The sequence below is a fragment of the Georgenia satyanarayanai genome (assembly GCF_900116375.1).
Taxonomy (GTDB): Bacteria; Actinomycetota; Actinomycetes; order Actinomycetales; family Actinomycetaceae; genus Oceanitalea; species Oceanitalea nanhaiensis.
Window position 1 is genome coordinate 1 of the sequence record NZ_UETB01000016.1, and the last position, 56450, is coordinate 56450.

Genomic DNA, 56450 nt, shown 5'->3' on the forward strand with positions numbered 1-56450 from the left:
CGCCGACGTGGTGTTCCACTACGGCCGGGAGGCCGACATGGTGCTCGTGGGTGACTGGGACGGCAACGGGACGGACACCTTCGCGGTGCGCCGGGCCGCGACGTACCACGTGAAGAACTCCCTGCGTGGTGGGGACGCGGACACGGTGTTCACCTACGGCCGGGCCGGTGACGTCACCCTGACCGGTGACTGGGACGGCAACGGCACCGACACCCTGGCCGTCCAGCGGGGCCGCACGTACTACGTGAACAACTCCCTGCGTGGCGGGGACGCGGACACGGTGCTGACCTTCGGCCGCCTGGGCGACGAGGTGTACGTGGGTGACTGGAACGGTGACGGCACCGACACCCTCGGTGTCCGCCGCCCGGTCGGTGGCCACAGCGCCACCATCACGAAGGACGTGGCCGGCGTGGCCAAGTCGAGCTGACCCTCGCCCCTAGCGCTGACAGCTGGGTCCCTCACCGCGAGGGACCCAGCTGTCGGCGTCTGCGGGGGCGGGTGAGCTCAGCTCTCGGGCTCGCGCATGGGTCGGAGGACTGCGCCGGTCCTCCGGGCGGGACGGCAGCGTCGCTGCGGCTCAGCCGCCCCGCGCTCGGCTGCGTGTCCGTCCGCGGCCTGCTCGTGCCCCGGAGGACGCGCACACCTCACGGCCTCGCGGACACAACAGTGAGGGCCGCTCCCGAACGGGGAGCGGCCCTCACGACGGGGACGACGTGGGCTCAGCGAGCCCCGGCGCGGCGCTTGTTGTAGACGTCGAAGGCCACGGCGAGGAGGAGCACGAGACCCTTGACGATCTGCTGCGTGGAGTACGAGACGCCCATGAGCTGCATGCCGTTGGTCATGACGGCCATGATGAGCGCGCCGATCATCGCGCCCGTCACACGCCCCACACCACCGGTGACGGCCGCGCCACCGATGAAGCAGGCGGCGATGGCGTCGAGCTCGAACATCTCACCCGCGGCCGGCTGGGCGCCGTTCATGCGCGAGGAGTAGACGATGCCGGCGATCGCGGACAGGAAGCCCATGTTGACGAAGATGAGGAAGTTCACCCGCTTGACCTTGACGCCGGACAGCTGCGCGGCCGGCAGGTTGCCGCCGATCGCGTAGACGTGCCGGCCGAAGACCGAGCGCTGGGTGACCACCGTGTACACGATGATGAGGATCGCCAGGAGGATGAGGACGTTCGGCAGGCCTCGCGCGACAGCCAGCTGGTAGCCGAACCACATGACGACGGCGCCGACGACGACGATCTTGAGGATGAACAGCGGGAAGGCCTCGACCGCCTGCTTGTAGCGCAGCGCGGCGCGCCGGTTGCGCACCTGGACGAGGGCGAAGCCGGCCACGGCCAGACCGAAGACGATGAGGGTGAGCGCGTCGTAGCCGTACCCGCCGAGCAGCCCGTTCTGGAAGCCGTTGGCGATGTTGTAGTACGTGCCGCCGAAGGGGGACAGCGAGACGTTGTCGAGGACCTGGGCGGTCAGGCCGCGGAAGAGCAGCATGCCGGCCAGGGTGACGATGAACGCCGGGATGCCGACGACAGCCACCCAGAACCCTTGCCACGCACCCACGAGCAGGCCGACCCCCGTCGCAGCGAGGACGCCGACCCACCACGGGTGGCCGCCCTGGACGACGAGCACGGCCGAGACCGCTCCCGCCAGTGCCACGACCGACCCGACCGACAGGTCGATGTGGCCGCCGATGATGACGATGACCATCCCGATCGCCAGGACGAGGATGTAGGAGTACTGCAGGACGATGTTCGTGAGGTTGCCCGGGCTGAGGAAGCTCGGGTGCATGAACGAGAACATCGCCACGAGTGCGACCAGGGCGATGAGGATGCCGCTCTGCCGCAGGTTCCGGGTCATGAGCGCCCAGACGTTACTGGTGCCGGTCATTGTGCGTTTTCCTTCTCCATGGTCATGAGAGCCATCAGCTCCTCCTGGGTGGCCTGCTCAACCGGCAGCTGCCCGGTGATGCGTCCGAACGCCAGGGTGTAGACGCGGTCGCAGATGCCGAGCAGCTCGGGCAGCTCGGACGAGATGACGATGACCGCCTTCCCGGACGCGACCATGCGGTTGATGATGGTGTAGATCTCGTACTTGGCGCCGACGTCGATGCCTCGGGTCGGCTCGTCGAGGATGAGGACCTCCGGCTCGGTGTAGAGCCACTTCGACAGTGCGACCTTCTGCTGGTTGCCGCCGGAGAGGTTGCCGACGGTGGCGAGCACGGACGGCGTCTTGATGTTGAGGTTGGCCCGGTACTCCTCGGCGACCTTGAGCTCCTCGTTCGCGTCCACCCAGCCGCGCGGCGCGAGCTTGCGCAGGCCCGCGACGGAGATGTTGCGGCGGATGTTCTCGATGAGGTTGAGCCCGAAGCGCTTGCGGTCCTCGCTCACGTAGGCGATGCCGTTCTTGATGGCCTCGCTCACCGTGCGGACCTTGATCTCCTTGCCGTGGAGGAAGACCCGCCCGGAGATGTCGCGCCCGTAGCTGCGGCCGAACAGGCTCATCGCCAGCTCGGTGCGCCCCGCGCCCATGAGGCCGGCGATGCCGATGACCTCACCGGCCCGGACGTCGAAGCTCGCGTTGTCCACAACGACGCGCCCGGCCTGCGTGGGGTGGTGGACGGTCCAGTCCTCCACCCGCAGGACCTCGTCACCGATGTCCGGGGTGCGCTCGGGGTAGCGGTGCTCGAGGTCGCGGCCCACCATGCTGCGGATGATCCGGTCCTGCGTGGCCTCGGGGGAGGCCATGTCGAGGGTCTCGATCGTCTGCCCGTCGCGGATGATGGTCGTGCGGTCGGCGATGTCGGCGATCTCGTTGAGCTTGTGGGAGATCATGATGCAGCTGATCCCCTGCGCGTTGAGCTGGCGCAGCAGCCCGAGCAGGTGCTCGGAGTCGGTGTCGTTGAGCGCCGCCGTGGGCTCGTCGAGGATGAGCAGGCGCACGTCCTTGGACAGCGCCTTGGCGATCTCCACCAGCTGCTGCTTGCCGACACCGAGCTGCCCGACGGGGGTGGTGGGGTTCTCGGTGAGGCCCACACGGTCGAGGAGCTCGGCGGCCCGGGAGTTCGTCTCGTTCCAGTTGATCAGCCCCCCGGTGCCGCGGGCCTCGTTGCCGAGGAAGATGTTCTCGGCCACGGACAGGTGCGGCACCAGGGCCAGCTCCTGGTGGATGATGACGACACCGTGCGCCTCGGAGTCGTTGATCGACCCGAATCGCACCTCTGCGCCGTCGTAGTGGATCTCGCCCTCGTAGGTGCCGTGGGGGTAGACGCCCGAGAGGACCTTCATCAGCGTCGACTTGCCGGCGCCGTTCTCCCCGCAGATCGCGTGGATCTCACCGCGCCGGACCTCCAGGGTCACGTCCTGGAGCGCCTTGACGCCGGGGAACGTCTTGGTGATGGAACGCATCTCCAAGATGTTGTCGGTCATGCCGCCTCACTTCTCGTGGTTGTGCGGTGTGGAGGGTGTGCGGGGCCGGGCGCGCTGCCCGGCCCCGCACCGTCAGGTCAGGAGCCCTGCTCGACCTGCTCGGCGGTGTAGTAGCCGGAGTCCACGAGGAGCTCGGTGATGTTGTCGGCGTAGACGATGTCCGACTCGAGGAGGTAGGACGGGACGACCTTGACGCCGTTGTCGTACGTGTCGGTGTCGTTCGCCTCGGGCTCGTTGCCCTCGAGGAACGCCTCCGCGGCGCGGACGGACTCGGTGGCGAGCTTGCGGGTGTCCTTGAAGATCGTCGAGAACTGCACACCCTGGTCGATGAGGGCCACCGAGGCGATCTCGGCGTCCTGGCCGGTGACGACCGGCATGCCCTCCTCGATGGTCGGGCCGTAGCCCGCACCCTGGAGCGCGGTGATGATGCCGCGGGAGATGCCGTCGAAGGGGGAGAGCACCCCGTGCAGCTCCTCGCGACCACCGCCGTAGGTGGAGGTGAGAAGGTCCTCCATGCGCCGCTGGGCGGCCTCCTGGCTCCAGCGCAGGGTGGCGACGGTGTCGAAGTCGGTCTGGCCGGACGTCACGACGAGCGTGCCGTCGTCGAGGAAGGGCTTGAGGGTGTCCATCGCGCCGTTGAAGAAGAATCCGGCGTTGTTGTCGTCCGGTGAGCCGGCGAAGACCTCGATGTTGAACGGGCCCTCGGGGGCGTCGGGGTTCTCCGAGCCGTCCTGGTTGAGGAGGCCCAGGCCCACGAGCAGCGAGGTGGCCTGCTGCACGCCGACGTTGTAGTTGTCGAAGGTGACGTAGAAGTCGACGTTCTCGCTGCCGTTGATGAGGCGGTCGTAGGCGATGACCGGGATGCCGGCGGCGCCGGCGGCGTCGAGCTGGCTGGTCAGCGCGGTGCCGTCGATCGAGGCGATGATGAGGAGGTCGACCTCCTGCAGGATCATCTGGTCGATCTGCTGGGTCTGCGTGGGGATGTCGTCGTTGGCGAACTGCAGGTCGACCGTGTAGCCGGCCTCCTCGAGCTGGCTCTGGACGGCCTCGCCGTCGGCGATCCAGCGCTCGGAGGTCTGCGTGGGCATGGCGACGCCGATGGTCTGGTCGCCGGAGGCGGCCGTGTCCCCGCCGTTGCCCGCGGGCTCGGTGGCCTCGTCGCCGCTACCGGCGCCGCCGCCGCCGCAGGCAGCGAGGGCGAAGGTCATGGTGAGTCCCGCTGCGACTGCTGCGAACTTCCGTGTGCGCAATGTTCTCTCCTTCGAGAGTGGAGGGTTGTTCGGCCCGCCGGGTGGCGGGCGTTGAGTGCCCGGCCGGATGGTCGGGCGGTGAGGCTGCTGCGCCTCCTCAGGTGCCGCTGGTGCGGCGAATGTTCACGCTAACATTCTGAACCTTCGAGGCGCCGGATGTCACATCCTTGGTCCTAGGCCGGGTTGCTATTCGGTAACACCGGCGGGCCGGCTGTGGCTCGTCCCGCACGGCCGCCAGGGGCGTCGGTCCGAGCCGCCGAGGGCGGTGCCGGGCGGCCTCGGCCCCGGCGGTGCTCTCGTTGTCGCGACACCGTAGCCCTCACGCGCACTCGATCACAAGCCCACACACTCGCACGGACGCGGTGTTCCCTCACGGCCGGGCGTTCGGCCTGTCGGCCCAAGGAACGACCGGCGACGGGAGGACCTTGGGCCCTGGCCGTCCGTGCGGGAGGGGGTCAGCCTGGGGGGAGAGGAGGGGAGGACTCGATGGCCGGGCGATCCGTGCTCCGGACGGCACCGCTGCTCGTGCTCGCCCTCGTGCTCGAGGTGGCCCGCCGGGCCAAGCGTGACTGGGGCGCCACGCGTGCCGAGGCGCGCACCTCGCTCCCCGGCGACGACATCCTCGGGCCCGCCGCCGTCGTCGCGACCCGCGCCGTGACCATCGGCGCGTCGCCCGGAGACGTGTGGCCTTGGCTCGCGCAGCTCGGGCAGGGCCGGGGCGGCTTCTACAGCTACGACCGCCTGCAGTGCGCGCTCGGCCTCGACATCCACAACGCCGAGGAGATCGTGCCGCAGTGGCAGGACCTCGCGCCCGGCGATCCGGTCCACCTCGCTGCGGACGTGCCGCTCACCGCCGTCGTCGTCGAGCCCGGGCACGCCCTCGTTCTCCGGGCCCCTGAGGGCCCCACCGGACGGCAGGTTGTGCCCGGAGGCTTCACCTGGGCCTTCGTCCTGCGGCCTGGTCCGCACGGCACCACCCGGCTGCTCGTCCGCGAGCGCTACGTCTGTCCGGACGTGTGGAGCCGCCTGGGCGTGGAGCTCCTCCAGGTCGCGAGCTTCGTCATGACCGCCCGCATGCTGCGCGGGATCCAGGAGCGGGCAGGGGGACGGCCGCGCTGGCCGGTGACGTCCTGACTCCGGTGTCCCCGGACCCTGTCGGTGAGGACGCTGGAGCGGGACGATGGTCCCGTGGCCTCGATCATGCTGACGGCGATGCCCTTCGCCGGGCACGCCCGCCCGGTGCGCGCGGTCGCCGGGGAGCTCGTCCGCCGGGGCCACGACGTGCGCGTGTACACCGGCCGCTCGTACACCGCGCTGTTCGAGGAGGTCGGGGCTCGCACCGTCCCGTGGGACGCGGCCCCGGACGTCGACGAGCGTGACCTCGCCGCCACCTTCCCGCGCATGCGCGGCCGCAAGGGGTTCCGGCAGGTGCTCGTCAACCTCGAGGACCTCTTCCTCGGGACCGCGCCCGCGCAGGCGCGTGACCTCGAGCGGGCTCACGCGGCCGAGCCCTGGGACCTGCTCGCCGGGGACCCGATGGCTCTCGGCACGCGCCTCGCCGCCGAGCGGCTCGGCTCGCGGTGGGCCACGGTCTCCCCGATCGCGGTCTGGCTGCCGGGCCCCGGGATCCCGCCGACCGGCCTGGGGCTCACCCCGGCCGACGGACCGCTCGGCCGGGCGCGCGACCGCGTGCTCGGCGCGGCCGCGGGCGCCGGCACGAGGGTGCTCGCCCGTCGCTACCAGGCCACCCGCCGCCGGGTCGGGCTGCCGGCCGACGCCGAGACCTTCGCGACCATGTGGTACTCCCCGCAGCTCGTCGTGGCCGCCGGGTCGCCCGGCCTCGACTACCCGCGCAGCGACCTGCCCGGGCACATCCGCTTCGTCGGGGACCTCACCGACGACGGCGCGGCGCCTTCACCCGGCCCGCTCCCGGACTGGTGGGACGACGTCCAGCGCGCGACGGTGCCGGTCGTCCACGTCACCCAGGGCACGGCGAGCGTCGACCCCCGCGACCTCGTCCTGCCCGCTGTCGAGGCGCTCGCGGGGCGCGAGGTGTTCGTCGTCGTCGGGCTCGGGCACCGCACGCCACCGCTGCCCGGGCCGCTGCCCGCCAACGTGCGTGTCGCGCCGATGGTGCCCTACCCGCACCTGCTGCCCCGGACCGACGTCGTGGTGACGAACGGCGGCTACGGCGGTGTGCTCCAGGCGCTGCGGCACGACGTCCCGCTCGTCGTCGCCGGTGGGGACCTCGACAAGCCGGAGATCGCCGCGCGGATCGGCTGGCACGGCGCGGGCGTCAACCTCCGCACCGGGCGCCCGCGCCCGGCCGCGATCGCCGCGGCCTACGACGCCGTGAGCACCGACCCGCGGTACCGGGCGACGGCCGCCCGCCTCGGCGCCGAGCTGCGCGCGCTCGGCGGCACCCGGGCGGCCGCGGACCTCCTCGAGGCCCACCTGCGGTAGGTCGGTCGACACGCTCGTCCCGACGGCGCGCCCGCCCGTGCCACGGTGCGCCCGGTCAGGTCGGACGCACCGTGGTACCAGCGGGCGCCATCGACGCTCGGCTCGGCTGCCGACGGGCGTGCTCGGGCTCGCGAGCCAGGGGCGAGGCGCCGGTGCGGCTCAGGCGTCGCGCCGGCGCAGCACCACGGCCCCGGCGAGCAGCGGGACGACGGCGTAGGCGGCGACGACGAGGACTCCGGTCCACGCGGTGAGGTCGCTCGAGTCGGTGAGCGTGGAGTCGCTGACGGTGACGAAGGCGGCCGCCGCCGGCATCGGTAGGTGAGCGACGATCGCCTCCACCCAGTCCAGCGTGATGAAGCCGAGGAAGCCGGGCAGGAGCAGCAGGACGGTCAGTGCGATGGTGACCGTCGCCGCGGTCGAGCGCACGAGGGTGCCGATGCCGAGCGCGAACAGGGCCGCGACGACGAGGACGTAGGTGACGCCACCGTAGATCTGCCACGTCTGGGGGTCGTCGAGGGCGGGGACGAGGTCGTGCCCGGCGAGCAGCGACCGGGCCACGACCGAGGACAGCAGCAGGCTCAGCACCGAGGTCACGACGGTCAGCACGACGAGGGCAATCGCCTTGGCTGCCAGCACGGGCCACCTGGTGGGCACCGCGGTGAGGGAGGAGCGGATCATCCCGGTGGAGTACTCCCCGGTGATGAGCAGGGCACCGAGCACCGCGATCGTCACCATGCCGAGGGGGTAGCCGCCGGAGACGATCTCGGCGCCGTGGATCATGCCGAGCGCGGCGGCCTCGGGGGAGTCGGCCAGCATGTCGAGAGACATGGACTGGCCGAGGGCGAAGAGCGTCATGAGCGCGACGGCGAGGGCCAGCACCCACCACGTCGAGCGCAGGGAGAGCAGCTTGATCCACTCCCCGCGCATCACCCCGGTGAAGCTGAGGTGGGCGCCCGCCGCGGGAGCGGTGGCCGGCTCGGGCGAGGCCGGCACGGGCGCGGTGGGCTCGGGGGTGCCTGGCTCGGTGCGCAGGACGGTACTCATCGGGTGCCGGCTCTCTGGGTGGTGTGTGGGGTGTCGGAGTGGTACTCCACGGCGTCCTGGGTGAGCCTCATGTAGGCGTCCTCCAGGCTCGCGGACCGTGGACTGAGCTCGTGCAGGACGATGCCGTGGGCGCCGGCGGCCTCCCCGATCTGCTCGGCTGACAGTCCCTGCACCTCCAGCCGCCCCGCCTCCGTGGCCGTGAGGACGACGCCGTCCGCTCGCAGGAGGCCGGCGAGCTCGGACAGACGGGGGGAGCGCACGCGCACGGTCGAGCCGGTCACGGACTCGATGACCTCCATGACGGGCCCGGCGGCGATGATCCTGCCGCGGCCGATGACGAGCAGCTGATCAGCGGTCAGTGCCATCTCGCTCATGAGGTGGGAGGACAGGAAGACCGTCCGTCCCTCGTTCGCGAGCTCGCGGACGAGGTGGCGCACCCACTGCACGCCCTCCGGGTCGAGCCCGTTGACCGGCTCGTCGAGGATGAGGGTGCGCGGGTCGCCCAGCATCGCGGCGGCGATCCCCAGGCGCTGCCCCATGCCCAGGGAGAACCCGCCGACGCGCTTGCCGGCGACGCCGGCGAGCCCTGTCATCTCGATGACCTCGTCCACCCGCCTCCGAGGGAGGTGGTGGGTGGCGGCCATGGTGCGCAGGTGCGAGCGGGCGGTGCGCCCGGAGTGGAAGGCCTTGGCGTCCAGCAGCACGCCGACCTCGCGCAAGGGTGAGCGGTGGTGGGCGTACGGCTTGCCGTTGACCGTCACCGTCCCGGCCGACGGCCGGTCCAGCCCCACGACCATCCGCATCGTGGTGGACTTCCCCGCCCCGTTGGGACCGAGGAACCCGGTGACTGATCCCGGGGGGATCGTGAAGCTGACGTCGTCGACGGCGGTCTTCTCGCCGTAGCGTTTGGTGAGTCCGAGTGCCTCGATCATGGCCGTGGCCCTTCTGGTGCGTGCAGTGTGAGGTCCTCGTGCTCGCCCATGTCCAGGCGGAAGGGCGGGTAGACGTCGGTCATGAGGCCGGCGTAGGCGGCCACCCGGATGACCCACCGGTTCAGCCCGAGGAGGAGGTCGAAGAGTCCGCGCGGGTACGTGCCGGTGAAGAGCAGGACGACGCCGACGACGAGGACGAGGAGACCGATGAGGCCACCGTCCCAGCGCTCGTCACCGTTCGTCACCCGGTGGGTCGCTGTGGCCGCTCCGCCGACGAGGATCCCGACGACGACGTAGTGAGGGATGGCGAGCAGCCACCACTTCACGAGGGCGAGCCCTCGTGAGAGGTGCTCGGGATAGTCGACCTGCAGGCGGGCCGGGTAGTCGGCCACCTCGCCGAGGGTGAAGGGCGGGTAGCGGTCCGTGGCCAGTGCGCCGTAGGCGTAGTAGCTCACGCGCCAGTTCCAGCGAAGCACGCCGACGTTGAAGTCGAAGAGCGCGCGGGGGTACCTGCCGGTGATGACGATGGCCACGAGGGCGACGATGCTGACCGCGACGAACGCGACCCACAAGAAGGCCAGCACCAGGTAGTGGGGGACGATCAGCACCCACTTCACCAGCCAGAGCCAGCGGGAGAGGGCCGGTGCCCTGACGCCGTCGACATGGACCGGGAAGGGGCGGGGTGCGAGTGGGGCTGCGGTGGTCATGACGACCGCCTGTTCCGCTCCGGTCTCCCGAAGCTGTGCTCGGTGAAACGGTGTGGTGCGGGGGTCCGGCGTCGCGGCGCTCAGACGGTGAGGGCGACCTTTCCGCGGACGTCGCCCGCCTCCAGGCGGCGCATGGCATCGGACGCTTGCTCGAGCGGGTAGGTCCGGTCGAGGCTCGGTGTCACCGTCCCGGCCTCGATGTACTCGGTGAGCTGCTCGAGCTCCGCGGAGCGCACCGTGCCGACGAAGGTCGTCAGGCGCTGGCGGAGGAAGGGGGAGAGGGCCACCGCGCGCAGCTGCCGACCCATGCCGGTGATCCGGCCGCCGTCCTCACCGCCGGTGATCACGGCCGTCCCGGTGGGGGTGAGGGCGCGGCGCAGGCGCGCGATCGAGGGGTTGCCGGCGATGTCGAGGACGAGGTCGTAGCGCCGCGCACCGTCGGCGAAGTCCTCGCGGGTGTAGTCCAGGACGTGGTCGGCGCCGAGGGAGCGCACGAGGTCGAGCTTGGCGGTGCTCGCGACGGCGGTGACCTCGGCCCCGAGAGCCTTGGCGAGCTGGACGGCGTAGCTGCCCACGCCGCCGGACGCGCCCGTGATGAGCACGTGCTGGCCCGCCTGGAGCCTCCCGGCGTCGCGCAGGCCCTTGAGGGCGGTGACCGCCGAGACCGGGACCACGGCGGCCTGCGCGAAGGACAGGCTGGCGGGCTTGGGCGCGAGGCTGCGCTCCGGCACGACCGCGTACTCGGCGAAGGCCCCCGTGCCGAAGCCGTACACGTCGTCGCCCACGGCGAAGCGTGTCACCGACGAGCCGACGGCGACGACGGTGCCGGCGACGTCGAAGCCGAGCACCGGGTCGCGCGGTCGCCGCAGGCCGAACGCGAGGCGGCCGGCGTACGGCAGTCCCCGCATGACGTGCCACACCCCGCGGTCCAGGCCCGCGGCCCGCACCCGGACGAGCACCTCGCGGTCGGCCACCTTCGGGCGCGGGACGCGCGCCAGGTGGAGCACCTCGGCGTTGCCGTACCGGTCGTGCACGATCGCGCGCATCGTGCCGGTGTCGAGGCCTGCGAGCGACACGTGCTGGCCCTCAGTGGCCATGTGCGTTCCTTCCGAGCGGAGAGGCGGTGTCGTACTTAGTACGGTAAGATTAGCGTACTAAGTACGGGAGCGGAAGGGGCGTGGCGTGGCGGAGGTCGGGCGGACGGGCGAGGCAGATCGCGCCCCGCTGAGCAGGGAACGGGTGCTGGACCGCGCCATCGCGGTCGCGGACGCGGGAGGCCTGGGATCGCTCACCATGCGTTCGCTGGCCACGGAGCTCGGCGTCAAGCCCATGGCGCTGTACCACTACGTGGCGAACAAGAACGAGATCCTCGACGGCATCGTCGACCGGGTCTTCGGCGAGATCGAGCTTCCCGCGGCCGGCGGTCAGTGGCGGGAGGAGGTCTCCCGCCGGGCGGAGTCCGCACGCAGCGTCCTGCGGCGCCATCCCTGGGCGATCTCGCTCATGGAGTCGCGGTCCGCCCCCGGCCCCGCCACCCTGCGGCACCACGAGGCCATGCTCGACACCCTCCGGGGCGCCGGGTTCTCCCTGGCGATGACCGGGCACGCCTACGCCCTGCTGGACGCCTTCGTGTACGGGTTCGCGGTCCAGGAGGCGGCGCTGCCCTTCGACCGGGACGCCGCTCCCGAGGTGGTGGCGGGCATCGCGGCACAGCTCCCGGCCGAGGACTATCCGCGCCTGCACGAGTACGCCCACGAGCGCGTGATGACCCCGGGCTACGACTTCGGCGACGAGTTCACGTTCGGGCTCGGGGTCGTCCTCGACGCCCTCGAGCGGTCCCTGCGCGACGGCGACGGCGAAGCGCCGGCTCCCGGGACGTCGCCGGCGCGGTAGCCCGGGGTGCGGCCTGCCTCAGCCGCCGAGGGTGAGGCCGAGCTCGCGGGCCAGGGCGGGGAGCAGGGCGATCGCGTCCTCCTCGGCGACGCGGGCACCGCGCAGGCCGCTCACCCCGCCGACGCCGTCGAGCCGGCAGCCGCGCAGCTGGACGTCGCGGCAGCGCAGGCCGGACAGCTGCGCGCCGCTGAGCACGCAGTCCTCGAGGAGGACGCCGTCCATGACGGTGTCGGTGAAGGTCGCCTCGCGCAGGTCGCAGCCCCGCAGGACCACGCCGCGCAGCTGGGCGCCGTGCCAGCTCGTCAGCGTGCCCTGCACGCCCTCGAGCAGCACCGAGCGCAGCCGCACCCCGGCCAGCAGCGCGCCGGTCATCCGGGCCTCGCGCAGCGAGCAGCGCAGCAGCGAGCCGTCGCGCCACACGAGGTTGGCGAGGTCCGCGCCGTCGAGCCGGCAGTCCGCGAGCGTCACCCGCTCCCAGTCCCCGCCGCCCGCCCGCAGGCGCGACAGGTCGCTCTCCTCGATCTGCGCCTCGCGCAGCCCGGGCACGACCGCGCCGGTGAGGTCGACCCCGGCGGTGGTCGCGTCGTCCAGGGCGGTGACGTCGCCGGGCTCGAGGTGCGGGGGCACGTCCGGCTCGGGCACGGAGCGTGGGGCGGACCGGGTCACGGCCGCCCGATCCGCGCCGTGCGCGCGCCGGTGAGGGCGATGAGGTCCGCCGGCGCGAGCTCGACGTCGGCCCCGCGCCGTCCCGCGCTGACGAGCACCGTCCCGTGCTCCAGGGCGGTCTCGTCGACGACGGTGGTGAGGCGGCGGCGCTGCCCGAGCGGGGAGATGCCGCCGAGGACGTAGCCGGTGGCCCGTTCCGCGGCTGCCGGCTCGGCCATGGTGGCGCGCTTGCCGCCCACGGCGGCGGCCAGGGCCTTGAGGTCGAGCTCGCCGGTGACCGGCACGACCCCGACGACGAGTGCGCCGTCGACCTCCGCGACGAGCGTCTTGAGCACCCGGGCGGCATCGACGCCGAGGGCCTGGGCCGCCTCCATGCCGAAGGACAGCTCGCTGCGCGGGTCGTGGGTGTACTCGCGGACGGTGTGCGTCACCCCGGCCTGCTGGAGGGCGCGCAGGGCGGGCGTGCCCGCCGGTGCCGCGCGGCGGCTCACCGCGGCCCCACGTCCAGCACCCGCACGACGGCGCCCTGCGCCGCGTCGCTCGCGTCGAGGTCGACGACGGCCCAGACGCCCCAGTCGTGCTCACCCTCCGGGTCGTCCAGGGTCTGGCGCACGAGCCAGAGGCGACCGTCGCCCGCCAGGGCGAGGGCGGCGTCGTCGTCCTCGGGCAGGCCGGCGCGGAGGAGGTCCTCGCGCGAGGGCCGCTCGTCGATGGTGACGAGGGAGGCGGCGCGGGCGGCGACGTCGGTGCCGAGCCAGTCGTAGTCCTGCCAGTACGGGTCCATCGCCTGCGCCCAGCGCTCGGCGTCCCAGCCGTCGGCGGCGTGCATGGCCCCGAGCGGCTCGTAGTGCTCCCGCCCGAGGAGCTCCACCCGGGTGAACAGCGCCTTGCGGACCGTCACCCGGAAACCGTGGCGGTTGCGCGTGAAGGCGACCGGCTCGCCGTCCTCGCCCTCACCGAAGCGACGCTCGACGCCGTCGGCGGAGTCCGCCGGCGCGGCGGGCTCACCGGAGCCCATGAGGGACTCCCACTCGTCCAGGAGGCTGGAGTCGACCGAGCGGATGTGGTCACCGAGCCAGCCGATGATCTCCTCGACCTCCTCGGTGCGGGCACGGTCGGGCACCACCTGGCGCAGCGCCCGGTAGGCGTCGGTGAGGTAGCGCAGGACCACGCCCTCGCTGCGCCCGACGTCGTAGCGGGAGACGAGCTCGGAGAAGGTCATCGCGTTCTCGACCATCTCGCGCACCACGGACTTCGGCTTGAGCTCCTGGTCCCCGACCCACGGGTTGGTCTGCCGGTAGGTGGCCAGCGCCGGCTCGAGCATCTCGCCGAGCGGGCGCGGCCAGGTGATCTCCTCCAGCGCCTCCATCCGCTCCTCGTACTCCATGCCCTCGGCCTTCATCGCGCCGATCGCCTCGCCGCGCGCGTGGCGCTGCTGCCCGTACAGGAGCGGGCGCGGGTCCTCCAGGGTGGCCTCGATGACGGAGACGACGTCGAGGGCGAACTCGGGGGACTCGGCGTCGAGCAGGTCGATGGCCGCGAGCGCGAAGGGGGACAGCGGCGCGTTGAGCGCGAACTCGCGCGGCAGGTCCACGGTGAGGCGGACGTACGGCTCGCCGGGGTGGGCGCGGCGCCAGGCGGCGTCGCGGTGCTCGAGCACCTCCGCCGTCCGCAGGGAGCGGTAGATCTCCGCGGCGCGGCGCAGGTGGGGGTTCCAGGTGGTGGGCGGCTCGTGGTTGTCGGTGAGCAGGCGGTGCATCGCCTGCACCGGGTCGCCCGGGCGGGCGAGCACCGACAGCACCATCGTGTGGGTCACGGCGAACTGGCTCGTCAGCGCCTCGGGCTCGGCGTCACGCAGGCGCTCGAAGGTCTTGTCGGTCCAGTTGACGACGCCGGCCGGCGCCTTCTTCCGGACGATCTTGCGGCGCTTCTTCTCGTCGTCGCCCGCCTTGGCGAGCGCCTTGGCGTTCTCGATGACGTGCTCGGGGGCCTGGACGACGACCTCGCCGGTGGTGTCGTACCCCGCGCGGCCGGCGCGCCCGGCGATCTGGTGGAACTCCCGCGCCGTGAGGTGGCGGGAGCGCTCGCCGTCGAACTTCGTCAGCGAGGTGAGCACGACGGTGCGGATCGGCACGTTGATCCCCACGCCGAGGGTGTCGGTGCCGCAGACGACGGCGAGCAGCCCGGACTGGGTGAGCCGCTCGACGAGCCGCCGGTAGCGCGGCAGCATGCCGGCGTGGTGGACGCCGATGCCCAGACGCAGGAGCCGGGACAGCGTCTGGCCGAAGCCCTTGGCGAAGCGGAAGTCCCCGATCGCCGTCGCGATCTGGTCGCGGCGCTCGCGGGAGGCGACGGTGACGGACGTGAGCGACTGGGCCCGCTCGACGGCGTCCTTCTGGGCGAAGTGGACGACGTAGACGGGGGAGCGGCCCTGCTCGACGAGCCGCTGGAGGAGGTCCTGGATGGGCTCGAGGGAGTAGTCGAAGGTGAGCGGGACGGGCCGCTCGGCGCCGGCGACGACGGCGACCTCCCGGCTCGTGCGCCGGGTGAGGTCCCGCTCGAAGAAGGAGACGTCCCCGAGCGTGCCGGACATGAGGACGAACTGGGCGTTCGTCAGCTCGAGGAGGGGGACCTGCCAGGCCCAGCCGCGCTGCGGGTCGGCGTAGAAGTGGAACTCGTCCATGACGACGACGCCCACGTCCAGCCCGGCGCCCTCGCGCAGCGCCTGGTTGGCGAGGATCTCGGCGGTGCAGCAGATGATCGGCGCCTCGGGGTTGATCGCGGAGTCGCCCGTGACCATGCCGACGTTGTGCGAGCCGAAGAGCGCGACGAGGTCGAAGAACTTCTCCGAGACGAGCGCCTTGAGCGGGGCGGTGTAGTACGTGCGCTCACCGCGGGCCAGGGCCACGGTGTGCGCGGCCAGCGCGATCATCGTCTTCCCTGAGCCGGTGGGCGTGGAGACGATGACGTGGGAGCCGGTGGTGATCTCGAGCAGCGCCTCCTCCTGGTGGGGGTAGAGCGGGCGCCCGGTTCCCTCGGCCCAGGAGGTGAAGCCCTCGTACAGGGCGTCGGGATCGAGCGCGCCGTCCGGTCCTGACTCGTCCTCGAGGCGGTCCAGCAGGGCGTTGAGCTCGTGCACCGTGATCGTCACGCCGCCAGTCTCGCAGAGGGCACCGACGGCGGGCGGCCGGTCGACCCGGCCGACCCGCCGTCCGGCTCACTCGTCGGGCTCGAAGATGTCCTCGATGGCACACCCGAAGGTGCGGGCGAGGCGGAAGGCCAGCGGGAGTGAGGGGTCGTGCTTGCCGGTCTCCACGGCGTTGACGGCCTGCCTGGAGACCTGCAGGTGCTGGGCAAGGTCCTGTTGCGTCCACCCCCGCTCGGCGCGCATGACGCGGAGTCGGTTCCTCATCGGTAGCGGCCCCGTGCCCAGAGCAGCCCGAGGGCGTAGGAGCCGACGAGCAGCCCGAAGGCGCCGAACGCGCCCAGGCGCGGCAGTCCGACTCCTTCGAGGAAGCCCCACGTGAACGTCACGACGGTGGTCACCGCGAACGCGACGCAGAGCGCGAGCAGGTGGATGTGCTGCAGGACCTCGTCCATCCGGCGGTACCGCGCGACCCCGCTGGCGACGATGCCGACGCCGGCGGGGACGGGGAGCAGTGCCACCACGTACCGCCACGCCGGGTCCGTCACGCGGTCCCCGGACAGCAGCCACAAGGAGAGTGCGAGCAGGGCGGCGTAGGCGAGGACGAGCGCGGCGAACGACCTCATCGGCGGGCGCGAGAGGCCATGACGAGGGCGACGCCGAGCGCCACCCCGAGCGCGTAGCCGGCCGCGCCCATCGATGCGGCCAGCGCAGCGCCCGCGCCGATGGCGATGGCGACGGCGGCTCCCACCGTGAGTCGCGTGGATGTGCGATCCATGTCAAGTCTCCTTGTCGAAATGTAAGGTCTACGTGACACGAGCGTGTCAGGGACGGGGAGGGACCGTCAACCCCTGGGCCGGCGTCAGCCCCGGGACGCCACCCGGCCGCCCGGCGGTTGTCCGTGGTCGGTCCTACGGTTGGTCCATCACCGCACGGAGCGAGGGGGCAGCCATGGTGGGCACGACCGGTCGGAACTTCCCGGAGCGCGTCTACGCGCTCTGCCAGCCGGGCGGGGCGCCGGCCCCGCTCTTCGCGCCGGGGCAGGTCGTGACGGCCGAGACGGTGGAGCGGTTCTACGCCACCGACGAGGACGTCGCCCGCACCGCGGCGGCGCTGACGGAGGTGGGCTTCGAGGTGCTCCACACCTCGCGCCTCCTCGTCAACGTCGCCGGTCCGCCCGAGCTCTTCGAGCGGGTCTTCGGGCGGCGGCTTCACACGCAGGAGCGAGAGGTGGTCAAGCCCGGGTCGGTGCGGGACACCGGGACCTTCATCGACTCCGAGGGCAGCCCGGTGCCCGGGCTCCTCGAGACCACGGGCTCGCCGCTCGCGGACGTCGTCGCGGCCGTGGCCATCGAGGAGCCGTACTACCCGGCGTCGGTGCCGCCCGGCCCGGCGCCGACGGCCGACCCGCCGCCGGTGGACTACTGGCACCTCACGCTCCCGGACCAGCTCGCCGCCGCGCTGCGGGCCGACGCGCCGCACCGGGACGGCGTGACGGGGCAGGGGGTGCGGGTGGCGATGGTGGACACCGGCTTCCAGGCCCACCCCTTCTTCACCTCCCGTGGGTACCGGGTGGAGCCCACCGTGCTCGGGCCCGGCACCGCGGACCCCGAGGTCGACGAGAACGGGCACGGCACCGGTGAGGCCGCCAACGTCTTCGCCGCCGCCCCGGACGCCACGCTCCTGCCCGTCAAGGCGGCCACCGCCTCCGGCGCGCTCGTCAACGTCACGGCGGCCTTCACGGCAGCCGTCGCCCTGGACCCGGACATCGTGACGAACAGCTGGGGCTCCAGCCAGCCCGGCCCCCCGCTCAGTGCGGCGAACCAGGCGCTGGCGGCGGCGGTCGCGGCGGCGGTGGCCGACGGCGTCGTCGTCGTGTTCTCCGCGGGCAACGGCTCGTGGGGCTTCCCGGGGCAGCACCCCGACGTCATCTCCGCCGGCGGCGTCTACCAGGGGCCGGACGGCAGCCTGCGGGCCTCGGACTACGCGAGCGGCTTCGTCTCGCGCGTCTACCCCGGCCGCCGGGTGCCGGACGTCAGCGGGCTCGTCGGGCTGCTGCCCGCGGCCATGTACCTCATGCTGCCCGTGCCGCCCGGCTGCACGATCGACCGGGGCAACGCCGGCGGCACCCACCCCGAGGGGGACGAGACGGCGCCCGACGACGGGTGGGCGGCCTTCAGCGGCACCTCCGCGGCGGCGCCACAGCTCGCCGGGGTGTGCGCGCTGCTCGCCCAGGCCGCGCCCGGGACCACGCCGGGCCGGGTGCGGGAGGTGCTCGCCGCGACGGCACGCGACGTCACCACCGGCACCAACCACCCCGAGTTCGGCGAGCCCGCCGGGACGGGGCCCGACCTCGCCACCGGTCCCGGGCTCGTGGACGCCGCCGCGGCCGTCGCGGCCCTGGGGGCCGGGGCCGAGGGGGACACGGCGGTGGCGCTCGTCATGCTCCGCTCGCCGTCGGGGCAGGAGCCGACCTCCTTCAACGCTGCCACGAGCAGCGAGTGGCTGCCTGCCGCCGGAACGGTACGGGAGGTGGCCGGCGCGCTCGGGCAGGCGGGATTCACGGTCGGTCCCGCCTCCGGTCCCACCCTGTCCATCGCCGCGCCCCCGGCCGTGTTCGCGCGGGTCTTCGCCGCCGAGCCGGTCCGTGCGGACGACGGCGGGTGGACCAGCGCGCAGGGTGACTCGCTGCCCCTGGACGCGCTCCCCGAGAAGCTGAGGGAGGTGGTCCGCGCGGTGGTCCTCGAACGACCGGCCGAGCTCCACACGGACCCGTGAGCGGCGCGCCCTCCGCGCGCCGCCGTCCCCGCCGGGGAGTAACGTGCCGCCGTCGCGTCACCCGCCGGGGGTGACCACCGCCGGGGGAGTAGATGTGGACACGCTCAACAACGTCCTGGGGGACGTCAGCGACGGCCTGTACACCTACGTGCTCGTCGCACTGCTCGTCGGCGCCGGCGCGTACTTCACCGTCCGCACCCGCGGCGTCCAGGTGCGTCTCTTCACCCGGATGGTCTCGGTCATCGCCCGCTCGCGCGGGGAGAGCCACGGCGGGATCAGCTCCTTCCAGGCCTTCGCCATCGGCGTCAGCTCGCGTGTGGGGACCGGCAACATCGCGGGGGTGGCGATCGCGCTGACCCTCGGCGGTCCGGGCGCCATCTTCTGGATGTGGGTCGTCGCGCTCGTCGGCATGGCCACCGCGTTCGTCGAGGCGACGCTCGCCCAGATGTACAAGGTGCGCTGGCGCGACGGCACCTTCCGCGGCGGTCCGGCCTTCTACATCCAGCAGGGTCTCGGCTCGCGCGGCTGGGGCGCCGTCTTCGCCGTCCTGCTCATCTTCGTCTTCGGCTTCGCCTTCGAGATGGTCCAGGCCAACACGATCGCCGCCACGCTCGAGTCCGGGCACGGCGTGCCGGCGTGGGTCTCCGCCGCCCTCCTCGTCCTCCTCACCGCGCCGGTCGTGTTCGGTGGGATCCGTGCGGTGGCGCGGGTCGCCGAGCTCCTCGCACCGCTCATGGCGCTCGTCTACGTCCTCGTCGCGCTCGCGGTCATCGTCCTCAACCTCGGCGCCCTGCCCGACGTCGTCGGGACGATCGTGCGCGGTGCCTTCGGGCTGGACGAGGCGCTCGCCGGTACCGGCGGGGGACTTCTCGCCGCCGTCCTCAACGGTGCGCGCCGCGGGCTGTTCTCCAACGAGGCAGGGATGGGCTCGGCCCCCAACGCCGCCGCCACCGCCACCGTGCGTCACCCGGCGCAGCAGGGACTCATCCAGTCCCTCGGCGTCTTCGTCGACACGATCCTCGTGTGCTCGGCGACCGCGTTCATCGTGCTGCTCGCCGGCCCGTCGGTCTACACGCCCGGTGAGACGACCGAGGAGCAGGGCGCGGCCCTCACCCAGGCGGCCGCCGCGGCGTCGCTCGGGGACTGGGTCACGCTGCCGATGACCGTGCTCGTCTTCGTCTTCGCCTTCTCCTCCATCCTCGGCAACTTCACCTACGCGGAGATCAACGTCGACTTCCTCACCCGTCGACGGTGGGCGCCGTTCGCCCTGCGCACGCTCGTCACCGGCGCCGTGCTCGTCGGGGCGCTGGCCGAGCTCGCCCTCGTGTGGACCGTCGCGGACATCGCCATGGGGCTCATGGCGATCGTCAACCTCGTCGCGATCCTGCTCCTCGGCCGCTGGGCGGTGGGGGCGCTGCGCGACTACGAGCAGTTCCGCGGCCGCGAGCTCGGCGTCTTCCTCGGGCGCGGCAACCCGCTGCTGCCCGGCGACCTGCCGGGTGACGTGTGGGTCGACCGCGACCGGGTCCCGACCGCGGAGCGGTCGAGCTAGCCCTCCGCCGGCTTCATCATCGCGAGCTGGATGAGGTTGCCGCACGTGTCGTCGAGGACGGCGACGACGACCGGCCCGTAGTCCGTCGCCTCCTGGGTGAACTGCACCCCGAGGCCCTGGAGGCGCTCGACCTCGGCGTGGACGTCGTCGACGGCGAACTGGGTCCACGGGATGCCGTCGGCGACGAGCGCCTCCTTGAAGGTCTTCGCAGCCGGGTGCCCGTCCGGCTCGAGCAGCAGCTCCACGCCGTCGGGGTCGGCGGGGGAGACGACCGTCAGCCAACGGGCCTCGCCCGCGGCGACGTCGGTCTTCTTCGTGAAGCCGAGCTTCTCGGTGTAGAACTCCAGGGCCTTGGCCTGGTCGTCGACCAGCACGCTGGTCACGGTCACACGGATCATGGGACGGGTTCCTCTCGGGTGGGCCAGCGCTCGGTGATCGAGCGCAACGGCCGGGTGTCGATGTGGTGGAACTTGTAGCGGCCCTCCCGCCGGGTGCGGAGCAGGCCCGCCTCCTCGAGCACCGCGAGGTGCTGGGAGATGGCCTGCCGCGAGGAGGTCGAGCCGTGCTTCATGGCCAGCCGGCCGCAGATCTCGAAGAGTGTCTGCCCGTCACGCTCGGTCAGCTCGTCGAGGATCGTCCGCCGGGTGGGGTCGCTGATCGCCCTGTACAGGACGGCGTCGTCGTCCACCCCTCCTTTATAGGCAAGTGACAACTTGCCTGTCAAGACCCCGTCGTGCTCGCGGGGTCCACGAGGTGCGCTCGCGCCGCCGACTCGGCCAGACGGCGGCCGACGGTGATGGCCGAGTCCGGGGTGCCGCGCAGGAAGCTGGCGAGCGTCCCGGTGTAGGCGAGGAGCACCTCGTCGGCCAGCTCCTGGGCCCGGGCGCCGGCGACGGGGCGCGCGAGGTGGAGGAGCCGCTCGGACAGGAGGGCGGTGTCGGCCGTGACGACGTCGGCGACCTCGCCCTCCTCCAGGTGCTCGGCGGCGGTCGCGAGGAAGGCGCACCAGCGTGCCGTGCGTTCCTCGCGGTAGGCGGCGAGCGCGTCGAAGAGGGCGAGGAGTCGCGACACGTCGTCGTCCGCGGCCAGGACGTGGGCGTCCCACACCTGCTGCCACCGGCTCAGGCGCCGGCGGAGCGCCTCGGCGACCAGTGCCTCCTTGCTGCCGAAGTGCGCGTACATCGTCGCCGGCGAGACGTCGGCCTGGCGCAGGAGCTCGTCCACCGGCGTGGTGCGGACGCCGCGCTCGAACAGGACGGCGTCGGCCGCCGTGAGGAGGCGGTCGCGGGCAGGGGGTCGGGTGGGCATGCCCCCACCGTAACGAGCGTTTCGGTAGAACGATCGTTACGGTTCCACGTAACGAACGTTTCGATATCGGGAGGTGGAGGATGGCTCGCGTCGTGCTCAGCGGCATGGCTCTCATCGCGGCGACCTACGGCCTCGCGCGCTTCGGCTACGGCCTGTTCCTGCCCCGGCTCGAGGAGTCCTTCGCCCTCGGCCCGGCCGTGGCCGGGGCGGTGCAGGCCGGGAGCTTCCTCTCCTACAGCGGGGCGGCCCTGCTCGCCTCACGCCTGGGGGCGCACCCACGCGCGGTGGTGGGGGTCGCCGGCCTGACGGCGACCGTCGGAAGCCTCGGGGTCGCGCTGGCGCCGGGCGCCGGTGCTCTCGCGCTCAGCGTGCTCGTCGCCGGCGCGGGGGCCGGCTTCGCGACGCCGGGTCTCGTGTCCGTCGTCGAGCGCAACGTGGCGCCCGAGCGCCAGGAGACGGCCCAGACGGCCGTCAACGCGGGAACCGGCGCCGGCATCGTGCTCGCCGGCGCGCTCGCGACGGGCGCCGGCGCACAGTGGCGCCTCGCCTGGGTGGCCATCGCCGTGCTGGCGGCGACAGCAACAGTCGCGAGCCTGCGCGCCGACCGGGCGCCGGGTCCGTCCGGCGATCGCTCGCTGCGCCCGGGACGTGCCACGCTCGGGCGGCTGGCCCGACCGATCGTCGCCGCCGTGCTCGGGGGAGCCTCAAGCGCGGCGGTGTGGACCTTCGGCCGCTCCGTCATGGAGTCCGCGTCCGAGACGGGATCGGTCGCCGCGTGGATGGTGCTGGGGGCGTTCGGCGTGCTCGGAGCGGTCGCCGGACCGCTCGTGCAGGCGTGGGACCTGCGGACCGCGTGGATGCTCACGACCGGGACGATGGCGGCCTCCACCGTGGTTCTCGGGCTCGTCCCCGCGGGGGCGCCGGCCGTGGCCGCCGTGGCCGTGTTCGGTGCGAGCTACACCGCGCTGTCCGGCGTCCTCATCGTCTGGGCGGTCCGCACCGTGCCGGAGGCGTCGGCCGGTGCCACCGTCCTGCTGTTCGTCGCGCTCGCCCTGGGGCAGGCGGCAGGTGCGGTTCTCGTCGGCGGCCTCCTCGGCGCCACCTCAGCGGTCGTGGCCTTCTCCACGGCGGGCGCCGTCGGCGGGGTGGCGACGCTCGTCGTCGTCCGACCGCGCGCACGTCCGGGCGCTGACGCCGTGCCGGTCCGCCGCTGATCAGCCGAGCAGTCCGCGCACGGACTCGAGGGTGTCCGCCTCGGCCGGTGCCTTGTCGTCGCGGTAGCGCAGCACCCGCGCGAAGCGCAGCGCGACGCCGCCGGGGTAGCGGGTGGAGCGCTGCACACCGTCGATCGCGATCTCCACGACCTGCTCGGGCCGCACGTGGACGACGTGCCCCTCGCGGCCCGTCTCGAGCGCGAGGAAGCGCTTCGTCTGCCACTCGAGCATCTCGTCGGTCATGCCCTTGAAGGTCTTGCCGAGCATGACGAAGCCCTCGCCGTCGCGGGCGCCGAGGTGGATGTTGGACAGCTTCCCCTGGCGCCGCCCGCTGCCCCACTCGACCCCGAGGACGACGAGGTCCAGGGTGTGGCGCGGCTTGACCTTCACCCACGCGGCGCCGCGGCGGCCGGCGTCGTAGGGGGCCGTGAGGTCCTTGAGCACGAGGCCCTCGTGGCCGAGCGCGAGGATCTCGCGGAAGAAGGCGTCGAGCTCCGCGGCGTCGGCGGTGACCCGGCGGGGGACGAGCGCGGAGGCGGGGACGACCTCCTCGAGCGCGGCGAGGCGCTCGCTCGCCGGTGCGGTGACGAGCGTCGTCCCGTCGCGGTGGAGGAGGTCGAAGAAGTAGACGGTGAGGGGTGTGGCCCCCGCGGCGCCGTCGTGGCTGCCGGTGCGTGAGGCCGTCTCCTGGAAGGGGCGCGGACGGCCGGACGGACCAAGGGCGATGGCCTCGCCGTCGAGGACGAGCTCGGTGGCGGGCAGGGCGCGCACCACCTCGACGATCTCCGGGACACGCTCGGTGATGTCGTCCAGCGAGCGGGTGAAGACGGCGACCTCGTCGCCGGCCTTGTGGACCTGGACCCGGATCCCGTCGATCTTGCCGTCGGCGACGACCGGGGCGCCGTCGTCGTCGTCGCGGAGCTTGGCGAGAGCGGCGGTGAGGTCGGGGGCGGCGGAGGCGAGCATGGGGCGGACCGGCTGGAGCACCGCCGGGCGGAAGTCCTCGAGCGCCTCGACGCCGCCGGTGAGGGCGGCGCGGGCGACCGGGCCCGTGACGGCGCTGAACATCGCGGCGCGGCGCACGGCGGTGACGGGCACGCCGGTGGCGTCGGCGATCGCCTCGATGAGGAGCGAGTCCAGCGCCCCCTGGCGCACCTCGCCGAGGACGAGCCCGCGCAGGAACAGCTGCTCCGGCTCGGTCAGGGCGCCGAAGAGATCGGCGACGGCGGCGGCCCGGCCGGCCTGGGAGCCGGTCCCGGCGAGGGCGGAGACCACCTCGAGCCGCGCGTCGACGTCGGTGGGCGTGAGGGACGGTGCCGGAGCGGGCCCCGGGAGGCCGGCGAGACTGCGCCACCCGACACCCGTGCGGCGCTGGCGCACCCGGCCGGAGAGGTACGTCGCGACGACGTCGATCTCCTCCTCCTGCGCCTCCCGCAGCGTCGCCGCGAGCAGCGCACGCTTCTCCAGCCGGGAACGCGTGGCGGCGACGGCCGCGGAGGTCTCGGCGAGGCGCGCGAAGAGCATGCGCCGAGTGTGGCAGCGCGGCTCGGCCGACGCGCGGTGTCCGCACGGGGAGCAGCAGCTCGGCCGTCGGCGAGGTCCCCTCGTGCGCCGAGAGGTGAGTTGTTCCTGGCGTGCCGGCTAACAACTCAGCGCTCGGCGATAGGGGTGGGGGCGTGCGGCCGTGCGGCGGGATCCGGCTCTCGGCGATGGGGGTGGGGCGTGCGGCGGGAGGGGGGACTCTGGGCGCCGAGAGGTGAGTTGTTACTCGGCGTCGGCGTAGGTGTCCACGACGGAGACGTCGAGGGGGAAGTCGACCGGGAACTCGCCGAAGAGGAGCCGGCCGGCGCCGGCGGCGGACTCGCGGACCGCGGCGGCGACGTCCTCGGCCAGGGCGACGGGGGTGTGGACGATGACCTCGTCGTGGAGGAAGAACACGAGGTGAGGGCTGTGGCCCGCCCCGCCGTCGCCGCCGAGCGCGCGGAGCCGCGCGCGCAGGTCGGCGAGCCAGCACAGCGCCCACTCCGCTGCGGTGCCCTGGACGACGAAGTTGCGGGTGAAGCGGCCCCAGTCGCGGGCCAGGCGGCGGGCGCGACGGCGGTCGTCGTCGGTGGCGTCGCGCTCGTGCTGCTTGTCCTGGACCGCCGTCCACGCCGGTGGAGGCGGCGGGGAGGTGCGGCCCAGCCAGGTGCGGACGGTGCCACCGACCTCCCCGCGCATGGCCGCGCCCTCGACGACGGAGGTGGCCCGCGGGAAGGCGCGCAGCAGCCGGGGCGCGAGGTCTCCGGCCGCCCCGCTGGTCGCGCCGTACAGCGCGCCGAGCATGGCGACCTTGGCGTGGGCGCGGGTGTCGATGACGCCCTGGTCCACCAGCCCCTGGTACAGGTCCTGGCCGTGGGCGGCGCGGGCCATCGCCTCGTCCCGGGCCATCGCGGCGAGGACGCGCGGCTCGAGCTGGGCGACGTCGGCGACGACGAGCGTCCAGCCCGGGTCGGCGACGACGGCGCCGCGCACCTGCTTGGGCAGCTGCAGCGCACCGCCGCCCCGGGTGGCCCACCGGCCGGTCACCACGCCGCCGGGGACGTAGTCGGGGTGGAAGCGCTCGCGGCCGGCGCCCGCGGGGCCGGGCCGCACCCACTCGTCGGCCCACGCCCAGCCGTTGGCGCTGTGCAGCCGCGCCAGCTTCTTGTACTCCAGCAGCGGCGCGACGACGGGGTGGTCGACCTGCTCGAGCTCCCACTTGCGGGTGGTCTGCACGGAGATCCCCGCGCTGTGCAGTGCCCGGAGGAGTGCCTGGCCGGAGTCCGGGTTGAGCCGTGGCGCGTCCAGTGCGCCGCGGACGTCCTCGGCGAGGGCCTCGAGCACCGGCGGCCGCGCACCGAGCGGCGGGCGAGCGCCGAGCACCTCGGTGAGCAGCTGGTCGTGGACCGTGCGGTCCCACGGCAGGCCGTCGTGGCGCATCTCCGCGGCGAGCAGCGCACCGGCGGACTCGGCGGCGAGGAGGGCGGCGAGGCGCCCGGGCTCGCGGCTCGCCGCCACGGCCTCGCGCTGGCGCAGCCGCTCGGCGAGGACCTCCTCGGCGGGCAGGGTGAGGGACTCGAAGAGCGTGGGCGGGGCGTCGTGCCGGTCCTCGCGCTCCTCGACGTCGTCCCACAGGTCCGACGGCGGGGGCGCACCGACAGCGCGGCGCAGGATCTTGCGGCACAGGCGCAGGTCGAAGCAGCGCTCCACCCGCGCGCCCGCGCGCAGCAGGCGGCCGTAGGTGGTCGCCGTGTCGGCCCACACCCACCGGGGGCGTGAGGCGGCGTCGAGCTCGCGCACCCGGGCGGCCAGCTCGGCGACGGGCACGACGGACACGGCCGGGGCGGCGCCGTCGTCGAGGACGGTGAGCCGGACCCCGCCGGTCTCCTCGGCCACGACGATCTCCACTCCCTGAGCCTACGGCGGCGTACCCACACCGGGCGCCGTAGGGTGCGGGCATGCTGCAGCGGCGATTCCTCCAGGTGGACGTGTTCGGGGCCGAGCCCTACGAGGGCAACCCGGTCGCCGTCGTCGTCGATGGCGAGGGGCTGTCCACCGAGCGGATGCAGCGCGTCGCGGCGTGGACGAACCTCTCGGAGACGACCTTCCTCCTCCCGCCGACCGACCCCGCCGCCGACTACCGGGTGCGGATCTTCACGCCGGGCACCGAGCTGCCCTTCGCCGGCCACCCGACGCTCGGGTCCGCGCACGCGTGGCTCGCCGCGGGCAGCACCCCGGCGGCGGAGGGCCGGCTCGTCCAGGAGTGCGGGGTGGGGCTCGTCGAGCTGCGGGAGTCGGGCGGCCGCTGGTCCTTCGCCGCGCCGGCGCTGCGCCGCTACGAGGCGCCCGACGACGCCACTCTCGCCCGCGCCGTCGACGCTCTGGGGCTGGAGCCGGCCGACGTCGTGGACGCCTCCTGGCTCGACAACGGCCCGCCGTGGCTCGGCCTGCGGCTGCGCTCGCGGGAGGCCGTCCTCGCCGTGCGGCCGCGCTTCGCGGACCTCGGTGACCTGCACCTCGGCGTCGTCGCCACCCCCGGCAGCGAGGGGACCGCCGTCGAGGTCCGCGCCTTCGGGACCGACTTCTCCGAGGACCCGGTCACCGGAAGCCTCAACGCCGGCCTCGCCCAGTGGCTCACCGACACCGGCGTGGTCAGCGCCCCGTACGTCGCCGCGCAGGGCACCGCGCTCGGCCGCGCCGGCCGTGTCCACGTCACCGAGGCCGACGGCCGGCTGTGGGTGGGCGGACGGACGACGACGGCGATCGCCGGCACCGTCGCGCTCTGAGCTCAGCGGCGCCGCAGCGCCTTGTCCACCTCGACGACGGCGAACACCACCACCCCGACGCCCAGCGGCACCAGCCAGTCCGTCAGCCCCACCGCGGTGGAGCCGAAGGCCGTGTGCATGAAGGGCGCGTAGACGAAGAGCAGCTGCAGGGCGAGCATGACCGCGACGCACACCCAGGAGACCGGGTTGGTCGTGAGGAGCTCGCGGCGCAGGCTGGACGTGCGGCTGAAGCGGCTCGCGAAGAGGTAGCAGATCTGGGCGACGACGAGGGTGTTGACCGCGACCGTCCGCGACTCCGCCACACCGCGCCCGGCCTCCTGGCCGAGGAGGAAGACCGCGATCGTCGCGCCACCGATGAGCACGGAGACGTAGCCGATCCGCAGCAGCCCCGAGCGGGGCAGGATCGAGCCGCCCGGCGTGCGCGGCGGGCGGCGCATGATGTCCGGCTCTGACGGCTCGAAGGCCAGCGCGAGCGCGAGGGTGACCGCGGTGATCGTGTTGACCCACAGCACCTGGACCGGCGTGAGCGGCAGCGTGAGCCCGAGGAGGACGGCGACGAGGATGACCAGCCCCTGCGCGCCGTTGGTCGGCAGGATGAAGACGATCGCCTTGCGGAGGTTGTCGTAGATCGTGCGGCCCATCTCGACGGCCGACTCGATCGAGGCGAAGTTGTCGTCGGCGAGGACGACGTCGGCCGCCTCCTTCGTGGCCTCCGTGCCCTTGATCCCCATGGCAACCCCGACGTCGGCGCGCTTGAGCGACGGCGCGTCGTTGACGCCGTCGCCGGTCATCGACACGACCTCGCCGTTCGCCTGCAGTGCCTGGACCAGGCGGAGCTTGTGCTCGGGGCTGGTGCGGGCGAAGACGTCGTGCTCCGTCGCGAGGGTGCGCAGCTCCTCGTCGGTGGCGGTCTCGAGCTCGGCACCGGTGACGGTCGACTCCCCGATCCCCATCTCCCGCGCGATGGCGGTGGCGGTGCCGGCGTGGTCGCCGGTGATCATCTTGACGCGGATGCCCGCCTGCCGGCAGGCGCGGATCGCGGCGACGGCCTCCTCGCGGGGCGGGTCGATGATGCCGTAGAGGCCGAGGAGGACGAAGCCTCCTGCGTCGACGTCCTCGGTGCTCACCGAGGTGGCGCCGTCGTCGGCGCGGCGGGCCGCGGCGGCCAGCACCCGCAGCCCGCGGGCGCCGAGCTCGTCGATCTGCGCCTCCCAGAACGCCCGGTCCAGCGGTGCGGTGTCGTCCGGACCAGTGCCCTGGGAGTCGCAGCGGTCCAGCAGCCGGTCCGGGGCGCCCTTGAGGTGGACGACCGTCCCGTGCGCGGTGCGGTCCAGGGTGGCCATGTACTTGTAGGCGGAGTCGAAGGGGACGGCGTCGACCCGGGCGTCGTCGTCGCCGCGCACGCCGGCCTTGAGCGCGAAGGTGCGCAGCCCGCCGTCGGTCGGCTCACCGGACAGCACCCACGCCTCACCGCGCCGGGAGACGGTCGAGTCGTTGGCCCGCGCCGCCACCTCCGCGAGGGCGAGGACGTGCTGCGCCGTCGTCGTGCCGGCCGGGAGGATCTCGCCCTCGGGCGCGTACCCGGTGCCGGTGACGTCGACGCGGCCGGCGGGCGTGACGACGGTGCGCACCGTCATCTCGTTGCGGGTGAGCGTGCCGGTCTTGTCGGTGCAGATGACGGTGACCGAGCCGAGGGTCTCCACCGAGCTCATCCGCCGGGTGATCGCGTTGCGGCGCGCCATCGTCTGCACACCCAGGGCGAGGGTGATGGTGAGGACGGCGGGCAGGCCCTCGGGGATCGCGGCGACCGCGAAACCGATGGCCGCGAGGGTGAGCTCACCGAGCGTGTAGTCGTACAGCAGCGCGCCCAGCCCGAACATCACGACGGCGAGGACGACGACGACGAGCGACAACGCGCGCCCGAAGGCGTTCATCTGGCGGGTCAGCGGCGTCTCGAGGGACTCGACCTCCTCGAGCATCGTCGTGATGTGGCCGATCTCGGTGTCCTGGCCGGTGGCCGTGACGACGCCGGTGCCCGAGCCCGCGGCGACGACGGTGCCCGAGAAGGCCATCGACGTCCGGTCCCCGACCCCCGCGTCCGCGGCGACCGGGTCGGTGCCCTTGTCCACCGGCACGGACTCGCCGGTGAGCGCCGACTCCTCGATGCGCAGCGCGCTCGCGCGGCTGAGCCGGACGTCGGCGGGCACCCTGTCCCCGGAGGACAGGCGCACGAGGTCGCCGGGGACGAGGTCCTCGGCGGGGACGGTCTGCCACGCGCCGTCGCGCCGCACCTGCGCGTCCAGCGAGAGCATCTGACGGATGCCCTCGAGGGCGTCCTCCGCCTTGCCCTCCTGGACGTAGCCGATGACGGCGTTGGTGAGGACGACGGCGGCGATGACGATCGTGTCGACCCACTCACCGAGCACCGCGGTGAGCACGGCGGCGGCGATGAGGACGTAGATCATCGGGTCGCGGAACTGGCGCAGCAGCCGCCGCAGCGCGGACTCCCGCTCCGGGTCGGGCAGCCGGTTGGGGCCGTGCCGCGCGAGGCGGGCGGCGGCCTCCGCGCTGCTCAGCCCCTGGTCGCCGGTGGCGAGCTCGGTGAGGACGTCGACGGCGGCGCGGGCGTGGGCGTGGGCGTGGGCGGGAGCGGCTTCGGTGGGTGGCGTCATGGTCCCTGTCGCATCGGCGAGGCGGTACGGCCGGTCCCATTCTCGTCCCCGGTCGCGCCGTCCGCCTGGGCCCTGTGGTGCTGGTCTGCTCCCGGGGGGTCGAGGCTGCCGCCGGCCGGCCGGTGGCGCCCTCCGGTGCAACAACTCAGCTGTCGGCGGGGAGGGGGTGCGCCGTGTCGGCGAGGAGAGGGTGCGCGTGTCGGCGGGGAGGGGGCGCGCGGACGGCGGGTGACCGGCCGACGTGACCGGCCACCCGCCGTCGGGCCCTACCAGCGGTGGGCGACGTCGATGACGAGCCGCGAGCCGGAGCCCGGGCCGTCGAGGACGAACACCCGGAAGGGCAGCCGGGCCCGCACGCCCAGCCCGATCGTCGTCTGGCCCTCGAAGCTCCCGCCGAAGGCGATCTGGCGGAAGGTCGAGTAGCCGCTGACGTTGCGCAGCTCCTTGCGATTCGACGGGGTGTAGGTGCTGCGCCCCGTCACGGGGTTGTAGGTCGGGGCGTGCGCCACGACCTCGAGCCTGGCGCCGCCGCGCAGCGGGACGCGGGCCCCGCTGCCCTCGGCGTACACCTGGTCGACGTAGCGCACCGAGTAGCCGCGCACGTCACCGCGGACGTCGATGACCATGCGGTCGTAGCAGGAGTGCTCGCCCGCGCGGACGTTCGTGATCGACGTGAGGGACGAGCCGGGGCTCTGCGCCTTGGCGAGCGAGCCCCACGTGATGCCGCAGTAGGGGGCGGCCTGTGCTGAGGCACCCATCGGGAGGACGAGTGCGAACCCGAGGACGAGTCCGAGGAGGAGCCTGGTCAAGCGCTTCATCGCGATCCCCTTTCCAGGGAGTGACCGCGGGCGGCAGCGTGCTGCTCGCGTGGTGGCGCGCAACCTACTCCCGGCGGAGGGCCGGCGGAAGAGCCGAACGGGCAGCGTGTGTGCCACTGCACAGCGGGCAAACTTGCACGCAGTGCACCAACGACAGACACTCGGTCGTATGTCCGAATCGACCGGTCGCCGCGAGGTCAACAAGGCGCGCACCCGCCTGGCCCTCGTGGACGCCGCTCGCGAGCTGGCCCGTGAACGTGGGCTCGAGGACGTGACGGCCGAGGACATCGCCGACCGCGCCGGCGTCTCCCGGCGGACCTTCTTCAACTACTTCTCCGGCATCGAGGCGGTGGTCGCGGCCGGCCTGGCCGAGCCGCTCGAGCGGATGGCCGACGCGCTGCGCCGTCGTCCCGCCGAGGAGGAGCCGCTCGTCGCGATCCTCGCCGCCCTGCGCGAAGAGCCGCTCGGGGCGGAGATCCTCCTCGGCTGGCTCCCCACGACACCGGGCAGCTCGCTGCGCGGCCGCGAGCTCCAGCTGCGGGTCTGGCAGCACCACGAGGACTGGCTCGTCGACGTCCTCCGCGACCGCCTCGGCGACGAGGACGACCTGCGGGTCCGTTCCCTCGCCGCAGCCGTCATGGCGCTGTTCGAGACGGTCCAGCGAGCCTGGCTGCCGACCGCCGTCGGCCGCGACCCGCACGACGCCGTCGCCGCCTTCAACACCACCCTCGAGCAGGTCCTCACGCACGCCGACGCCGGATGGCGCCGGCCCACGTCCTGACGTCACTTCTCTCACGGCACCACCACTCTCCGGAAGGAACCCCTCGTGGCCTCACTCCTGCACCGCCTCGGACGATGGAGCGCCCAGCACCGCTGGGCGACCGTCGTCACGTGGCTCGTCGTCATCGCGCTCGCCGCGACCGGCGCCGCCACGCTCAGTGAGCCGCTGAGCGACGAGTTCAGCATCCCCGGCAGCCGCTTCCAGGTGGTGCTCGACGACCTCCAGGAGGAGATCCCGGAGGCCGCCGCGGGCATCGGGACCGTGACCTTCTCCGTGGAGGACGGCTTCACCGACGAGCAGCGCGCCGCCGTCGCCGACGTCACCGAGCGGTGGAGCGCGCTGGACGGCGTCGTCGGGGCCACCGACCCCTTCGCCACGCAGGAGCAGCTCGACGGCAGCCTCGAGGAGATCGAGGCCGGCCGCGCCGAGCTCGCCGCGGGGCGGGAGCAGCTCGAGGCGGGCCGCGCCGAGCTCGAGGCGGGACGCGAGCAGCTCGAGGCCGCCGAGGCCGAGCTCGCCGCGGGCCGGGAGCAGCTGGAGGCCCAGCGCGCCGAGCTCGAGGCCTCGATCGACATGATGCCGCCGGCTATGGCCGCCGGGGCCGAGCAGGAGCTCGCCGCAGCCGAGGCCGAGCTGGCCGCCGGGGAGGAGCAGCTCGCCGCCAGCCGCGCCGAGCTCGAGGCCGGTGAGGAGGAGCTCGCCGCCGCCGAGGCGGAGATCGCCGCCGGGGAGACCCAGCTCGACCAGGGCGAGCGGCTCGCCGAGCTCACCGACGGCCTGCGCCAGGTCTCCGAGAACGGCACCGTCGCCATGACGCAGGTGCAGTTCGAGTCCGCGGGTGGGCAGCTCGACCCCGAGGTCACCGCGGAGGTCCAGGAGATCGGTGACACGCTCGCCGACGAGGGCGTCGAGGTGAACTACAGCGCCGAGATCGTCTCCGACATCTCCTCCATCCTCGGCCCGGCCGAGGTCGTGGGTGTCGTCGTCGCAGTCGTCGTCCTCCTCGTCCTGCTCGGGTCCCTGCTCGCCGCGGGTCTGCCGCTGCTCACCGCGCTCGTGGGTGTGGGCGTCGGTGTCGGCGCCTCGCTGGCGCTCAGCGGCGTCGTGGAGATGACGAGCGTGACCCCGGCCCTGGCCCTCATGCTCGGCATGGCCGTGGGCATCGACTACTCCCTGTTCATCCTCAACCGCCACCGCATGCAGCTGGCCGACGGCATGAGCGTGCGCGACTCGATCGCCCTCGCCACCGGCACCGCCGGCAACGCCGTCACCTTCGCCGGCGCGACGGTCGTCATCGCGCTCGCCGCGCTCGGCCTCACCGGCATCCCCTTCCTCGGCGTCATGGGCTACGTCGCGGCGGGCACCGTCGTCGTCGCCGTCCTCGCGTCGGTCACGCTCACCCCGGCACTGCTGTCCTTCCTCGGGGAGCGGGTGCTGCCGGCCAAGCAGCGCACGCGCCTGGCGCGCAAGAACGGCGCCGACTCCCGCGGCTGGGCCTACAAGGTCCAGCAGCACCCGTGGCTCGCGATCATCGGCGTCGTCGCCATCACCGGGCTGCTCGCGATCCCCACCACCCAGCTGCGCCTGGGGCTGCCCGACGGCAGCCAGGAGGCGGCCGACTCGACCGCCTACCGCACCTACGACCTCATCCGGGACAACTTCGGGGCGGGCGCCAACGGCCCCATCATCGGCGTCGCCACCCTGGAGGAGCCGACGCAGGACGAGGCCGCCCTCACCGCGACCCAGCTCGACATCGCCGAGGACCTCCTCGCCGTCGACGGCGTCCAGTACGTCGTGCCCTTCGGGACGAGCGAGGACGGCGACACCCTCGCCTTCCAGGTCATGCCGGCCGACGGCCCGTCGGAGGAGTCCACGGTCGCGCTGGTCAACACGCTCCTGGACAGCGAGGACGAGCTCGGTGCCGCGCACGGCGTCCAGATGGGCTTCACCGGGCAGACCGTGGCGAACATCGACATCTCCGACCAGCTGGCCGACGCGCTGCCGCTCTACCTGCTCGTCGTCGTCGGGCTCTCGCTCGTCCTGCTGCTCCTCGTGTTCCGCTCGATCTGGGTGCCGCTGCTCGCCTCGGTGGGCTTCCTCCTCACGGTCGTCGCCTCCTTCGGCGCCGTCGTCGGGGTGTACCAGCTCGGGTTCCTCTCCGACCTGTTCGGGGTCAACGAGGCGGGGCCCATCCTCAGCTTCCTGCCGGTGCTCCTCATCGGGGTGCTCTTCGGCCTGGCGATGGACTACCAGGTGTTCCTCGTCTCGGGGATGCGCGAGGCGCACGTCCACGGGGCCGACGCGCGCGTCTCCGTCGTGCGCGGCTTCAACCAGAGCGCGCGGGTGGTCACGGCCGCGGCGATCATCATGATCTCCGTCTTCGGCGGCTTCATCTTCGCCCACCTCGCGATGATCCGGCCGATCGGCTTCGGCCTGGCCTTCGGCGTGCTCGTCGACGCCTTCCTCGTGCGGATGACGCTGACCCCGGCCGTGCTCAGCCTGCTCGGGGAGAAGGCGTGGTGGCTGCCGCGCTGGCTCGACAAGATCCTGCCGAACGTCGACGTCGAGGGCGCCAAGCTCGAGCGTCAGGTGGTCGCCGAGGAGCGCGAGACCGTCTAGGTCCCCGCCCGCCGCCGAGGGTGCGGGTCCCGCCGAGGCGGGGCCCGCACCCTTGTGCGTGTGTCAGGTCCCGCCGAGCTCGCCGAGCACGGTGGGCAGCACGCCGAGGAGCTCCCGGGCGAGGTAGCCGACGTCGCCCACCGTGCCCGCGAGCCGGTCCCCGGCCGCGGAGTGCAGGTGGGTGCCCCAGGCGGCGGCCTGCCCCGGGCCGGCCCCGCGGGCGAGCAGCCCGGCGACGGCGCCGGCGAGGACGTCGCCGCTGCCCGAGGTGCCGAGCCCGCGGTTGCCCGCCACCTTGCGCCGCAGCCGCCCGTCCGCGGCGACGACGTCCCCGCAGGTCACCGCGGCGCCGTAGCGCTCGGCGACGGCGCGCACGGCTGCCGGGAGGTCGTCGTCGGCGACGCCGTCGACGTCGAGGAGGTGGGCGATCTCGTCGGCGTTCGGCGTGAGCACCAGCCGGCCGTGCAGGGACGGGGCGAGGCCGGGCAGACGCGGCAGCACCCCGACGGCGAACGCGTCGAGGACCAGGGGCACGTCGCCGTCCACCCGCTCGAGCACCCCGGCGAGGAGGGTGACGGTGCTGTCCGGGTCGCTCAGGCCCGGGCCCACGAGCACCGCGGACGCACGGCCCAGCTTGCGCTCCAGGGGGCCGAGCCCGCCACCGGTGAGCGCGCCGTCGTCGTCCTCCTCGAGGGAGGTCACCCCCGCCTCCGGGACGGCGACGGCGAGGGCCGGCGCGACCGAGGCGGCGACGGCGAGCGAGAGCTTCCCGGCGCCCACACGCAGGGCCGCGAGCCCGGACAGCAGGACCGCACCGGGCGAGCCGGCGGACCCGCCGACGACGACGACGGCGCCCCGCGCGTACTTGCCCTGCCCGGGCTCGGGCAGGGGCCACTCCCGCAGGGTGCCGGGCGTGAGCGCCGGCAGGTCCGTCACCGGGCGTCCCCCGCGCCGTGCTCGGAGGGCACCTGCTCGTCCGACGGCGAGTGCTGGGCGGTCACCGGCACGCCCCGGTCGCGGAGGTGGTCGGCGGCGTTGAACTCGGCGAGCGTCCAGGTGTCCGCGTCCTCCTCGCGCACGAGCCGGGTGACCGCGGCGTTGCGCACCGTGCTCGTGCGACCGACGTCGAGCACGGTCGCCTCGTCCATCCCCTCGCAGACGTAGCGGAAGACGAGGAGCACGGCGTCGTGGCAGGTGATGAGCACCCGGCGGTGGCGGCGCTGACGCTCGAGGTCGGCGAGCACCGAGCGCACGCGCAGCGCGATGTCGGCCCACGACTCCCCGCCCGAGGGGCGGTAGTAGAACTTCCCGAGCCACTCGCGGCGCTCGGCCTCCTCCGGGTAGCGGTTGCGGACCCCGGCGTCGGTCAGGGTGTCGGTGATGCCGAGGTCCCGGTCGCGCAGCCGCTCGTCCAGACGCACCGGCAGGTCGAGGCCGGCGACGTCCAGCGCCGTGCGCGCCGTGTCGTGCGCGCGACGGAACGGGGAGGACCACACGGCGTCGGGGCGCTCCGCCCCGGGCCGCTCGCGCAGCCACCGGCCCAGCGCCTGCGCCTGCTCCACACCGGTGGGGGAGAGGTCGACGTCGGCGTCCCTGGCCGGGACGTCGATGACCTCGGCACCGGACTGCCGTGCCTCCGCGGCGGCGACGTTCCCCAGGCTCTCCCCGTGGCGGACGAGTATCAGCTCGGTAGCACCCATGGGCGGCAACGTAACCGAGCCGCCCACCGCCCGCTCGCCGTGGTGGCGCGCGGCCGAGCCTCGAGGAGGACCCGGTCCTGGCCTCGCGGCTGATGGGGCGGCACCGGTTCTTCCCTAGTCTGGTGGCCGACCCCCGCACACCAAGGAGCCCCTGTGCCCGAACCCACCACCCCCGCCGCCGACGACGGTGCACCGCGCCCACCCCGGCACCGCGTCGCCCCGCGGGCACGGACCTACTGGCTCCTCGCGCGCGCGATCACGCTGGTTCTGGTCTGGGTCCTCACCCTCGTCCCCGCCGCGCTGTGGGAGGGCGGACGGACGTGGCTGCTCGTCGCGGCCGGTGTGCTCACCGCGCTGCTGCTCCCCGGCGTCGTCCTGGCGCCGTGGCTGCGGTACCGCACCCACCGGTGGGAGGCGACCGGCACCGCCGTCTACTCGCGGACCGGGTGGCTGGGCCGGGAGTGGCGGATCGCGCCGCTCTCGCGCGTGCAGACGGTCGAGGCCAGGCGCAACCTCCTGCACCGGGCGCTCGGGCTGGCCGCCGTCTCGGTGACGACGGGGTCCGCCCAGGGCGCCGTCGAGATCCAGGGGCTGCGGGCCGACGTCGCCGAGGAGCTCGTCACCCAGCTCACCGACGCCGTCGCCCGCACCAGGGGGGACGCGACATGACGGGGGTCGTCGCCGACGAGCACGTCGCCGACGACGGCGGCCCCGACGACGAGGGCGCCGTCCCGTGGCAGCGGCTCAGCCTGCGGATCGTCCCGGCCGCGCTCCTGCGCATGCTCGTGCGGCTCGTCCCTGCCGCCGTCGGCTGGTGGTTCTTCAACACCGACAACGACGCCGCCCGGTACACCGTCATCGCCCTCGCCGTCCTCGCGGTGCTCAACCCGCTGAACCAGGCGCTCAACTACCTCAAGGTCCGCTACCGGCTCACCGGGGAGGAGCTGCAGCACACGACCGGGCTGCTCGTGCGCCGCAGCAACCGCATCGCCCTGCACCGCATCCGCACCGTCGACATCACCGCACCGCTGAGCAACCGCCTGTTCGGGCTGTCCGTGCTCCGGGTGGGCACGGGCGGCAACGCCTTCACCAGCGAGGGGACCGTGGCCCTCGACGGGCTGCCGCGCGCCACGGCGCTGCGGCTGCGCGCCGAGCTGCTGCGCCGCAGCGAGCAGGACGTCGCCTCCACCGTGGACCCGCGCATGGAGGGGGCCGGCGGCGAGGAGGTCCAGACGCTGCGCTGGGGCTGGGTCGTCTACCAGATGTTCGGTCTGTGGCTCGTCGCCGGGCCGATGTCCGTCATCGGCACCGTCTACGGCTTCGCCTCCCTGTTCGGCCGCGAGGAGTGGATCGGGGAGCAGGCGACGAGCGTGGTCGACCGGGTGCCGTGGGGCGCGTGGGCCGCGACCTCGCTCGTGCTCGTCGTCCTCCTCGGCCTCGGGGCGGGGGCGGTGACCTTCGCCGAGGCGTGGTGGGGCTACCGCCTCGTGCGCGAGCCCGGTGGCCGCTTCCTCGCCACCCGCGGCCTGCTCACCACCCGCTCCTTCACCGCCGACCAGGAGCGGCTGCGCGGCGTCACCGTCTCCCGGCCGCTGCTCACCCGGCTGCTCGGCGGTGCCCGCCTCTCCCCGGTGATGACCGGCGTGAGCCTGGCGCAGATGATGAGCGAGAGCTCCTCGATGCTGCCCGCCACCACCCGTGACGTCGCCGTCCGCGTGGCCAACGTCCTGCTCGGTGCCAGGGTGCTGGACGACGCCGTCACCCCGGCGAGCGGACCGCTGCTCGCCCACCCGCCGGTCGCCCGCCGTCGGGCGGTCGTGCGGTGCCTGCTGGCGACGGCGGTGCTCGCGGCGGCGCTCGGTGCCGGCGTCGGGTGGGCCGGGTGGAGCGCGTGGCTGCTCCTCGTGCCCGCGGCGCTCGTCCCGGTCGCGGTGGCCGCGGGCCACGGGTACTACCGGGCGCTGGGCCACCGGCTGGACGGGGAGTACCTCTACCTCCAGCGCGGGTGGTTCAGCCGCCGGACCGACGCGATCCAGGTGCGCGGGATCAACGGGGCGCACGTCGCCCAGTCACCCGTCCAGCGGCTGCTCGGGCTGGCGACCCTGACGGTGACGACCGCCGCGGGGGAGCAGGGCTACGTCGGGGTGGACCTGGCGCTCGGTGACGCCGCGGCGCTCGCGGCCACGGTGACGGGCGAGCGGGTGGTGGCCTGAGCGGCCCTTCCCGTGACGGCCGCGCGGTGACACACTGCGGGCTCCGGGACCTCGAGGAGGAGAGCCATGGCCCTGCGCTGGTACAGCGTCGTCGTCGACTGCCGGGACCCGCGGTCCCTCGCCGCCTGGTGGGCGCAGGTGCTCGGGTGGCACACCGTGTACGAGGCCGACGACGAGGTGGTCATCATCCCGCCGCACATGGTCGAGGACGGGTTCGCCGAGCGCGTCCCGGCACGTGAGCGCGGTCAGGGACTGGTCTTCGTCCCCGTGCCCGAGGGGAGGACTGTGAAGAACCGTCTCCACATCGACCTCGCCCCCGAGGCCGACGACGACCAGGAGGCCGAGGTGCAGCGGCTGCTCGACGCCGGTGCCCGGCGCGTGGACGTGGGGCAGGGGCCGGACGTCTCGTGGGTCGTCCTCGCCGACCCGGAGGGCAACGAGTTCTGCGTCCTCAGCCCACGGGACCTCTAGCGCGAGATCCCGCCACAACCCCGAGCCCGCAAGGGCGACACGCCGAGCTGTGACGTGAGCACACTGGCGTGTCGCCGGCGGTTGTGGCGGGATCCGCGGCGGGTCAGCCCACCGGCACCGCCTCGCGCACGAGGGCGAGCACCTGCGCCGCGGCGCGGTCTGCCCCCGCGATGAGCGGGGAGGGCACGCCCGGCGTCGCACCGATCGCCGAGCCGGGCTGGACGTCGCCGGCCGGGATGCCGATGACGACGACGCGCGGGTCGGGCCGGCCCGCGGCGTCGAGGAGGTGGAACTCCTCGGGCGTCACGTCCAGGGTGCGCGTCGCGGCCACCGTGCCGTCCGGGCCGGTGCGCGCGTGCAGGCGGGCCCGGCCGGAGTCGAGCAGCGAGCGCAGCAGCGGGTCGTCGGTGACGTCGGCGTGGCCCTTGGACATGCGGGTCTCGACGAAGGCCCGCACCCGGTGCTCGCGCCCGATCACCTGGGTGCGGGCGACGAAGCGTCCGCGTTCCACGGTGACGGACAGCCCCTCGCCGAGGAGCTCGACGACGCCGGCCCGCACGAGGGCGAGCAGCTGGGCCGTGCGCTCGGGCGGCGGGCCGGACGCGAGCGCGAGGCCCAGCGTGCCGAACCAGCCGTTGACGTCGCGGACGGCCGACGCCGGGTGGATGGCCCCGGCGCGCACGAGCCCGGCGACCTGCCCGCGCAGCACCGCCATCGCGCGGTTGACCTCCGCGCGCGGGCTGGCGAGCGGCCGGGTGATCGACTCGTGCTCCGCGGCGACCCAGCGCTCGGTCCACGCCCGCCACGCCTCGGGCGAGGGGAGGCGGACGTCGGGCCGGTCGAGGCGCTCGACGTCGAGGTGGCGGGCGGGGTCGACGACGACGTCACGGACGAGGCCGTCGAGCTCGCTCACGTCCGCGGCGGCGAGGCGAGCGAGCAGGCCCGCGGGGAGCTCGCCGTCGTCGGCGGTGAGGGAGGGAACGGTGGCGGGGTGGTGCCGGACCAGGGTGGTGAGGTGGGCGACGACGAACTCGCGGGCGAGCTGGGGCCACACGTCGCGCGCGAAGTCCTGGTCGGGGACCGTCGCGGCCGCGGCGAACCACTCGGGGGTGGCGAGACGCGGCGTGTAGCGGGGCGGCAAGGCGCCGTACCAGGACTTCGATCGGTAGGGCAGGCCGCGACGCGAGCCGACGAGCAGGCGCGGCTCGCGTCCGGAGGGGAGGTAGGTGAGATCGAAGGGGGAGTCGCCGGGGACGAAGCGGCCGCCGCGGCCGGCGGTGAGGACGGCGACGACGTCGAAGAAGTTCGCGCCGAGCCCGGCGACGACGACGTCCTGCCCGCCCGGCACGACGTCCCAGTCCCGCTCGGCCGGCATGCCCGGCTCGACGTAGACGAGCCCGTGGTCCTCCGCGGCCGCGACGCGCTCCTCGGTCTGCCGGGACCGCTCGGCCTGGACCATCCCCTGCGCGAGCACGACGGCGGCGGCGGAGAACGCCCGCCCGTCCGCGAGCCGCACGACGCGCCGACTCTCACTCCCCGCCGACAGCGCCCCCTCTTCCGCCGACAGCTCACGTGTTGCGGGCGCCCCCTCTTCCGCCGACAGCTCAGCTGTTACTGGCTCGATGTCGACGACGGTGCCCACCACTGCGGTCAGCTCCACACCACCGCGCGCGAGGATCGCCTCGAGCTGCTCGCGGAAGTACACGCCCTGCAGACGTCGGGTCGGGTAGGACCAGGGCTGGACGGCCGCCGCCTCCTCGGCCACCCAGTCGGGGCGAGATCCTGCGCTCCAGCCGGCGGACGCGGGCGCCGTCGGGCGCGGGACGCCGGCGACGACGTCGCGCGCCCACTGCACGAGGTCGGGCCCGGTCGTCACCGGTCCGGACATCGGGGTGGAGTCGTCGGGGTAGATGGTCGTGTGCGCGCTGTAGGTGTTGTTGAGGAGCTGCGGGCTCTGGTCGGTGCGCCAGGTCGCACCGGCACCGACCTCGAAGCGGTCGACGACGACGACGCGCACCGGCCGCTCGGGCGTCCCTCGGGCCGTGAGCCGTTCGACGACGGAGGCCGCGCGCGGACCCCCGCCGACGATGACGACGTCGGCGCTCAGGGCACCGTCAGTAACAACTGAGCTGTCGGCGAAAGTGGGGGCGCCCGTAACAACTGAGCTGTCGGCGGGGAGGGGGGTCGGGGGAAGGGGGGTCGGGGTGGGACGGGTCATGCGAGGGAGTCCTTCGCCAGGACGGGGCGGACCTGGGTCTGGCCGGCGTCGTGGAGGACCTCGACGGGCAGGCCGTAGACCTCACCGAGCAGCTCGGCGTCGTAGGCCTCCGGCGCGGGACCGTCCGCCACGAGACGGCCGCCGCTGAGGAGCACCACCTGCTGGCAGAAGGTCGCCGCGTGGTTGAGGTCGTGGATCGCGATGAGCGCCGCGACCCCTTCCTCGCGTGCCACCTGCCGCACGATCTGCAGCGTCTCCACCTGGTAGCGAAGGTCCAGGGCGGAGGTCGGCTCGTCGAGGAGGAGCACCCGCGGCTGCTGCGCCAGGGCCCGGGCGATGAGCACGCGCTGGGCCTGCCCGCCGGACATGTCCGAGAGCCGCCGCTCGGCGAGCTCGGCCAGGCCGAGCCGCGCGATCGCGTCCTCGACCACCGCGACGTCCTGCGCGCTCGGCCGCATGCCCATGTGCGGGGTGCGGCCCAGCGTCACGGCCTCACGGACGGTCAGCTCGAAGGGCACCTCGCTGGACTGCGGCACGTAGGCCACGACCTTGGCCCGCTCACGCGGCTTCATCGCCAGCAGGTCGCGGTCCCCGAGCCGCACCGCGCCCTGCCTGGTCCGCAGCACGCCGGCGAGGATCTTCGTCAGCGTCGACTTGCCCGAGCCGTTGGGCCCGAGCAGCGCGCACAGCGTGCCCGCCGCGACGTCGAGGTCGATCCCGCGCAGCACCTGGTGCTTGCCGTAGGCGAACTCCACGTCACGGACGCTCAGCGCCGGGATCGGTGCCGTGGCCGCTCCCGCCGTCGTCGCCTGTTCCTGGACTGCAGTCACTTCGAGGCCCTCCGCGTCATGATGAGGTAGATGAAGACGGGCGCGCCGAGCATCGCGACGACGATCCCCACGGGCACGACCGACGGCGCGACGACCGTGCGGCCGATGGTGTCCGCCGCGACGAGCAGCACGCCGCCCGACAGCGCCGACATCGGCAGCAGGTACTGGTGGTTGGCGCCGATGATGAGCCGGGCGATGTGCGGCCCGACCAGCCCGACGAAGCCGATCACCCCGCACAGGGACACCGCGACGGACGCGAGCAGCACCGACACGAGGATGAGCCCCACCCGGACCACGGTGACGTTGACGCCGAGGGAGCGGGCGGCGTCGTCGCCGGCGAAGGCGATGGCGTTCATGTCCTTGGCGAACCACAGGAGCAGCGGCAGGAGCACGACGACGACGGCGCCCATGACCCGCACCTCGGTCCACGACGCGTCGTTGACCGACCCGAGGGTCCAGCGGACGATCGCCTGCAGGGTGTTCTCGTTGGCCACGTACTGCAGGCCGGCGGTCAGCGCCTCGAAGAGCTGGGTGACGGCGATGCCGAGGAGCAGCAGCGTCGCGACGGCCATCTTGCGCGCGGAGGCGAGCCCGAGGACGAGCATCGTCACCAGGCCGGCGCAGGCGAGCGCGGAGAGGATGACGAGCGGGTTGGACGAGGCGACCCCACCGCCGCCCAGGAGGATCGCCAGCGACGCGCCGAAGGCCGCCGCGGGGGAGACCCCGAGGGTGAAGGGGCTGACGAGCGGGTTGCGCAGCAGTCCCTGCATGACGGCGCCGGCCACCGACAGCGCCGCGCCGGCGGCCAGCGCGAGCAGGGCGCGCGGCAGGCGCAGGTCGGCGACGATCGCGTAGGCCTGGGCGAAGTCCGGGTCGATCGTCCCGCCGGCCACGCGCAGCCACAGGATGCGCATGGCGTCGGCGAAGGTCACCCCCGAGGTCCCCACCGCCGTCGAGCCCGCGACGACGGCGACGGTCACCACCGCGGCGACGACGAGCACGAGCAGGCGGTGGTTGCCCAGCGCCCGCCGCAGCCCGCCGGGCTGGGACGCGGGCTGGACCGGGGCGGGTGCGGTGCGGGCGCCGGGGCGCGCGGGGGCGTCGGTGGTCACTGCGTGCCGCCGACGCTGACGTAGGCGTCCTCGCCCGGGTAGTCGGTGACGCCCTGGAACTCGGTGGCCCAGCGCTCGAGGTAACCGGCCGGGTCGAGGTCGGCCGTCTCCTCCGGGTGCAGCCAGGTGGCGAGGTAGGCGGTGGCGATCGCCTTGGCCAGCCCCGACGTCGCCCACCCGTTCGTCACGTAGACCTCACCGTTCTCGACGGCGCTGATCCCGGACCAGCCCGGCCGTGCGGGGATGCCGGCGACGATCTCGTCGACCTGCTCGGCCGGGTACGGGTCGGCCGACGGCGGCATCTCGTGGACGACGACGGCCGGGTCGCGCTCGACGACGGCGGCCGGGTCGACCGTGATCTCGTGCTGGGCGTCACCGCCGGTGATGTCGCCGAAGACGTTGGTGCCGCCGGCGCCGGTGATGACCTGGTCGAAGCCCGAGCCGGGCAGCGCGGTGATGTAGGGCTGGTCGGTCTCCCAGTAGACCGGGACCGGCTCGAGGCCCGCGACGCTCTCCTCGACGGAGGTGACGATCTCGTCGTGGAAGTCCTTGACGGCCTGGGCGCCCTCGGGCTCCTCGAAGACCTCCCCGAGGATGCTGATCGTCTCCTCGAAGACGTCGACGTCCCAGGAGGTGACGACGACGACCGGGATGTCGAACTCCTCCAGCCGCTCCGAGGCCTCCTGCCAGGCGCCGTTGCGGGGGATGATCGCGACGTCCGGGTCGAGGGCGACGATCGCCTCGTAGTTGAGCTCGCCGATGCTCTCCCCGACGACGTCCTCCTCGGTGAGCCCGAGGTAGGGCGCGCGCTGGACCGTGCCGCGGTCGACGCCGACGACGCGGTCGCCCGCGCCGATCGCCTCGACGAACTCGTTGTTGTAGGAGAGGGCGACGACGGCGCGGTCGACCGGGCCCTCGATCGTCACCTCCCGGTCCTGGTCGTCGACGACGGTGATCTCGCTCGCCCCGTCGGTGGTGGCGGCGTCGGAGGTCGCGCCGTCGTCGCCGTCGTCGCCGTCGGCGACCTCGACCTGGCCGCACGCCGCCAGCGTGAGGGCGGAGGCGGCGAGGACGGCGGCGGTGCGGGTGGTGCGGGTCATCGGGTCTCTCCGGTGGTGGGGTCGGTAACTGCGCTGTCGGCGGCAAGTGCGCTGTCGGCGGCAAGTGCGCTGTCGGCGGTAAGTGGGGTGTCGGCGGGGAGGTGGGGCTCGCCGAGGGTGAGCATGAGGCGGTTGGCCCACGAGAAGAAGGCGACCGAGGCGACGAGGTCGACGAGCTCGACCGGCTCGAGGCCGAGCTCCCGCAGCCGCGTGACGTGCGCGGCGGTGGCGCGGGAGGGTGAGGCGGCCAGCGCGGCGGAGAGGTCGACGACCGCCGCCCAGCGCTCGTCCTGGCCGGCGCTCAGCGCGGTCAGGTCGGCCGGGGCCCACCCCGGTCCGCGGGGGACGTCGGCGGCGAGGAGGCGGTCGACGTCCTCGGGGCGCTTGCTCAGCTGCGCGGCCTTCCGGGCGTGGACGGAGGCGCAGAAGAGGCAGTCGTTGACCTTGCTCGTCACGGCGGCGGCGAGCTCGCGCTCGGCCCGCGGCAGTCCCACGCGGGTGAGGAAGACGGCGTGGTCGATCTGCGTGCGGGCGGCCAGCACGCCGGTCTCGCGGGCGAGGAGACGGAAGTAGGAGCCGTCGCTCTTGCCGGCGAAGGCGGCGCGGTGCTCGTCGGTCAGCTCCTCCGCGGGGATCGGCTCGACCCAGGGCAGCCAGCCGAGCAGCTCGCGGGTGTAGACGCGGGGCACGGGCAGCCCGTTCGGGGCGACGTCGGGGGCGTACTTCCCGCGCGCGGGCAGGTCTGCCGCCGGGGCGGGGGTGGCGCCATCGTCGTGGCCGGCGAGCAGTCGCAGCCCGGTGACGAGGCGGGCCTCGTAGGCGGTGACGGCGACGACCTGGGAGAGCAGGACGATGCCGTCCGCGTCGAGGCCGACGGCGGTGAGCGCGGCGACGTCCTGCGGGGTGACGAGCGCGGGGGCGAGGGAGAGCAGGTCCGCGTGGCGCACGAGGGCGGCGACGGACTCGTCGGCCGTGGCGACGGTGAGGTCGACGGGGTCGTGCCGGTGGTGCTCCTGCGCCAGTCCCGGCGCGCCGTGCTGCTCGGCGACGCGCGCGGCCAGCGCCCGACGCAGCGCCGGGGACAGACGGCCGGGGTCGGTGAAGAGGTGGTCGTGGGCGCGCTGGGTGTGCTCGATGACCTCGGGCTTGGCGAGGCGTGCCTCGGCGGTGGCCGGGTCGAGCTCCGCGAGGACGCCGACGAGGTCCTCGCGGGCGGTGGGCGGGCGGTGGGCGGTGGCGGTCATGGGTGCTCCAGGACTGGGTACGCGGCAGCGCCGCAGTGGTGAGGGTGAGCTCCCGCGTCCCGCGTGCGACGGCACGACGAGGAAGGGAGGTCAGCGCCGGGACGGCCGGCGGGGGTGGGCGGCGGCGGGCTCAGCGGCCCGCGGGATCAACGCCTCAGGCGGGACAACAACACATGCACGCCGAGGCGCGCATGCACATGCACAGGGTGGTGCTCGGCGCGAGACGCGTCCCCACACTCGTGTGCATGCTCATCATGGTCCTCCCAGCTCGCGGCGGGCGCCGCGATCGTTCGGGCACGCGAGCGTGCCCCCGACGTCGACGACGCTACGCCTCGCTGGTTGAAGATCCAACCACCTGCCGGCGTCCGTCCCAGCCCGTGGGACGGACGCCGCCGCGGTGTCCGGCCCGTGGCCCGCGCCGGTGACGACGACGGGGCCACTGCCGGCTGCGGCAGTGGCCCCGTCGGGTGTGCGTCGGGTCAGTCGACGTCCTCGTCGACCCAGTCGAAGGTCTTCGTCACGGCCTTCTTCCAGTTGCGGTAGAGGCGCTCACGCTCGGCCTCGTCCATCGACGGGGTCCAGCGCTTGTCCTCACCCCAGTTGTCGACGACGTCCTGCTCACCGTTCCAGAAGCCCACGGCGATGCCGGCCGCGTAGGCGGCGCCGAGCGCCGTCGTCTCGGTGACCTTGGGCCGCACGACGTCGACGCCGAGGATGTCGGCCTGGAACTGCATGAGCGCCTCGTTGGCGACCATGCCGCCGTCGACCTTGAGCTCGGTGAGGTCCACGCCGGAGTCGGCGTTCATCGCGTCGACCACCTCACGCGACTGGTACGCCGTCGCCTCGAGCACGGCCCGGGCGATGTGGCCCTTGTTGACGTACCGGGTGAGCCCGACCAGCGCCCCGCGCGCGTCGGCCCGCCAGTACGGGGCGAAGAGCCCGGAGAACGCCGGCACGAAGTAGGCGCCGCCGTTGTCGTCGACGGTCTCGGCGAGCTTCTCGATCTCCGGGGCGCTCTTGATGATCCCGAGGTTGTCGCGCAGCCACTGGACCAGCGAGCCCGTGACGGCGATCGAGCCCTCGAGGCAGTACACCTGCGGCTGGTCGCCGATCTTGTAGCCCACCGTGGTGAGCAGCCCGTTCTCGCTGTGGACGAGCTCGGTGCCGGTGTTGAGGAGCAAGAAGTTGCCGGTGCCGTAGGTGTTCTTCGCGGCGCCGACCTCGAAGGCGGCCTGGCCGAAGGTCGCGGCCTGCTGGTCACCGAGGATGCCCGCGATCGGCACGCCGGGCACCATCCCGCCCTCCCGGCCCTTGCCGTAGACCTCGGAGGAGGAGCGGATCTCGGGGAGCATGGACATCGGGATGCCCATGTCCGCCGCGATCTCCTCGTTCCACGTGAGGGAGTCGATGTTCATGAGCATCGTGCGCGAGGCGTTGGTGACGTCGGTGACGTGCACGCCGCCCTCGGGCCCGCCGGTCATGTTCCACAGCACCCAGGAGTCGGTGGTGCCGAAGAGCAGCTCGCCGGCCTCCGCCTTCTCCCGGGCGCCGTCGACGTTGTCGAGGATCCACTTGACCTTGGGCCCGGCGAAGTAGGTGGCCAGCGGCAGGCCGACCTTCCTCTTGTACTTCTCCGCGCCCTCGCTGCCGCCGAGCTCCTCGACGATCTTCTGGGTGCGGGTGTCCTGCCAGACGATCGCGTTGTGGACGGGCTTGCCCGTGCTCTTCTCCCACACGACGGTGGTCTCGCGCTGGTTGGTGATGCCGACGGCGGCGATGTCGCGGTGGGTGAGGTTGCCGCGCGTGAGTGCCAGGCCCACGACCTCCCGGACGTTGCGCCAGATCTCGACGGGGTCGTGCTCCACCCAGCCGGCGCGGGGCAGGATCTGCTCGTGCTCCATCTGGCCGGTGGAGTGGATGGTGCCCGCGTGGTCGAAGACGATCGCGCGCGAGCTCGTGGTGCCTTGGTCGATGGCGAGGACGTAGTCAGCCATGTCGGTCCTTTCGTGTGCCGGGACGGCGGTCAGAGGAGGTTGGCGGCGGCGAAGCCGCCGAGGGCGCCACCGATGAGGGGGCCGACGATCGGCACCCACGAGTAGCCCCAGTCGCTGGGGCCCTTTCCGCGGATCGGGAGGATCGCGTGGGCGATGCGCGGGCCGAGGTCACGGGCGGGGTTGATGGCGTAGCCGGTGGGACCACCGAGGCTGGCGCCGATGCCGACGACGAGGAGGGCCACGGCCAGCGGACCGAGCCCGGACGGCGTGTAGCCGAAGGCGACGATGACGAACACGAGGACGAAGGTGCCGATGATCTCGGTGACGGTGTTCCAGCCGTAGCTGCGGATCTCGGGGCCGGTGGAGAAGACGCCGAGCTTCGCCGGGGCAGGGAGCTCGCGGTCGAAGTGCTGCTTGTAGGCGACCCACATGACGACGGCGCCGAGGAAGGCGCCGAGGATCTGCGCGCCGAAGTAGACGAGCGCGTTGCCCAGGCTCGCCTCGATGACGGGCAGCCCGAGGTCCTCGTTGCCGGGGAAGAAGGGCTCGCCGGTGGCCCACAGCCCCACCGTGACGGCAGGGTTGATGTGGGCGCCGGTGGAGTAGGCGACGAAGACGCCGGCGAAGACCGCCAGGCCCCACCCGAAGTTGATGAGCAACCAGCCGCCGCCGTTGCCCTTGGTCCCGGCCAGGAGGTGGTTGGCGACGACGCCGCAACCCAGCAGGGTGAGCATCGCCGTCCCCAGCACCTCGGGCAGGAAGATCAGGGAGAAGTCCACGTTGTCCTCTCTTTCACAGGGAAGTACCTGACGGCGCGGCAGTGCGACGCCAGGGGTATGGGGTTACTTCAGCGGCACCATCGGCACGATGTCCGGGGCCTGCTGGCGCGCACGCTCGCCGGCCTCGTCGTCGGGCGCCTCCGCCGCGGCGCGCTCGGCCTCGCAGCGGGCGGTGTAGGCGTCGATCTCCGCCTGCCGGCGCTCCTCGTCCCAGCCGAGGACCGGGGCGACGACGTCGACGATCTCGGGGACGGCGGCGAGGCCGCTGTCCCGTACCTCGTAGACGAGGCGGGTGCGGCGCACCATGACGTCCTCCAGGTGGAGGACGCCCTCGCGCGCGGCGGCGTAGGCGACCTCGACGCGCAGGTACGCGGGGGCGTGCTCGAGGGGCCGGCCGAGGTCGGGCTGCTCCTCGACCATCGTCACGAGCTCCTCGAGCATCGAGCCGTAGCGGTGCAGGAGGTGGTCGACCATGGCCGAGGACCAGCCGAAGCGCGAGGCGTGGCGCTGGGCGCGGCGGCGCACGGCCTGCAGGCCCACGGCGCCGAGCAGCGGGATGCGCTCGGTGATCGAGGGCAGCCGCCCGGCCTCGTCCCCGAGGGCGAAGTCGACGGCGTCCTTGGCCATGACCCGGTAGGTGGTGAGCTTGCCGCCGGCGATGACGGTGAGACCGGGGGCGGGGGAGGCGACGGTGTGCTCGCGGGAGACCTTCGCCGAGGACGTGCCCTCCTTGGTGCCGGGCTGCAGGAGGGGCCGCAGGCCGGCGTAGGTGCCGATGACGTCCTCCCGGGTGAGGGGCGTCCTGAGGACCGTGTTGGCGTGCTCGATGACGTAGTCGATGTCCGCCTTGGTGGCCACGGGGTGGCGCAGGTCCTGCTCGTAGGGGGTGTCGGTGGTCCCGATGATCCAGTAGCGCGACCACGGGATGATGAACAGGACGCTCTTCTCGGTCTGGAGGATCAAGCCGACGTCGCCGCGGATCCGCTCACGCGGCACGACGATGTGGATCCCCTTGGACGCCAGGACACGCAGGCCGCCGTCGTCGCCGGCCAGCTCCTCGGTCTCCTCGGTCCACACGCCGGTGGCGTTGATGACGTGGCGGGCCTTGACGTCGAGGACCTCACCGGTCTCGAGGTCCTTGACCTGGGCCCCGTCGACGCGTCCCGAGGCGTCCTTGTGCAGGCCGACGACCTGCGTGCGGTTCGCGGCCAGCGCCCCGTACGCGGCGGCGGTGCGCACGAGCGTGGCGACGAGCCGCGAGTCGTCGACGCTCGCGTCCCAGTACTGGACGGCGCCGATGGCGGCGTCGTGGCGGAAGTCGGGGAAGAGCTGCTCCATCCGCGAGCGGCTGCGGTGGCGGTGCAGCGGCATGGCGCGCTTGCCCGGGGCGAGCCCGGCGAGGGTGTCGTAGAGCGCGATGCCGGCGCCGACGTAGGCGCGCTCCCAGACCCGGTGCTCGAGCGGGTAGAGGAAGGGCACCCGCTTCACCAGGTGGGGTGCCAGGTGCTTGAGGAGGAGGTCGCGCTCGGTGAGGGCCTCGTGGACCAGGCTGAAGTCGAGCATCTGGAGGTAGCGCAGGCCGCCGTGGACGAGCTTGCTCGACCAGCTGGAGGTGCCGGAGGACCAGTCCTGGGCCTCGACGATGCCGGTGCGCAGGCCGCGCGTGGCGGCGTCGAGGGCGATGCCCGCGCCCGTCACCCCGCCGCCGATGACGAGGACGTCCAGGCCTTCGTCCCCGCTCATCTCGGCGAGGGCCGAGAGTCGTGTGTCCGCGGTCAGGGTGCTCGATGCCACAGGGATTCCCTTCGATCGTGCGTCGGCGTTGCCCGTCATGCTTCCCGCCCGCAGGGTGCCCCGCAAGCGAGCCCCCGACGGGCTGTGCCGTACGTCACTCTAGGCCCTCACGGGGTGCGCCGAGGGAGGTTTCGTGAGTCGGCGCGGGTGCCCTCAGACCGCTGCGCCCACCGGGCGGTAGGACCCGACGGTGACGCGGCGCATGAGCCACTCGAGCGGCCCGCGCCCCACGAGCCGCATCCACAGGGTGCAGGCGACGAGGGTGACGACGACGAACCACGCGAGGACGGCGTTGGACTCGGGGAACCAGACGACGTCGTTGCCCAGGATCGCGATCACGACGATGTGGACGGAGTAGGCGGTGAGCGCCATCGCCCCGGTCGCGGCCAGCGGCTGGAGCAGGAGGCGCGCCCCCCGGGCCACGGGCGGCAGGGTGGTGACGGCGAGGAGGACGGCGAGCACGGCGAGGGTCACGCCGGCGTTGCCGACGAGCTCGAGGGTGGCGTCGGAGTGCGGGTCGGAGCGGATGAGCTGGGCGGTGAGCTCGGAGTCCGGGACGACCGTCCCCCGGAGGTAGGTGCCCCCGCCGTAGCCGACGAGCGCGAGCCCCACACCGGTGAGCCCGAGCAGCCCCTGGACGCGGGGCGAGCGCAGGTCGAGGCGGCCCACGCACAGGCCGAGCAGCATGTAGGCGATCCACACGAGCGCGGGGTAGTAGCCGGTGAGCACGAGGTCGAGGAGGTAGTTCTCGTGGACCTCCGACTCGACCGGCGCGCTGCCGTCGGCGCCGGGGGAGAGCAGGACCGCGAGCAGCGTGGGACCGACGACGGCGGCGACGACGGCGAGCACCCCCACCAGCCAGGGCCGCAGCCCGATGAAGAGTGCGACGAGGAGGAAGGTCACCGCGTAGGACGGCAGGATGACCGCCACAGGCGTGCCGAGCGCCTCGAGGAGCAGGCCGACGACGAGGACGACACCGGCGCGCGTGGCGACCCGCAGCCAGCCGTGGGTGAGGGCCGGGCCGCGCGGCACCATGCGCCCGCCGGTGAACAGGGCGATCGACAGGCCGGCGAGGATCGCGAACGTCGCCGACGGTCGCCCGTCCGCGACGACGAACCACGACGGCGAGTGCGAGCCGTCGGGGCCCGAGTTGCCCAGGTGGGCGACGAACATCCCGATGACGGCCAGCCCACGGGCGATGTCGACCCCGACGATCCGTTGGTTCACGCGCCCAGCGTAGGGCGCCCACCCCGGCGGATCGTCGTGCTTGCGTCGCACTTCTCGATCTTCGGTCGCCAGTCCCTGCACGCCCGGACGAGTGGAGGGAGCGACTCGTCGTGGCTGCCGCGTTCCGTCCCGCGGCCGGCCCTCCGCTGCTACCGTCCGCGCATGAGGTCACCGGCACCGTCGCCGGGGACGATCGGTCTCGGCGTGCTCGTCGTCGGTGTCGTCCTCGCGCTGCTCCCTGGCTGGCTGCTGCCGGGGCGGTGGTTCGGGCCCGACGCGGGCACGGGTCCGGCGACCGTCCCCGCGCGCTTCGCGGACTACTCCTACCTCACCGGCAGCGTCTCGGCCTCGGCGCCCGGCCGGGCGATCGCCGTCTACCAGCACGGTTTCGGCGTCGAGCTCATGGACTTCCCGCAGGCGGTCGTCGCGGGTGCCGACGGCGGTGCGTACCGCCGTCTCGACGTCGCCGAGGGGCGCGGCGCCTCCCAGGGCGACCCCGGCCCGATGCTCCTCTCCCCGGACGGCACCCGGGTGGCCGTGGGCCGGTGGCACACGTCCCGGCCGGACGTCGCCGTCGTCGACCTCACCACCGGGGGCACGGACGAGCTCGCCGTGCCCGGCGACGGCAGCGCGCTCCCGCTCGCCTGGTCGCCCGACTCCACGCTGCTCGCCTACGTCGTGACCGACGGACCCGCGGACCCGTACACCGGGTCGGCCCTCTCCGGTGAGCTCGGTCTGCTCGACGTCACGACGGGCGAGGAGCAGCGGCTGCCCGCCGACCTCGACGCGCGGGAGGCGGCGTTCTCCCCGGACGGCACCGAGCTGGCCGTCCACCGCATCGAGACCGACGACGGAACGCTCAGCGGGCAGGACGGCATCCCGCGGATGGGAGGCGGGACCGTCGACGTCGTCGCGCTCGACGGCACACTGCGGCGCACTCTCCCGATGCCCGAGAACGACTACCTCGACGGCCCGAACGCCTGGTCGCCCGACGGCGCGCTCCTCGCGACCGCCGCGCAGTGGGTGCCCGACTGTGACCACCTCGAGGCGGGCGGGGAGGCGTGGGCGGACTGCTTCAACACCTACGAGGGCCCCGGCCACGGGGTCGCCTTCCTCGACGCCTCCGGCGGCGACGGCAGCGTCCCCGCGCCGATCCCGGCGGCTCACGTGGGCTGGAACGGCGTGCTCGGGTGGACGACCGACGGGGAGCCCCTGTTCCTCGACGAGCCCGAGGACCCCGAGACGGCGGACAGCGACCTGTACTGGCTCACCGCGGTCCCGCTCGACGGCAGCGAGCCGCGCCCGCTCAGCGCGATCGCCGGCGGCGGGAACTACGGGGTCGGTGACTTCCAGCTGGCCACGGGCCTGCTCACGGAGGCGGAGGTCCGCGACGCCGACGCGGCCACGCGCGGGCTGTGGCCGACCTGGGTGCGCCTCGTCGCAGCGGCGGCGGGCGCCGCCACCGTCACGCTGACCGTCGGGGTGCTCGCCCGGAGGAGAGCGGCTTAGGCCGCCTCTTGCGTCGCACCTGTCGATCGTCGGCCGCCAGTCCCGGCACGCTCCGGGGCAGGGGAAGGTGCGACGCAGGCGCACGTCCCGACGCGGCCGAGCGGCTTGACGAGAACGATTCTCATTCTCTAGGGTGTGACCCGCGCCTCCGCCTGGACGCACCCCGACGAAGGAGACCAGCCCATGCCCACCAGTTCCCGCCGCGCACGTCCCGCGCTCGGCCTGCTCGCGACCCTCGCCCTGGCGGCGTGCGGGTCCGGAGACGCCACCCCGGCGGACGACGACGCCACCACCACGCCCGCGACGGACGCGGCGACGACGAGCAGCGAGCCGGTCGAGGTGGCCACCCTCGACCCTCGCGTCGTGCTCAGCTACGACGGCGGTGTCATGACGCTGGACACCGGCTCGGGGGAGATCCTCGACGACGTCGAGATGGAGGGCTTCCTGCGGCTCAACCCGGCGGGCGACGGCCGCCACGTGTTCATCTCCACCCCGGAGGGCTTCCAGGCCTACGACGCTGGTCTCGTGGCCGAGGGGCACGGCGACCACGACCACTACTTCGCGGCGGCCCCCTCGATCACCGACACCGTCATGGCCGCTGACACCCCCGGCCACGTGGTCACCCGCGCCGGCCGCACCGTCCTCTTCGCCGACGGCACCGGCGAGGTCCAGGTCATCGACCCGACCGAGCTCGCCGAGGGCACGCCCGACGCCGAGACCTGGACCGCGCCCGCCGCGCACCACGGGGTCGCCGTCGAGCTGTCCGACGGCACCATGGTCGTGAGCGTCGGCGACGAGGAAGGCCGGACGGGTGCCGCGCTCCTCGACGCGGACGGCAACGAGATCGCCGGCGCCGACAACTGCCCCGGCCTGCACGGCGAGGCGACCGCCGCCGGCGAGGCCGTCGCCCTCGGCTGTGAGGACGGCCCGCTCGTCCTCAAGGACGGCGAGTTCCACAAGCTGTCGGTCGAGGACGAGTACGCCCGCTCGGGCAACCTCGCGGGATCGCACGACTCCGCCGTCGTCCTCGGCGACTACAAGGTCGACCGGGACGCCGAGCTCGAGCGGCCCGAGCGAGTGGCGCTCATCGACACCGAGAGCCTCAGCGTGCAGCTCGTCGACCTCGGCGCCAGCTACAGCTTCCGCTCACTCGGCCGCGGCCTGGAAGGACACGCCCTCGTGCTGACGACGGACGGCAGCCTGCGGCTCATCGACGACGCCAACGGCGAGGAGCTCGGCCGGATCGACGTCGTCGAGCCGTGGGAGGAGCCCGAGGTCTGGCAGGAGCCCCGCCCGACCCTCAAGGTGGCCGATGGTGTCGCCTACGTCACCGAGCCGGCGTCCCAGCAGCTGCACGCCGTCGACATCGCCTCCGGCCAGGTGCTCCGCACCTACGACCTGCCGCACGTCCCGAACGAGGTCGCCGTGGCCACCGGGTTCCCGCCGGCCGCCGCGGAGGCTGACGCCGGTAGCGAGGAGGAGCACGCGGACGACGAGGAGCACGCCCACGAGGACGAGCACGAGCACGACCACTGACGCACCAGCGTCCCCGGCCGCCCGGGTGCCCGTCGACCGACGGAGCACCCGGGCGGCTCTCGTCACCCCGACCGGGACGCCGCGGGCTGGCAGTACCGTGGGTCCCATGCGCATCGCACGGTTCACCACGGGTGACAGCCCCCGCTACGGCATCCTCGAGGACGGCTCCACCGACCTGGTGGTGCTCAAGGGGGACCCCCTGTTCATGCCGGTCGCCACGACCGGTGAGCGCGTCGCGCTCGACGACGTGCGCCTCCTCTCGCCCGTCATCCCGCGCTCCAAGGTCGTGGGCGTGGGCCGCAACTACGCCGAGCACGCCGCGGAGATGGGCAGCGACGTCCCGGACGAGCCGATCCTCTTCCTCAAGCCGAACACCTCGGTCACCGGCCCGGACGACCCGATCGTCGTCCCCGGCTACGCGCAGGAGGTGGACCACGAGGCCGAGCTCGCCGTCGTCGTCTCCCGCATGGCGAAGAACGTGAGCGCGGAGCAGGCCCTGGACCACGTCTTCGGGTACACGGTGGCCAACGACGTCACCGCCCGCGCCGCCCAGCGCTCGGACACGACGTGGACGCGCGGCAAGGCCTTCGACACCTCCTGCCCCACCGGCCCGTTCCTCGCGCTGGACCTCGACGTCTCCGACGTCGCGGTGCGGGCGTGGGTGGACGGGGAGCTGCGGCAGGACGGGCGCACCTCCCAGATGGTGCGCGGCGTCCCCGAGCTCGTCGCCTACGTCTCGACGATCTTCACCCTGCTGCCCGGCGACATCATCCTCACCGGCACGCCCGCCGGTGTCGGGCCGGTGCGCCCGGGGCAGCGCGTGGAGGTCGAGGTCGAGGGCATCGGCCGCTTCGGCAACAACGTCGTCAAGCGGTAGCCGTGGCCGACGACGGCGCGTGCGTGTTCTGCCGGATCGTCGCGGGTGGCGAGCCGGCCGAGATCGTCCTGGACGGTGACGACGTCGTCGCCTTCCTCGACGTGCGCCCCGTGTTCAAGGGGCACGTCCTCGTCGTCCCGCGCGCGCACGTCGTCACGCTGCCGGACCTGCCCGACGAGCTGGTCGGGCCGTTCTTCGCGCAGGTGCGCCGGGTGGCCGCCGTGGTGCCCGGGGCGCTGGGAGCGCAGGGCACCTTCGTCGCGATGAACAACGTCGTCAGCCAGAGCGTGGCGCACCTGCACGCCCACGTCGTCCCGCGGACGAGGGGTGACGGGCTGCGAGGCTTCTTCTGGCCGCGCGCCCGCTACGCCGAGGGTGAGGCGGCCGGCTACGCCGAGCGGCTGCGGGAGGCGCTCACCCCGGCCTGATCTCTGTGGCGTGCGTCACACCCGGCTGCTACGGTCTGGGTGGCACCGCTCCTCGCGCGCGACCGGCCGTGGAGCTGGTGACGGGGAGGAGGCGCGGGTGCGTCCGCAGCCCGAGGTGTCCGCCGCGGCTCGTGGCCGGGCCACCGTGACGATCCGCGCCCTCGTCGGCCTGGGCGCCGCCCTCCTCGCCGTCGGTGCGTGCGGCTACCGCGCCGGGCCGGACGTCGAGGGTGCCGAGCACGTCCTCATCGCCAGCCACCAGCTCGCCGCCGGGACGACCTTCGACGAGGGCCTGCACGAGTTCGCCGACCTCGTCGCCGAGAAGTCCGACGGGCGGGTCCAGGTGGAGGTCTACCCGAGCGCCCAGCTCGGCAGCGAGACCGACCTGTTCGAGAACATGCGCCGTGGCCTGGTGGACGTCGCCGTCGTCTCGCCTGGCTTCATCGCCGAGTTCGTCCCCGAGATGAGCATCCTGTCGATGCCGTTCCTCGTCACCACGCGCGAGCAGCGCGACGCCATCATCGACAGCGAGGTGGCCGAGCGGCTGGAGCGGCTGATGAAGGACCGGACCGGCAACGAGGTGCTCACCTACTTCGGCGGCGGGGTGCGCCAGATGTTCTTCAACGCGCCGGTCGAGGACCCCTCCGACCTCACCGGCCGTCTCTTCCGCACCCAGCCGAGCCAGGTCCTGGCCGACTCCTTCGGCGCCCTGGGCATGCACGCCTCGAACGTCTCCTACGGCGAGCTGTACTCGGCGCTCCAGCAGGACGTCGTCTCCGGGGCGGACAACGAGGCCGTCTTCATCGTCGCGGAGAACTTCCAGGAGGCGGCGCCCTACCTCTACCTCACCGGCCACGAGGTGACGATCCGCCCGGCCGTCATCTCCGGCCACACGTTGGAGCGCCTGCCGGAGGACCTCCGGGAGGTCGTGCTGGAGGCCGGCGAGGAGGCCGGGGAGTTCGCGCGGGAGCTGGAGGCGCAGACCGACGACGCCGCCCTCGAGGAGCTGCGCTCGGACCCGGACGTCACGGTGGTCGAGGCGGACACCGAGGCGCTCGCGGCGATGGTCGAGCCCGTCTGGGAGCGGTACGCGGCCCGGTGGGGGCTGGAGGACATGCTCGCGGAGATCCGCGCGACGGGGGAGGGGTGAGGAGATGACGTCCGTGCTCGACCGGATCGACCGGGTGCTGGCCGCCGTCACCGGGGCGCTGCTCGCGGCGCTGACCCTCGTCGTCACCTTCCAGGTGCTCGGGCGCTACGTCCCCTTCATCCCGCGTCCGCTGTGGACGGAGGAGATCGCGCGCCTGCTGCTCGCCTGGATGGTGTTCCTCGGCGCGGCGGTGGTCCTGCGGCGCAGCGACCACTTCGTCATCGACCTCATCCCGCGGCGCGTCGACGCGCGGGTGGGCCGCCTCCTGCAGCTGCTCGTGCTCGTGCTCGTCGCGGCCGTGTCGGTCGTGCTCGTCGTCGGTGGGCTGGTCATGGCCCAGGGCGGGCTCACCCGCGTCTCCACGGCCTCCGGCCTGCACCGGGCGTGGGGCTTCGCCGCGCTTCCGGTCGGTGGTCTGTTCATGGTGGTGTTCAGCGTCGAGCTCGCCGTGCGGGTGCTGCGGCGCCGTCCGCTCCCCGAGCAGGCCTCCATCGGCGCCTCCGGGGCGCCCCCGCGTCCCGACGCCGGCGGGCGGGACGCCGCGACGGGGCCGGACGAGGAGCGGGGTCGCTGATGGACACCGGCCTCGTCGCGCTCATCCTCCTGGGACTGTTCGTCACCTTCATCGTCCTGCGTGTGCCCATCGCCTTCGCGCTCCTGCTCGCGTGCCTGCCCTTCTTCCTCGT

General features: G+C 73.5%; 50 protein-coding genes and 1 pseudogene (1 of these 51 running past the window's edge). 20 read left to right on the top strand and 31 right to left on the bottom strand.

Features of this window, described 5'->3' with window-relative positions:
• Positions 1 to 427, top strand: a pseudogene (locus DSZ44_RS18435) (alkaline phosphatase); the annotation flags it as partial.
• Positions 428 to 719: 292 nt separating this feature from the next.
• Here DSZ44_RS18435 and mmsB read toward each other — a convergent pair.
• The 3 genes from mmsB to chvE form a co-directional block, all read right to left on the bottom strand.
• Positions 720 to 1895, bottom strand: coding sequence for a multiple monosaccharide ABC transporter permease (gene mmsB / locus DSZ44_RS15565; protein WP_110853551.1), 1176 nt, complete (start codon positions 1893 to 1895; stop codon positions 720 to 722).
• Positions 1892 to 3433, bottom strand: coding sequence for a multiple monosaccharide ABC transporter ATP-binding protein (gene mmsA, locus DSZ44_RS15570; RefSeq protein WP_110853552.1), 1542 nt, complete (start codon positions 3431 to 3433; stop codon positions 1892 to 1894). The genes mmsB and mmsA overlap by 4 nt, the downstream gene beginning before the upstream one ends.
• 77 nt (positions 3434 to 3510) lie before the next feature.
• Positions 3511 to 4683, bottom strand: a complete 1173-nt coding sequence (chvE, locus tag DSZ44_RS15575) for a multiple monosaccharide ABC transporter substrate-binding protein (RefSeq protein ID WP_502530292.1) — start codon at positions 4681 to 4683, stop codon at positions 3511 to 3513.
• 486 nt (positions 4684 to 5169) lie between these two features.
• Here chvE and DSZ44_RS15580 point away from each other — a divergent pair, with 486 nt between their 5' ends.
• Both DSZ44_RS15580 and DSZ44_RS15585 read left to right on the top strand, forming a co-directional pair.
• The gene (locus DSZ44_RS15580; RefSeq protein ID WP_110853554.1) at positions 5170 to 5817 is read left to right on the top strand and encodes an SRPBCC family protein; all 648 of its coding nucleotides are present in this window, start codon (positions 5170 to 5172) and stop codon (positions 5815 to 5817) included.
• Between the two features lie 54 nt (positions 5818 to 5871).
• Positions 5872 to 7146, top strand: a complete 1275-nt coding sequence (locus tag DSZ44_RS15585; protein WP_110853555.1) for a glycosyltransferase — start codon at positions 5872 to 5874, stop codon at positions 7144 to 7146.
• Between the two features lie 159 nt (positions 7147 to 7305).
• Here the strand turns inward: DSZ44_RS15585 and DSZ44_RS15590 are convergent, their stop codons facing one another.
• From DSZ44_RS15590 to DSZ44_RS15605, 4 genes are all read right to left on the bottom strand, one after another.
• Positions 7306 to 8190 (bottom strand): ABC transporter permease subunit, encoded by an 885-nt coding sequence (locus tag DSZ44_RS15590; RefSeq protein ID WP_110853556.1) that lies wholly within the window; start codon positions 8188 to 8190, stop codon positions 7306 to 7308.
• Entirely contained in the window at positions 8187 to 9122 is a 936-nt protein-coding gene (locus DSZ44_RS15595) for an ABC transporter ATP-binding protein (protein WP_110853557.1), read from the bottom strand. Before DSZ44_RS15595 ends, DSZ44_RS15590 begins: the two co-directional genes overlap by 4 nt.
• Complete coding sequence (locus DSZ44_RS15600; protein WP_110853558.1) at positions 9119 to 9829, bottom strand: DUF4389 domain-containing protein; 711 nt, start codon at positions 9827 to 9829, stop codon at positions 9119 to 9121. Before DSZ44_RS15600 ends, DSZ44_RS15595 begins: the two co-directional genes overlap by 4 nt.
• 80 nt (positions 9830 to 9909) lie before the next feature.
• Entirely contained in the window at positions 9910 to 10926 is a 1017-nt protein-coding gene (locus tag DSZ44_RS15605) for an NAD(P)-dependent alcohol dehydrogenase (protein WP_258369605.1), read from the bottom strand.
• Between the two features lie 85 nt (positions 10927 to 11011).
• Between DSZ44_RS15605 and DSZ44_RS15610 the strand changes: the two genes are divergently transcribed.
• Positions 11012 to 11722, top strand: coding sequence for a TetR/AcrR family transcriptional regulator (locus DSZ44_RS15610; RefSeq protein WP_110853559.1), 711 nt, complete (start codon positions 11012 to 11014; stop codon positions 11720 to 11722).
• A gap of 18 nt (positions 11723 to 11740) precedes the next feature.
• On the opposite strand, the gene DSZ44_RS15615 is transcribed toward DSZ44_RS15610, so the two are convergent.
• The 6 genes from DSZ44_RS15615 to DSZ44_RS18440 form a co-directional block, all read right to left on the bottom strand.
• Positions 11741 to 12388 (bottom strand): pentapeptide repeat-containing protein, encoded by a 648-nt coding sequence (locus DSZ44_RS15615; RefSeq protein WP_110853560.1) that lies wholly within the window; start codon positions 12386 to 12388, stop codon positions 11741 to 11743.
• Positions 12385 to 12879, bottom strand: a complete 495-nt coding sequence (gene ybaK, locus DSZ44_RS15620) for a Cys-tRNA(Pro) deacylase (protein ID WP_220035229.1) — start codon at positions 12877 to 12879, stop codon at positions 12385 to 12387. The genes DSZ44_RS15615 and ybaK overlap by 4 nt, the downstream gene beginning before the upstream one ends.
• Positions 12876 to 15533, bottom strand: coding sequence for a DEAD/DEAH box helicase (locus DSZ44_RS15625; protein ID WP_110853618.1), 2658 nt, complete (start codon positions 15531 to 15533; stop codon positions 12876 to 12878). The genes ybaK and DSZ44_RS15625 overlap by 4 nt, the downstream gene beginning before the upstream one ends.
• Positions 15534 to 15605: 72 nt before the next feature.
• Complete coding sequence (locus DSZ44_RS15630) at positions 15606 to 15800, bottom strand: helix-turn-helix transcriptional regulator (protein WP_110853562.1); 195 nt, start codon at positions 15798 to 15800, stop codon at positions 15606 to 15608.
• Complete coding sequence (locus DSZ44_RS15635; protein ID WP_110853563.1) at positions 15797 to 16159, bottom strand: hypothetical protein; 363 nt, start codon at positions 16157 to 16159, stop codon at positions 15797 to 15799. The genes DSZ44_RS15630 and DSZ44_RS15635 overlap by 4 nt, the downstream gene beginning before the upstream one ends.
• Complete coding sequence (locus tag DSZ44_RS18440) at positions 16156 to 16311, bottom strand: hypothetical protein (protein WP_181424684.1); 156 nt, start codon at positions 16309 to 16311, stop codon at positions 16156 to 16158. Before DSZ44_RS18440 ends, DSZ44_RS15635 begins: the two co-directional genes overlap by 4 nt.
• Before the next feature lie 173 nt (positions 16312 to 16484).
• Between DSZ44_RS18440 and DSZ44_RS15640 the strand changes: the two genes are divergently transcribed.
• Both DSZ44_RS15640 and DSZ44_RS15645 read left to right on the top strand, forming a co-directional pair.
• A complete protein-coding gene (locus DSZ44_RS15640; protein WP_110853564.1) occupies positions 16485 to 18311 on the top strand; it encodes a S8 family serine peptidase in 1827 nt (608 codons plus the stop codon).
• 94 nt (positions 18312 to 18405) lie between these two features.
• A complete protein-coding gene (locus DSZ44_RS15645) occupies positions 18406 to 19863 on the top strand; it encodes an alanine/glycine:cation symporter family protein (RefSeq protein WP_110853565.1) in 1458 nt (485 codons plus the stop codon).
• On the opposite strand, the gene DSZ44_RS15650 is transcribed toward DSZ44_RS15645, so the two are convergent.
• Genes DSZ44_RS15650 through DSZ44_RS15660 form a run of 3 tightly spaced genes read right to left on the bottom strand, consistent with a single transcriptional unit; the run spans position 19860 to position 21171 of the window.
• Complete coding sequence (locus DSZ44_RS15650) at positions 19860 to 20261, bottom strand: VOC family protein (RefSeq protein ID WP_110853566.1); 402 nt, start codon at positions 20259 to 20261, stop codon at positions 19860 to 19862. The two genes, DSZ44_RS15645 and DSZ44_RS15650, sit on opposite strands and share 4 nt — an antisense overlap.
• A complete protein-coding gene (locus DSZ44_RS15655) occupies positions 20258 to 20551 on the bottom strand; it encodes an ArsR/SmtB family transcription factor (RefSeq protein ID WP_110853567.1) in 294 nt (97 codons plus the stop codon). The genes DSZ44_RS15650 and DSZ44_RS15655 overlap by 4 nt, the downstream gene beginning before the upstream one ends.
• 32 nt (positions 20552 to 20583) lie before the next feature.
• Entirely contained in the window at positions 20584 to 21171 is a 588-nt protein-coding gene (locus DSZ44_RS15660) for a TetR/AcrR family transcriptional regulator (RefSeq protein ID WP_110853568.1), read from the bottom strand.
• Positions 21172 to 21251: 80 nt separating this feature from the next.
• Here DSZ44_RS15660 and DSZ44_RS15665 point away from each other — a divergent pair, with 80 nt between their 5' ends.
• The gene (locus DSZ44_RS15665; RefSeq protein WP_110853569.1) at positions 21252 to 22385 is read left to right on the top strand and encodes an MFS transporter; all 1134 of its coding nucleotides are present in this window, start codon (positions 21252 to 21254) and stop codon (positions 22383 to 22385) included.
• Here DSZ44_RS15665 and DSZ44_RS15670 read toward each other — a convergent pair whose 3' ends face one another.
• Both DSZ44_RS15670 and DSZ44_RS15675 read right to left on the bottom strand, forming a co-directional pair.
• Positions 22386 to 23909, bottom strand: a complete 1524-nt coding sequence (locus DSZ44_RS15670) for an ATP-dependent DNA ligase (RefSeq protein WP_110853570.1) — start codon at positions 23907 to 23909, stop codon at positions 22386 to 22388.
• 240 nt (positions 23910 to 24149) lie between these two features.
• Positions 24150 to 25814, bottom strand: coding sequence for a bifunctional 3'-5' exonuclease/DNA polymerase (locus tag DSZ44_RS15675; RefSeq protein WP_110853571.1), 1665 nt, complete (start codon positions 25812 to 25814; stop codon positions 24150 to 24152).
• A gap of 50 nt (positions 25815 to 25864) precedes the next feature.
• Here DSZ44_RS15675 and DSZ44_RS15680 point away from each other — a divergent pair, with 50 nt between their 5' ends.
• A complete protein-coding gene (locus DSZ44_RS15680; RefSeq protein WP_110853572.1) occupies positions 25865 to 26692 on the top strand; it encodes a PhzF family phenazine biosynthesis protein in 828 nt (275 codons plus the stop codon).
• Positions 26693 to 26694: 2 nt separating this feature from the next.
• Here DSZ44_RS15680 and DSZ44_RS15685 read toward each other — a convergent pair whose 3' ends face one another.
• Positions 26695 to 29364, bottom strand: coding sequence for an HAD-IC family P-type ATPase (locus DSZ44_RS15685; RefSeq protein ID WP_110853573.1), 2670 nt, complete (start codon positions 29362 to 29364; stop codon positions 26695 to 26697).
• Positions 29365 to 29630: 266 nt separating this feature from the next.
• The gene (locus DSZ44_RS15690) at positions 29631 to 30182 is read right to left on the bottom strand and encodes an AMIN-like domain-containing (lipo)protein (protein ID WP_110853574.1); all 552 of its coding nucleotides are present in this window, start codon (positions 30180 to 30182) and stop codon (positions 29631 to 29633) included.
• A gap of 169 nt (positions 30183 to 30351) precedes the next feature.
• On the opposite strand from DSZ44_RS15690, the gene DSZ44_RS15695 reads away from it, so the two are divergent.
• Both DSZ44_RS15695 and DSZ44_RS15700 read left to right on the top strand, forming a co-directional pair.
• Positions 30352 to 30963, top strand: a complete 612-nt coding sequence (locus DSZ44_RS15695) for a TetR/AcrR family transcriptional regulator (protein ID WP_110853575.1) — start codon at positions 30352 to 30354, stop codon at positions 30961 to 30963.
• 45 nt (positions 30964 to 31008) lie between these two features.
• A complete protein-coding gene (locus DSZ44_RS15700; RefSeq protein WP_110853576.1) occupies positions 31009 to 33582 on the top strand; it encodes an MMPL family transporter in 2574 nt (857 codons plus the stop codon).
• A gap of 63 nt (positions 33583 to 33645) precedes the next feature.
• Here DSZ44_RS15700 and DSZ44_RS15705 read toward each other — a convergent pair whose 3' ends face one another.
• Both DSZ44_RS15705 and DSZ44_RS15710 read right to left on the bottom strand, forming a co-directional pair.
• Entirely contained in the window at positions 33646 to 34518 is an 873-nt protein-coding gene (locus DSZ44_RS15705) for an NAD(P)H-hydrate dehydratase (protein WP_110853577.1), read from the bottom strand.
• The gene (locus DSZ44_RS15710) at positions 34515 to 35282 is read right to left on the bottom strand and encodes a histidine phosphatase family protein (RefSeq protein WP_110853578.1); all 768 of its coding nucleotides are present in this window, start codon (positions 35280 to 35282) and stop codon (positions 34515 to 34517) included. The genes DSZ44_RS15705 and DSZ44_RS15710 overlap by 4 nt, the downstream gene beginning before the upstream one ends.
• Positions 35283 to 35435: 153 nt before the next feature.
• Between DSZ44_RS15710 and DSZ44_RS15715 the strand changes: the two genes are divergently transcribed.
• The 3 genes from DSZ44_RS15715 (at position 35436) to DSZ44_RS15725 (ending at position 37966) form a co-directional block, all read left to right on the top strand.
• Positions 35436 to 35951 (top strand): PH domain-containing protein, encoded by a 516-nt coding sequence (locus DSZ44_RS15715; RefSeq protein ID WP_110853579.1) that lies wholly within the window; start codon positions 35436 to 35438, stop codon positions 35949 to 35951.
• Entirely contained in the window at positions 35948 to 37495 is a 1548-nt protein-coding gene (locus DSZ44_RS15720; protein ID WP_110853580.1) for a PH domain-containing protein, read from the top strand. Before DSZ44_RS15715 ends, DSZ44_RS15720 begins: the two co-directional genes overlap by 4 nt.
• Before the next feature lie 66 nt (positions 37496 to 37561).
• A complete protein-coding gene (locus DSZ44_RS15725; RefSeq protein ID WP_110853581.1) occupies positions 37562 to 37966 on the top strand; it encodes a VOC family protein in 405 nt (134 codons plus the stop codon).
• A 103-nt stretch (positions 37967 to 38069) separates the two neighbouring features.
• Here the strand turns inward: DSZ44_RS15725 and DSZ44_RS15730 are convergent, their stop codons facing one another.
• The 9 genes from DSZ44_RS15730 to DSZ44_RS15770 form a co-directional block, all read right to left on the bottom strand.
• Entirely contained in the window at positions 38070 to 40184 is a 2115-nt protein-coding gene (locus DSZ44_RS15730; RefSeq protein WP_110853582.1) for an FAD/NAD(P)-binding protein, read from the bottom strand.
• Entirely contained in the window at positions 40181 to 41014 is an 834-nt protein-coding gene (locus DSZ44_RS15735) for an ABC transporter ATP-binding protein (RefSeq protein ID WP_258369608.1), read from the bottom strand. The genes DSZ44_RS15730 and DSZ44_RS15735 overlap by 4 nt, the downstream gene beginning before the upstream one ends.
• On the bottom strand, positions 41011 to 42126 hold the full coding sequence (locus DSZ44_RS15740; protein ID WP_258369609.1) for a FecCD family ABC transporter permease: 1116 nt from the start codon (positions 42124 to 42126) through the stop codon (positions 41011 to 41013). The genes DSZ44_RS15735 and DSZ44_RS15740 overlap by 4 nt, the downstream gene beginning before the upstream one ends.
• The gene (locus tag DSZ44_RS15745; protein ID WP_110853583.1) at positions 42123 to 43226 is read right to left on the bottom strand and encodes an ABC transporter substrate-binding protein; all 1104 of its coding nucleotides are present in this window, start codon (positions 43224 to 43226) and stop codon (positions 42123 to 42125) included. Before DSZ44_RS15745 ends, DSZ44_RS15740 begins: the two co-directional genes overlap by 4 nt.
• Positions 43223 to 44470, bottom strand: coding sequence for a peroxidase-related enzyme (locus DSZ44_RS15750; protein ID WP_110853584.1), 1248 nt, complete (start codon positions 44468 to 44470; stop codon positions 43223 to 43225). The genes DSZ44_RS15745 and DSZ44_RS15750 overlap by 4 nt, the downstream gene beginning before the upstream one ends.
• Before the next feature lie 479 nt (positions 44471 to 44949).
• Positions 44950 to 46464, bottom strand: a complete 1515-nt coding sequence (gene glpK, locus DSZ44_RS15755; protein ID WP_110853585.1) for a glycerol kinase GlpK — start codon at positions 46462 to 46464, stop codon at positions 44950 to 44952.
• A 29-nt stretch (positions 46465 to 46493) separates the two neighbouring features.
• Positions 46494 to 47198, bottom strand: coding sequence for an MIP/aquaporin family protein (locus DSZ44_RS15760; protein ID WP_373681262.1), 705 nt, complete (start codon positions 47196 to 47198; stop codon positions 46494 to 46496).
• 108 nt (positions 47199 to 47306) lie between these two features.
• Complete coding sequence (locus tag DSZ44_RS15765) at positions 47307 to 49037, bottom strand: glycerol-3-phosphate dehydrogenase/oxidase (RefSeq protein WP_373681261.1); 1731 nt, start codon at positions 49035 to 49037, stop codon at positions 47307 to 47309.
• A 153-nt stretch (positions 49038 to 49190) separates the two neighbouring features.
• Positions 49191 to 50264, bottom strand: a complete 1074-nt coding sequence (locus DSZ44_RS15770; protein ID WP_110853588.1) for a DUF418 domain-containing protein — start codon at positions 50262 to 50264, stop codon at positions 49191 to 49193.
• Positions 50265 to 50426: 162 nt separating this feature from the next.
• Here DSZ44_RS15770 and DSZ44_RS15775 point away from each other — a divergent pair, with 162 nt between their 5' ends.
• From DSZ44_RS15775 to DSZ44_RS15805, 7 genes are all read left to right on the top strand, one after another.
• Complete coding sequence (locus tag DSZ44_RS15775; protein ID WP_146237586.1) at positions 50427 to 51773, top strand: TolB family protein; 1347 nt, start codon at positions 50427 to 50429, stop codon at positions 51771 to 51773.
• A gap of 183 nt (positions 51774 to 51956) precedes the next feature.
• On the top strand, positions 51957 to 53309 hold the full coding sequence (gene aztD / locus DSZ44_RS15780) for a zinc metallochaperone AztD (protein WP_110853590.1): 1353 nt from the start codon (positions 51957 to 51959) through the stop codon (positions 53307 to 53309).
• Positions 53310 to 53415: 106 nt separating this feature from the next.
• Positions 53416 to 54186, top strand: coding sequence for a fumarylacetoacetate hydrolase family protein (locus tag DSZ44_RS15785; protein WP_110853591.1), 771 nt, complete (start codon positions 53416 to 53418; stop codon positions 54184 to 54186).
• Between the two features lie 2 nt (positions 54187 to 54188).
• Positions 54189 to 54614 (top strand): HIT family protein, encoded by a 426-nt coding sequence (locus tag DSZ44_RS15790; protein ID WP_110853592.1) that lies wholly within the window; start codon positions 54189 to 54191, stop codon positions 54612 to 54614.
• A 97-nt stretch (positions 54615 to 54711) separates the two neighbouring features.
• Positions 54712 to 55764, top strand: coding sequence for a TRAP transporter substrate-binding protein (locus tag DSZ44_RS15795; protein WP_112133037.1), 1053 nt, complete (start codon positions 54712 to 54714; stop codon positions 55762 to 55764).
• Positions 55765 to 55768: 4 nt separating this feature from the next.
• Positions 55769 to 56338 (top strand): TRAP transporter small permease, encoded by a 570-nt coding sequence (locus DSZ44_RS15800; protein ID WP_110853594.1) that lies wholly within the window; start codon positions 55769 to 55771, stop codon positions 56336 to 56338.
• Positions 56338 to 56450, top strand: the 5' portion of a protein-coding gene (locus DSZ44_RS15805; RefSeq protein WP_110853595.1) for a TRAP transporter large permease. Its footprint extends 1171 nt past the window's final position; 113 of the gene's 1284 nt are visible here — the first part of the coding sequence; it begins with the start codon at positions 56338 to 56340; its stop codon lies off the right edge, out of view. The genes DSZ44_RS15800 and DSZ44_RS15805 overlap by 1 nt, the downstream gene beginning before the upstream one ends.

What these genes read in the sequence shown, in the direction of transcription:
- DSZ44_RS15595 (WP_110853557.1), bottom strand. Translation starts at nt 9,122, where the DNA reads ATGATCGAGGCACTCGGACTCACCAAACGCTACGGCGAGAAGACCGCC.
- DSZ44_RS15680 (WP_110853572.1), top strand. Translation starts at nt 25,865, where the DNA reads ATGCTGCAGCGGCGATTCCTCCAGGTGGACGTGTTCGGGGCCGAGCCC.
- DSZ44_RS15605 (WP_258369605.1), bottom strand. Translation starts at nt 10,926, where the DNA reads ATGGCCACTGAGGGCCAGCACGTGTCGCTCGCAGGCCTCGACACCGGC.
- DSZ44_RS15660 (WP_110853568.1), bottom strand. Translation starts at nt 21,171, where the DNA reads ATGCCCACCCGACCCCCTGCCCGCGACCGCCTCCTCACGGCGGCCGAC.
- DSZ44_RS15775 (WP_146237586.1), top strand. Translation starts at nt 50,427, where the DNA reads ATGAGGTCACCGGCACCGTCGCCGGGGACGATCGGTCTCGGCGTGCTC.
- DSZ44_RS15730 (WP_110853582.1), bottom strand. Translation starts at nt 40,184, where the DNA reads ATGACCCGTCCCACCCCGACCCCCCTTCCCCCGACCCCCCTCCCCGCC.
- DSZ44_RS15600 (WP_110853558.1), bottom strand. Translation starts at nt 9,829, where the DNA reads ATGACCACCGCAGCCCCACTCGCACCCCGCCCCTTCCCGGTCCATGTC.
- DSZ44_RS15630 (WP_110853562.1), bottom strand. Translation starts at nt 15,800, where the DNA reads ATGAGGAACCGACTCCGCGTCATGCGCGCCGAGCGGGGGTGGACGCAA.
- DSZ44_RS15670 (WP_110853570.1), bottom strand. Translation starts at nt 23,909, where the DNA reads ATGCTCTTCGCGCGCCTCGCCGAGACCTCCGCGGCCGTCGCCGCCACG.
- DSZ44_RS18440 (WP_181424684.1), bottom strand. Translation starts at nt 16,311, where the DNA reads ATGGATCGCACATCCACGCGACTCACGGTGGGAGCCGCCGTCGCCATC.
- aztD (WP_110853590.1), top strand. Translation starts at nt 51,957, where the DNA reads ATGCCCACCAGTTCCCGCCGCGCACGTCCCGCGCTCGGCCTGCTCGCG.
- DSZ44_RS15650 (WP_110853566.1), bottom strand. Translation starts at nt 20,261, where the DNA reads ATGATCCGTGTGACCGTGACCAGCGTGCTGGTCGACGACCAGGCCAAG.
- DSZ44_RS15720 (WP_110853580.1), top strand. Translation starts at nt 35,948, where the DNA reads ATGACGGGGGTCGTCGCCGACGAGCACGTCGCCGACGACGGCGGCCCC.
- DSZ44_RS15690 (WP_110853574.1), bottom strand. Translation starts at nt 30,182, where the DNA reads ATGAAGCGCTTGACCAGGCTCCTCCTCGGACTCGTCCTCGGGTTCGCA.
- glpK (WP_110853585.1), bottom strand. Translation starts at nt 46,464, where the DNA reads ATGGCTGACTACGTCCTCGCCATCGACCAAGGCACCACGAGCTCGCGC.
- DSZ44_RS15685 (WP_110853573.1), bottom strand. Translation starts at nt 29,364, where the DNA reads ATGACGCCACCCACCGAAGCCGCTCCCGCCCACGCCCACGCCCACGCC.
- DSZ44_RS15580 (WP_110853554.1), top strand. Translation starts at nt 5,170, where the DNA reads ATGGCCGGGCGATCCGTGCTCCGGACGGCACCGCTGCTCGTGCTCGCC.
- DSZ44_RS15590 (WP_110853556.1), bottom strand. Translation starts at nt 8,190, where the DNA reads ATGAGTACCGTCCTGCGCACCGAGCCAGGCACCCCCGAGCCCACCGCG.
- DSZ44_RS15745 (WP_110853583.1), bottom strand. Translation starts at nt 43,226, where the DNA reads ATGACCCGCACCACCCGCACCGCCGCCGTCCTCGCCGCCTCCGCCCTC.
- mmsB (WP_110853551.1), bottom strand. Translation starts at nt 1,895, where the DNA reads ATGACCGGCACCAGTAACGTCTGGGCGCTCATGACCCGGAACCTGCGG.
- DSZ44_RS15725 (WP_110853581.1), top strand. Translation starts at nt 37,562, where the DNA reads ATGGCCCTGCGCTGGTACAGCGTCGTCGTCGACTGCCGGGACCCGCGG.
- DSZ44_RS15800 (WP_110853594.1), top strand. Translation starts at nt 55,769, where the DNA reads ATGACGTCCGTGCTCGACCGGATCGACCGGGTGCTGGCCGCCGTCACC.
- DSZ44_RS15710 (WP_110853578.1), bottom strand. Translation starts at nt 35,282, where the DNA reads ATGGGTGCTACCGAGCTGATACTCGTCCGCCACGGGGAGAGCCTGGGG.
- DSZ44_RS15750 (WP_110853584.1), bottom strand. Translation starts at nt 44,470, where the DNA reads ATGACCGCCACCGCCCACCGCCCGCCCACCGCCCGCGAGGACCTCGTC.
- DSZ44_RS15695 (WP_110853575.1), top strand. Translation starts at nt 30,352, where the DNA reads ATGTCCGAATCGACCGGTCGCCGCGAGGTCAACAAGGCGCGCACCCGC.
- DSZ44_RS15785 (WP_110853591.1), top strand. Translation starts at nt 53,416, where the DNA reads ATGCGCATCGCACGGTTCACCACGGGTGACAGCCCCCGCTACGGCATC.
- DSZ44_RS15635 (WP_110853563.1), bottom strand. Translation starts at nt 16,159, where the DNA reads ATGAGGTCGTTCGCCGCGCTCGTCCTCGCCTACGCCGCCCTGCTCGCA.
- mmsA (WP_110853552.1), bottom strand. Translation starts at nt 3,433, where the DNA reads ATGACCGACAACATCTTGGAGATGCGTTCCATCACCAAGACGTTCCCC.
- DSZ44_RS15665 (WP_110853569.1), top strand. Translation starts at nt 21,252, where the DNA reads ATGGCTCGCGTCGTGCTCAGCGGCATGGCTCTCATCGCGGCGACCTAC.
- DSZ44_RS15640 (WP_110853564.1), top strand. Translation starts at nt 16,485, where the DNA reads ATGGTGGGCACGACCGGTCGGAACTTCCCGGAGCGCGTCTACGCGCTC.
- DSZ44_RS15760 (WP_373681262.1), bottom strand. Translation starts at nt 47,198, where the DNA reads ATGCTCACCCTGCTGGGTTGCGGCGTCGTCGCCAACCACCTCCTGGCC.